Source organism: Streptomyces sp. NPDC053432 (assembly GCF_055585365.1).
On sequence record NZ_JBVJKF010000011.1, the window covers coordinates 1 to 57,671 of the forward strand.

Sequence of the window (57,671 nt, forward strand, 5' to 3'; positions counted from 1 at the left end):
CTCGTACTGGGCGTACTCGGGGCTTCGGCCGGTGCGGCGAGAGTGCGTGCCGGGCGCCGTGGGCGCCGTGCGGGACTTTCGCAACACCCCCTAGCTCCACGCTCGCGGCGTGAGTCCGAGCAGTTCACCGAACGTCTCCTCCCCCGCCTCCGTCACCAGCAGGCCCCGACCTCCTCCTTCCGGGCGCACCACCCACTCCTCCGCCAGGGCCCGGGCGCACAGGCGTGCCCCGACCAGGCCGCCCAGGTGGCGGCGGCGCTCGGTCCAGTCCAGGCAGGAGCTCGCCAGCGGCCTGCGGCCCGCGCCCGTCAGGTCGACGCCCGCGCGGCGGCACCACTCCCTGCCGGCGTCGGTCAGTTCGAACACGCCCTCCGTGCGCAGCAGGCCCCGACTTCCCATCGCGTCCGTCACCGCCATGCCGAGCCGCCCCGCGAAGTGGTCGTAGCAGGTGCGGGCCCGCGCCAGCGGGTCGGGCGCGGCCACCACCGGCACCGCGTGCGGCGCGTCCCGGCCCGGGACGGCGTAGGAGGCCAGTTCGTCGACCAGCCGGGCCGTGGCGGCATCGGCGATACGCACGAAGCTGTGCCGCCCCTGCCGCTCCGTCACGCAGATCCCCGCGTCCAGGAGCCTGGTCAGGTGCCCGCTCACAGTGGAGGGGGCGACACCGGTGGCCCGGGCCAGCTCGCCCGCGGTCCAGGCGCGCCCCTCCAGCAACGTCATGCAGATCGCGGCCCGGGTCTCGTCGGCCAGGGCAGCGGCCAGAGAGGCCAGCCGCGCGGCCGGGGCCTGGGAATCCGCCTGTCCGACACCAAGTACGTGGTCCATGGCTCCAGAATGCACCATCATTTCGGTGTGGGACGAATGATTGGACACGCCCCCCTCACCGGATCCAGCCGCACGGCCCGGGTGCCCCCGGATCACGGCCGGCGGACTGCAGGGCGCGCTCCGGAGGCGGCCGGCAACCTGCAGAGAGGCGGGGCACCGGTTTGCTCATGGCCCGGCCGGGACGGGGTACACGGACGTCACCGATCGAAAGGAGCCAGTCCATGCTGGGCATTGCCGCCGCAGTCATGTTCTTCATCGCGTTCCTCATCAACGCCGCCGGTATCGCCACCAACGAAATCCTGAGCTCGACCAACTTCATGCTGATCGGCCTCGCCGCCCTCGCACTGCACGTAGCGGGGATAGGGGGCACGCGACCTGCCCGTGGATGGGGCCGCAGACGCTGACGTCCGCGGGGTGACATCGCCCGCGGGTCGCGCGCCCGGGTGCGTCCCGCAGCCCTCGCTCTCGCCCGTCCAGCCGCAACATCAGCGTCGCCCGCCAAGTGGCGGGCGACGCTGCCGCGTGACGGCGCGTCACCCGGAGCCGCGTTCTCCGACCGCGTACCCTTCCACGCATGGTGACGTCGACGGTGACGGCCCCGTGCTCCCGCCGCACCACGCCGGGCGACATCCTTCCCCCGCAGCACCGGCCGCCCCTCCCGCCGGAACCGGCGTTCCCCGTCGCTCATGCCGCCGCACATACCGAGCTCCTGACCCTTTTAGGGCCTGCTCTGGCGTGCTCGAAGGGTTCGGCCCACGGAACCAGGGGCATGCGCGCAACTCATCCCTGCCTGCGAACAGGAGAAAGCAAGTGACCACCTACGTCATCACCGTGCCCGGCACGTTCCTGACGGACGTCGACGACGCGGCACGCTCCGAGCTGGCCACGCGGCTGGCTTCGCACCACACCGATCTGAGCGAGACCGAGGACGTGAAACTGCTTACGGTCCACGAGGGCGGCGCCTTCTCCGTCCGGCTCGAGGTCGAGGCCGCGGACCGGGCCACGGCTGAGGACGACGCCGTCCGCCTGCTGGCCGGGACCCTCGAAGAGCTGGGCCTGACGGAGAAGGACGTGCCCCTGGGGCCTCCGGCGGTCACCGGTGTCGACAGCGATTCCTGAGGCCTTCGGGGCTCGCGGCGCGCGGGCGCCGTGACGGCGTAGTGCGTGGTGGTCTCCGCTCTGGCGAGGCGGTTGAGCAGGGCCGGACCTTCTTCGGGGTGCCGTCCAGGGCGACGCGACCAGGGATTCGGTGGCGGTTAGGCGGGCGGACCTGTCCCAGGCATCGGGGTCCTCGGCGAACCTGACCGGGGCTCGGGCGCCCTCTCCGCGGTGCCGGGACAGCTGGAGCGAGGGCACGGACCGCCAGTACCGCACCGTGGATGTCGTCCTCGGGATCGTCGTACACGGCCATGGCCGACAGCGGTCCGGCCACGCGTTCGTCGTCGAGCCGGGCCAGGCCGAAGGCCGCCCTCGCGCGGCGGCGGACGCTCAGGCCGGCGTCCTTGGTCATGGTCAGGAGCTCGGCGCCGTGCTCGTCGCCCCAGTCGGCCAGGACCGTGGCCGGGGCCGCGGTTGAGGAGGGAGGTACGCCCCAGCCGGCCGGCCGCCCGCAAACGGTTCTCGAACGTCAGGGCGGTGTCGTCGACGAGCCCGGCGAGCAGCTCGGCGCCCTCGTCGCGGTGGCCGGCGAGCACGACCAGGTACCAGGCGGCCACGGGCCGCCGGCCGTCCAGTTTCTCGTTGCGTGCGAAAGCCGCGAAGTGACGGGCCGGCAGGTCGGTGGGGAGGCCGGTCCGCACCAGCATCTGGCCGGTCAGCAGCCGCACGGCTGCGACCGCGTTGCCCGACGCGAGCTCGTCCAGGGCTCGCACAGCTCGGTGCGGGCCTGGACGTCCCGCGGGGGATCTGGTGGCGGTCGGGTACGCGGCCACCCGGGCCACGGCACCTGGGCCGCCGGATGCGCGTTCACGCCCGGCTCGCCGCGTCCACCCGTCGCACCGCACTGGAACGGCCGCGGATGACAGCGCGCCGAGCTGCCCGAGGACAACGGGGCCCAGCTGCTGGACATCACCTTCACCGCCCGCGGACCGCTCGGCGTCGGCTACTGGTACGGCCTGTTGCTGCCGGTCCGGAACGGCTGCAAGGCCGGCTCGCGCAGCAGCCCCAAGGGCCGCGCGGACCGCACGCGAGCACCCGACGGCCGGCGCGGTGGGGAAGGCCCGCCCGTGGCCGCACGCGCCGCTGGGATGAACCCTGCGTGGCGCCCGGTCCGTTACCCCGGCAGACGTGCGGACGACCGAAGGACGCGCCGCGGCTGCGGTACCCGCGCGCCGATGAATACCGCTGTCGCAATTGAACGCGACGGGAACCGGAGGGAGCTCGGCCCAGGACTTTAATTCGTGCGACGAGGAGCATGACGCCGATGCGGATCGACCCGCGTCCGTGGTGAGTTCACCGCGCCAACATGCCGTCAGGATCGAAATCCAGCCCATCAGAATTACCGAATCGCAATTGCACGGAACCATTCCTTCCGCCCTACACTTCGAGAATGACCACCCTTCTTGATTTCCGGGACCCCAATGGGGAATTCACCTCGAATCCCTACCCGCACTACGCGAAATTGCGCGAGGCCGGACCCGTCCACCACATCGTCACCGGCGAGGGCGACGGGGCCTGGCTGGTCGTCGGCTACGAAGAGGCGCGCCAGGCCCTGGCCCATCCGGCGCTGTCGAAGAACGTGGCGGCTTCCGGGCTCTACGCCCACCTGGGCACCACCGACGCGAACGCCAACATGCTCGAGAGCGACCCTCCGCACCACACCCGGCTGCGCCGGCTCGTCTCGCGCGCCTTCACGGCCCGCCGCGTCGAATCCCTGCGCCCCCGCATCCAGCGCATCACCGACGACCTGCTCGACGCCATGGCCGCCCGCCCCGGGCGGACGGCCGACCTGATCGAGGACTTCGCGTTCCCGCTGCCCATGACGGTCATCTGCGAGCTGCTGGGCGTACCGCACATCGACCAGGAACGCTTCCGGACCCTCTCCAACACGATCGTGGCGCCCGCCGCGCTCGGCGACGAGACCCGCGCCCTGCAGGAACTCAGCGCCTACCTCGCCGAGTTGATCGCCGCGAAGGCCGAGGACCCCGGAGAGGACCTGCTCAGCGACCTCATCCGGACGCACGACGAGGACGGCGACCGGCTGTCCACCCACGAGCTGATCGGTATGGCCTTCCTGTTGTTGGTGGCCGGCCACGAGACCACCGTCCATCTGATCTCCAACGGCGTACGGGCCCTGCTCGCCCATCCCGACCAGCTCGCCGCACTGCGCGCCGACTTCGACGGCCTCCTCGACGACGCCGTCGAAGAGATGCTCCGCTATGAGGGCCCCCTGGAGAACGCCTCCTTCCGCTGGGCCCCCGACGGAGTGGAACTCGGCGGTGTCAGCATCCCGCCCGGTTCCGCGGTCCTTGTCTGCCTGGCCGGCGCGGACCGCGATCCGGTCCGCTTCCCCGAACCCGACACCTTCGACATCCGCCGCACCCCGCAAGGACACCTCGCCTTCGGGCACGGCATCCACTTCTGCCTGGGCGCACCGCTGGCCCGCCTGGAAGGCAGGATCGCGATCCGCGCTCTGCTGGAACGGTTCCCCGGCCTCGCCGAAGAGGAGGGCGGCGGCCCTCTGGGGTGGAAGCCCGGACCGCTGATCCGAGGCGTGTCCCGGCTCCCCGTGGGCTGGTAGGCGGCCGCACCGTTCCGGCACCGTCCCTTCGGCCCGACAGGCACACCTTTTCGGCACACCTCTTTCGGCACACCTTGCGGCGCCTGGAGGCCCCGAGTTGGCCGGTCGTTGGCGGATCGTTGGCGGAGCCGCACAGCATGGCATCCGTGACGAGGACAACGACCGCCAGGATCCGGACGGCGCTGCTCGCGGTAGCCGCCGTCGCGCGCCCGGCCGTGAAGACCGCCGCTCACGCCACTGCCCCACCACCGCAAGGAGAACCGTCGTGAAGTTCAAGAAGATCAAGAGCGTGCTGCTCACGGCTGCCGCCGTCGCGGGCCTGGCCGTGGCCGCCCCTCCGGCCCAGGCCGAGAGCAACTGCACCACGGGAGGCGGTGGTGTGTACATCTGCGAGTACGGGATCTCCACGCGGAACTTCCCCGACGGCACCAAGCAGGTGTTCGTCATCGGTACCGACCACAAGGTGTGGACGCGCTGGACCAACACCAGTGGATCGTGGAGCAAGTGGCTGTCCATGGGCGGCTGGGAGTGTGTGAGCAAGGTGTACATCGGTGAATTCGGCCGTGTCATCGACCAGAACGACAACGATCCCTGGACGTTCTCGATCGCCTATCACAACAGCGCCGGCGAGGTGAAGGTGAACGAACGCCTGCACGACGGCACTTGGACCGGCTGGTACGACTCGGGCATGTGACGTCCGTCCGGAACCGTGCCGCTCCGGCCGGTGATCACCCGCGTCTGCGGGCAGGTGCCGGCCGGGTCTGCCCGTGCGGGTGACGTTGCGCCTTCGCGCAGGCCCTCAGGTGTCGCCCGCGAACCCGGATCGCGGGCTCCCGCGTACAACTCTGCGAGACTCTGCCCGCATCGGGCCCGGGCAGTGGCCGAACACCGCATCACCGGTCCGCGTACGCACCAGCCAGGGAAGACGATGAACATGGACAGGACCAGACGATCCACCCTCCTCGCCGCTGTGGCACTGGCCGCCGCGGGACTGTTCTCCGTCCCGCCGTCGGCGGGCGCCGCAGACGGCGTGCCGATGCAGGAGGGCGTGTGCACGGACTCGACCTTCGGCGGCCAGTTCTACTGCGGCGGCGTCTACGGGACCGGAAAGACGTCGTACCGCTTCGCCGACAGCACCAGGGAAATCTTCGTCACCGGCACCGATCACAGCGTGTGGACCCGCTGGACCGACCGGGACGGCAGCCTGAGCTCCTGGACCAGCCTGGGCGGCCAGTCCACCCAGGCTCCGTGGCTCGTCGCCCGTCCCGGCGACACCTTCGCGGTCCGTGTCCGGGACAACTCGAAGGCGTCCGACGGCGCCGGCTACAACGACTGGGAGCGCATCCGCAGCACCAGCGGCAGCTGGGGCTCCTGGCACCGGATCTGACTCCGCGATTCGGCCGAGGCCTGTGGTGCGGCGGGTGTCCGCGCTCCGCCGCACCACGGGCTCGTGCGCGGTCGGCAGGCCGTCGGCCGGTCGTCGGCGCCGCCACACAGGGGCCGGGGCCCCGACATGACCGGCAGTCAACTGCCGGCGAGTGGAACCGGGCTGCTCTCGGCGGCGGGCCGGACCGTGGCCGTACGGGTCGCCGGGCGGGCCGTGTACGGATCCGCCGCCCGCCGGCCCCGCAGCCGGTACGGGCCCGGCGGGCAGGCCCTGCGAGAGGGCCCGGTGGATGGCGGCCGTGTGGCGGTACGCCCGCTGGGCTCCGCTGATGACGCGGGCCTGTGGGCCGGGTTCCGCGGTGATCCGGTTCAGCCGGTCGGTGAAGCGCGCCCAGCGGGCGCGGTCCCCGCTGCTGTAGTACGCAAGGCCGTCGCCGGTCCGCAGCCCGTGGGCCTCGGCCACGCAGCGGCGCAGGACCAGGCCTCCGAGGGTGGAGCCCTCCAGGACGTACAGGTGGCCGAGCAGGGCCTGGGGGTCCGCCGCGGCGGCGTGGCGGATCTCCCGTGCGAAGGCTTCCGCCTCCGCGCCCGCCAGGGGTGCCGGCACCCGGCCCGCTTCTGCGAAGTACGCCAGGTCGCGCTCGATGTGGGGAAGTTTGGCCAGGTCCGCCGTCCACACCGCGCCGACGTACGGGTCGGTGGCGCGGGACAGTTCGTCCTCGAGCGCTTCCAGTACCACGTGGAGGGCGCCGAGCTGTGCGGCGTACCGGTCGATCGGGAGGGTTCCGGTGGTCATCGCGGCAGCGAAACCGGTGGTCTCCAGGTCGTCGTGGCGGCCGCGGGTGCTCGACCGCAGGCGTTCCACCGTCGTGGCCGTCATGCGGCACGTCGCATGCGGATCGTCCGGTACAGGCGGTCGATGAGGTGCCCCTTGCGTTCGATCGTGACGTCGAAGTACGCGGCGCTGAGGTCGGAGCGGCACACGCTGTGCACGGCTTCCTTCGCCGCGCGTTTCAGTTCGACCGCCTCGGCCGCGAGACGCAGGAGGGTTTCCTCCAGTCCCGGGTGGCCCAGGACGAACGACTTCAGCCGCTCACCCGCCCGTGCGCCGGCCGGTTCTCCGGAGAGCGCATCCGCCCACGCGGCCGGTGCGGAGTCGAGCAGTTCGAGGAAGACGCGATTGCCCAGACCGTCGAAGTCCTCGTGGGTGTTGGCGCCGCCGAGCTCCGGCACGATGTCGGTGAGGTCGTTGAACAGCTGGCTGGCCAGTCCGAGTCCGCGCATGGCGCGGTCCAGGGTCCGCCGTTCGCCTTCGACGACGTCCAGCGCCGCCAGGGCCGCGTCGAGGGGCATCCGGAACAGTGTTCCGGTCTTGCGGGACGCCATCGATTCCCAGAACCGCACGCGGTCCGCGCGGGAGGCCGCCATGAGCTCGGCCCGGGTTCGCGCCGAGCGCGTGGACAGGTCCGCCGCCTGGCCGCTCAGGCCCAGTCCGACCGCCCGTACGAGGCTGTCCACGACGGCGGGATCGGCCGCGTGCCGCAGCGCGGCCGTGATCAGCCAGGTGCCGGTGTTGAGGGCGAGGGGCACGCCGTGGGTGACGTGGAGTGCGGCTTCCCCGTAGCGGATGCCGCTGTCGTCCTGGATGTCGTCGAGCGCGACGGCCGCCTTGAGCAGGACGCGTACCGCGACGGCGGCGCGGCGGACGGCCGGCAGGTCCTCCGGGGACGGCTCGCCGCCCGCCCGGTCGGGGAAGCCCCGGTAGTTGCGGAAGGCCCAGTAGACCATCGAGGGGCGCAGTGGGGCCGCTCCGCCTCCGCCGGGCGTCCCGGTGCCCGCGGGAGGCAGGGCTTCCTGCCCCACCCTGGATCCGACGGCGTCCCCGACGGGTGCGTACAGGGAGCGCCGCAACGCGGCCTCGAAGACGGACGCTCCCGGGCCCCGGGCCGGGTGTGCCCCGGTACCGGTCAACAGGGTGAGGAACTCGGCCAGATCGTCTTCCAGGAGCGCCGCGTCACTCCTCACCACGGCCTCCGCCGCTGTCACTGCGTCCGCGTCGGGCCCTGCCTCCGCGTCCGCCTCCGGCATGTCCAACGTCTTGGTCATTCTCTCTCCCGAACACCGTAGTAGCGGCGGGCGCAAGCGCCGGTTTCCGCAGGCCCGGCCCGCTGGTGCCGCTGCCTGTGCCAGAAGGAACGCGGCCGGGGCGGAGGCCGGTTCGGGCCGGTGGGTCTCAGCGGAGCGCGGCTCCCGGCGCCAGATGGAAACGGGCGGCGTTCGGCAGCGGGCGCCGGTCGGCGGGCGCGAGCATGTCCCGGCGCTCGAACCACCCGGCCAGGCGCGTCCGCGCCTGTTCGTCCCGAGGACGGTGCCCCGCCGACCGGGCCTCGGCGGGCGAGAGTTCGCGGAGCAGCACCCGGATCGGCCCCTCGTCGTCCGCGGGTGCCCGGAGCGCGAGGACCGAGAACGCGGTGCCCGGCGGGAAGACCACCTCGGGCTCGGCGTCGGAACCGGCGAAGACGGACATGCGGCGGCCGGCGGTGGACCAGATGCCGAACTCGACGGTGCCCTCCAGTTCGGCGTCGCACGCCGGCACAGCGGCCACCGGGCCCGGCTCGACGAGCAGGGAGCCGGGCATGTAGCGGTCCAGCGGCACCACTTCGGCCGGGGCGGCCAGCATGACGGCTCCGTAGTGCCCGGGCAGGCGGCGCAGGCCCGAGCCGAGGCAGCGGAGCAGCGGGGTGTACGGCCCCGGCCCGGCGGCCCGGGCGGCCCGAACCAGGTCGGCCCGGGAGGCCGGTTCGCAGACGTCGGCCTGGTAGAGCGAGATGGCGACCATGTCCGGCTTGAGATCGTCGTGCGGGGTGGAGCGCAGCGAGGGCAGCCGGGAGGTGAGCAGTTCGGTCCTGCTCGCCAGCACGTGGTAGCGATCGCCGAGCAGCTGCCGGAGAGCGGCGCGGTCCTCGGGCCGGCTGGGTCCTTGCGGCTCCGTGGCCGCCGGGGCGGAGGCGACCGGGCCGGAGGTGACCTGGCCGGCACCGGTCTGCGCGGACCCGGCGGGCGCGGGCGGGGCGGCCTGGGCCTGCGGGCCGGGGGCGGTACCGGATTCCTCGGGCAGGTCGCGCGCCGCCGGCCGCTCCGGTGTGGGACGGGCTGCCGGGCCGGGTTCCGGGCTGTTGGGCGTGCGGGGAGCCGCGGTGGCCGCGGCATCGTCGCGCGTGCCGGGGGCTGGAGGGGCGGACGCCGGGATGACCCGTCCCGGAAGGGCCGGCGCCGGTGCGGCCGGCTCCGGCCGGGGAGCGGGGAAGGCCGGTCCCAGCCAGTCCAGGCCGTACGCCGAGGCGAAGGCGCGGGCAGCCGCCTCGTCGGCCGGCTCCCCCCGGGCCAGCAGCCCGTACGGAGAGGCCGCGCCCACGTCGGGAAGGGCGGCCAGTACTCCGGGCAGTGCCTCCCACACCCGCCGGTCGATCTTCCGGTCCCGCTCCCCCACCGCGAGGACGGGCCGCGCCGGCTCCCGGCGCAGCATCCTCGGCCAGGGATGAGCCGGACGCCCCACCGGGCGCAGCCACAGGCCGGCCGGCACGGCCTCCAGCACCCAGTCCTCGATCCCGGCCTCGTGCACGGCAGGAGCGAGCGTCTGCAGTCCGGGCAGGCTCAGCCAGGCCGAGGGAACCACGCGGCGGTGGCCGGGCACGGCGGTGAGTTCGACGAGCAGGGGCCGCCACGTGGCCGCGCCCCGCTCGTCGAGGAAGGCGGTGGCACAGCCGTCGGGCGTGCGCACCGGCAGACCGTTGGCGGCGCGGACGTCCCGGTCGAGCCGGACGGCCAGCGCGACGGCCATGCCGATGAGTTCGTCCGGGTCGGCCCAAGGGGCCGTGAGCAGGAGATGGTTCCCCGCCGCGGCGGCCTCTCGCACGGGTTCCAGCCGTACGAGGTCCAGCAGTTCGGCGGTGGGGAGCCCCGGGCGTCGCGGTGAGCCCACACCGACGAGGAGCTCGTCGGACCTGCCGCCGATCAGCGCCTCGACTCCCGCCGGCACCTCCCCCCACCAGATCCCGCCGGGCACCCGCCGGTACGCCGGACCGGCGCCGCCCGCACCCCGGGACGGTGTACGCGGCGGCCGTCGGCTCTCCTTGCCCGACAACACGTCCGCGACCGAGACCGGGTCCGTGCCGATGCCCGTGCGGGGGCCGCTGTCGGGGGCGGGGGGCCGAGCCGATGCCTCAACCGGTGCCGGCCCCCCGGCCGGGCAGGCCTCCGGCGGCGCGGGTGGCCAGGCCGGTCCCAGCGGCCGGGCGGGTGCCCGGCCCGGTTCGGCCAGCCACCAGCCGCCCGGCGCGCCGACCCCTACGGAACCGTCCGGCTCGATGGTGACCACGCCGTCGGGGGCGATCACGGGGAAGCGGGCGGCCTCGGCGATCCCGTCGACCGGGCGCCGGCCGTCCGCACCGGCCGCGGCGAGGCCGGACGCGGCCACGATCAGCCGCGCCGCGCCGCGTTCGGCGGCGAGCACGACGAGGTCGGCCAGCTCACGGCGCAGCACCGGTGCCGCGTCGGGTGCGGCGGCCAGCACGAGCAGTGCGTCCGGGAGGCGGTCCAGCCGGCTCAGGGCGGCCGACAGCCTGGAGTCCGCCTCCTCGGGAGCGATGACCAGGTGCGGCCCCACGGACCACAGCGTCGATCCGGCGGCCCGGGCGGTCATCCGGCGGTTCCGTTCTGCGGGTGCGGGCCGTCGGGGCCGAGCAGGGGGGTCTGCAGCTGGACCGTACGGCGCCGCGTGATGTGCAGCGCCCGCCCGGCCGGCAGCACCTTCGGCTTCGTACCGCCGAAGAGATAGCCCTCCGTCGGCGGGCAGGACAGCAGCACGGCGGGGGTGTTGACGTCCTGGAGCTTGCGCAGGAGCGGGTCGGACAGTCCGCGCCCGGCTCCGTTCGCCGATCGGGCGACGATGACGTGCAGGCCGATCTCCGCGCCCTGGGCGAGGTGGTCGATGACCGCGGCGAACGGGTGTGCCGACATCGAGCTGCCGATCAGGTCGTAGTCGTCGACGATCAGGAACAGCTCGGGTCCGCTCCACCAGTCGCGCAGTCTGAGCCGGTCCGGAGTGATGTCGGCGGACGGCAGCCGGTTGGCCAGGGCGTTCGCCGCGCCCGTGATCATCTTCCGGGCCGGGTCGGCGGACACCGCGTAGCCGAGGCGGTATTCCTCGGGCACCGTCTCGTACATCTCGCGCCGGAAGTCCACCAGCATGAAGCGGGCCCGGTCGGGCGTGTAGGCGCGCATGATCTGCGCGGTCACGTGTCTGAGCAGGTTGGTCTTCCCGGATTCGCTGTCGCCGACGACGATGAGGTGCGGGTCCTGGGAGAAGTCGTGCCACAGCGGCTGGACGTCGTGTTCTTCCAGGCCGAGCGCGATCCGCAGGGAGCCGTGCGGTTCGGGCAGTTCGGCCGCGTCCAGCACCGAGGGCAGCATGCGGACCTCGGGGGCCCGCGGGCCCGTCCAGTGGTCGGCGACCGCGTCGACCAGGTCGGCTATGCCTTCGCCCAGGTCGTGCGCCGTGCCCATGCCGTCCATCCGGGGCAGTGCGCACAGGAAGTGCATCTCGTCCGCCGTCAGGCCCCGCCCCGGTGTCCTGGGCACCTTGGCCGCCGCGCGCATCTTGATGACGGAGTCGACCGGGTCGCCGAGGCGCAGCTCGAAGCGGGTCTGGAGCTGGTCGCGCAGTGCGCCGGTGATCTCGCCCCAGCGTGTGGTGCCGACGAGCAGGTGGACACCGTAGTTGAGGCCGCGCTGGGAGAGCAGAGTGAGCGGCTGGACGAGGTCCATGAACTCCTGGCGCAGGGTGTTCCAGCCGTCGATCACCAGGAACACGTCTCCGTACGGGTCCTCGGGCAGCTCGCCCGCCGCCTTCATGCGGCGGAACGCGGCGACCGAGTCGATGCCGCGGTCGGCGAAGTATTTCTCCCGGCGGGTGACGACCGAGTTGACCTCGGCGATGGTCCGGTTGACGCGGTCGGGGTCGTGCCGTCCGGTGATGCCGCCGACGTGCGGCAGGCCGCGCAGCCCGGAGAGCGTGCCGCCGCCGAAGTCCAGGCAGTAGAACTGCACTTCGGCCGGGGTGTGGGTGAGGGCGAGGGCCGTGATCAGGGTGCGGATCAGCGTGGACTTGCCCGACTGCGGGGCGCCGGCGATGCCGATGTGCCCGTCGGCGCCGCCCAGGTCCGCCACGAGCAGATCGCGTACCTGCTGGAAGGGGCGGTCCACGACGCCCACCGGGACCTTGAGGGATCCGCGGGCTTCGCCGTCGGCCGCGAAGCCGTGGTCGGGGTGGGGTGCGAGGGGCGGCAGCAGTTCGTCCAGCGTCGGCGGCACGTCCAGGGGCGGGAGCCACACCTGGTAGGCGGCCGGGCCGGCGTCCGTGAGGCGTTCGGCGGCGATGTTGAGGAGCGAACGGGTCTCCTCCGCCTCCGGTTCGCGTTCCTCCTCGGGGGACGGGCCGGCCGCGGCGGGCGGAAGCTGGGGCGGGGCCACGTACGCGGTGCCGAAGGCCGTGACCTGGCCGTCGATCACGGCGCGCTGGGCGGTGGGCCGCCGCTTCGGCCGGTAGGTTCCGGACACGTAGGCGGCCTTGAAGCGGGTGAGGGTGGAGATGTCGCTGCGCAGGTAGCCGTTTCCGGGCTGGGAGGGCAGCTGGTAGGCGTCGGGGACCCCGAGGACGCCGCGGGATTCCATCGCGGAGAAGGTGCGCAGGCCGATGCGGTAGGACAGGTGGGATTCGAGCTGGTGGACCCGTCCTTCGTCGAGGCGTTGGGAGGCGAGCAGGAGGTGGACTCCGAGCGAGCGGCCGAGGCGGCCGATCATGACGAAGAGGTCCATGAAGTCGCGGTGTGCGGCCAGCAGTTCGGAGAATTCGTCGACCACCACGAAGAGCGTGGGCAGCGGGTGGAGCGGAGCGCCGCCGGCGCGGGCGGTCTCGTACTCCAGGAGGGAGGCGTGGTTCCCCGCGGCGCGCAGCAGTTCCTGACGGCGGATCATCTCGCCGTGCAGAGCGTCGCGCATGCGTTCCACCAGGTCGGCCTCGTCGGCCAGGTTGGTGATGACGGCGGACGTGTGGGGCAGGCGGTCCAGGCCGAGGAAGGTGGCTCCGCCCTTGAAGTCGACGAGGACGAAGTTGAGGATCTCCGAGGAATGGGTGAGGGCGAGGGCGAGCACCAGGGTGCGCAGCAGCTCGGACTTGCCGGAGCCGGTGGCGCCGATGAGCATGCCGTGCGGGCCCATGCCGCCCTGGGCCGATTCCTTGATGTCGAGGTCGATGGGGGTGCCGTCGGGGCCGATGCCGAGCGGAACCCTCAGCTTGTTCGACTGGTGGCGCAGCTCCCACTGCTGTGTGACGTCGAAGCCGTAGAGGTCGTGGATGCCGAGCAGGGTCGTCAGGTCGAAGTCGCCGGACAGCGGTTCGCTCGCATCGACGCTGTCGCCGAGCCGGTAGGGGGCCATGAGGGCGGCGAGCCGGGTGGCCGCGGCGGCGGACAGGCCGTCGGGGACACCGAGGGCGGTGATCTCGTCCTTGCGGTTGCGGTCTGCGCCCACCATTTCGAGAGTGCTGCTGCCGTGGCCGTCCGGGGCACCGGTGATGCGCAGCCGCAGCGTGAGCCGGTTGTGCTTCCAGTCCAGGGCGGACGCGAGGTCGATCACGGTGGCGTTGCGGTAGCCGCCGAGGGCGGCCCGGTGCGGGGCGGCGAACGAGGCGCCGTCCAGCACGATGACGGTGTACGGCTCTTCGCGGCTCGGGACGGCGTCCGGTTCGTAGGGCGGCCGGGCACCGAACTCGTCTCCGAGCAGTTGTTCCAGCTCGCCGATGCTGCCGGCGACCAGGCGCAGGGGCCCGGCACCGTCGCTCTCGCTCGGGTGGAGGGCGTGTGGGAGCCACTTCGTCCACTCCCATTGAGGCCGGCGGTCGGGGGCGGCCACGACCGCGATGCGCAGTTCGTCGGGCGCGTGGAGGGTGGCGAGCTGGGCGAGGACGGCTCGGGCCAGTGCGCGGACCGTCTCGTCCGATTCGCCGACCGCCGCGTCCGGGGCGGTCCCCTGGATGGCCGAGGGGGCGGCCGAGGGGGCGGCCGGGGCCGTCGTGGCGGTGTGCGCGGTGACTGTACGCGCGGCACCCGCACGCGCGGTGGGCGTACCGTCACCGGCGGCCGGGGCACCGGCGCGGATCAGGACGTGGGCGAAGCCTCGCAGGTGGATGGCGACGGGCTGGTCGGCGACCTGAGCGTAGGCGTGGATGAAGCGCCGCAGGGCGTGCGCGCCGAGCGGTTCGAGGTCCTCCACCGGCTTGGTGGCGAGGGGGGCGAGGCGCACGGCCAGCCGCTGGGCCCCGGTCGCGATCCGGACGTCGCTGAAGTCGGGGTGGGAGGCGCGTCGCTCCCACAGGCGTGAGGTCCGCACCAGCGACACCAGCTCGTCCGGGTGCGGGTTGCGCCAGGCCAGGGCCTCCTGCTGGCTCCGGATGTCCTTGCGTACCTGGCGCCGCATCTGGCCGAGGTAGCGCAGGTAGTCGCGGCGCTCGGCGGTGAGCTCCTCCTTGCGGTCGGCGCTGCCCCGGATGATCTGGGTGACGACCATGCCGATCGCGGAGACCGCCATGGTCCCCATGGCGATGTAGGTCATGAGGCCGCCGTTGGGCCGCAGGAAGATGAACACCATCGACAGCGACGACAGCGCCATCGGGACCATCGTGATGATGCTTCCCAGGCCGGTCTGCTTCTCGGGCAGTACAGGCGGCTCCTGCAGCTGGATCTCGCCGTCGGGCATCTCCGGGCCCGGCCGCCGTGGTGGGCGGTTGACTTGCACCACGCTCAACGAAACTCCTCCACGCCGCGCCCGCCGAACCTGTGCGGCGGTCTCCCTGCCCAGGAGTGAACGCGGGCCTCGCGGGGACCGGTTCGGGCCCGGCCGGACGAACCCGCAGCCGGGCTCCGCGCGTTCCCATGGCCGCCGGGGGCGTTGCGGCCCGGGGACGAGCAGCGGGAAGGACACGCGGGCACATGAGCGGAAGCGCGGTCGCGGGACTGTGCCGATTGAGATTCCACGGGCCGGAGAGGGTGGTCGAGCTCTCCGTCCCGGACGACCTGCCCCTCGCGGACCTGTTGCCGACGGTCCTCGGCTACGCCGGGGACAACCTCGACGAAGAGGCCGTCGAGGCCGGCGGCTGGCTGCTCCAGCGCCTCGGTGAGGAGCCCCTGGACCCCGAGAAGTCGGCGGAGGCCCTCGGGCTGCGGGACGGTGAGCGGCTGTTCCTCCGGCTGCGCCGGGAAGCCTTCCCGCCGGTGCACTTCGACGACCTCGTCGACGGCATCGCGGTGGGCCTGGAGCAGCGCGGCGACTCCTGGCGCCCCGCGCTCACCCACCACGTGGCCCTGGGGCTGGCGATGGCGGCGCTCGCGGGCGGTCTCGCCCTGCTGGCCCTGTCCGGCGGCATCGGGCCGCTTCGGCCGGTCGCGGCGGCCGCGACCGGCGGACTGCTGCTGCTGGGGGCGGCCGCCGCCTCGCGGGCGGTGGGCGACGCCGGAGCCGGTACCGCGCTCGGGGCGGCGGCGGTGCCCTACCTGGCGCTGGCCGGGGCACTGCTGCCGACGGGCAGCGGCGACCCGACGGCCGCGCGGCTGCTCGCGGGGAGTTCGGCGGCGGCGGCCGGGGCGGTCATGGCGCTGGCCGCGGTGGCCTGCTCGGCGCCGCTCTTCCTCGGGCTGCTGATCACGGCGGTGGCGGGGGCGGTGTCCGGCGCCCTCACGCTGGCGGGTCTCACCGCGGCGCAGACGGCGGCGCTGGTCGCCGTGCTGGTGGTGGCCTTCGGGGCGTTCCTGCCCGGCTTCGCCTTCCGACTGTCCGGACTGAGGCTGCCCGCCCTGCCGCGTACCGCGGAGGAACTGCAGGACGACATCGAGCCGCTCCCCGCGCAGGAGGTGCTGGACCGCACCGTCGTGGCCGACGGATACCTGACCGCGTTCCACGTGGTGAGCGGCGCGCTGTGCGCCGGGTGCCTGACGCTGGTGGTCCGGGCACCGGGGTGGGCCGCGACGGCGACGATGGCCGTCCTGTCCCTGCTGCTCGTCCTGCACGCCCGTGAGGTGGGCTCCTTGTGGCAGCGGCTGGCCCTGATCCTGCCGGGCTTCTACGGCCTGGGCCTGCTCACCGCTCAGTGGGCCGCGGTGCTCGGCGGCCCCGGCCGGCTGGGGCTGCTGGCCGTTCTGTCGGCCACCGCCGCGGCCCTCGCGATCGCCTCGTGGACTCTCCCGGGCCGGCGGACGCTGCCGTACTGGGGGCGGGCCGGCGACCTGCTGCACAGCGCGCTGGCGCTGAGCCTGCTGCCTCTCGCGCTGACCGTGGCGGGGGTCTTCGGCTGGGTGCGCGGGCTCAGCGGCTGACCGGCCGCTGAAACCGTGGCGGCCGGTCCGCGGCCATGACAGGACCATTTCTCCGGAGGAGTTCCCATGCAGTCCAGGCGCGACCAGGTGCAGGCCCACCTGTTCGTCATGAGCAGACTCGGGGCCGGCATGCTGCGGGGCGAGCCCGACGCGCCGGACCTGCCGACGCGGCGTACCACCCGCGGCGTTCGCACCAGTGTGTTCATCACTCTGGCGATCGCCCTGGTGATCGGGCTCTACGGGGCGGTCAAGCCCGGCGGCTCGGCTGCCTGGGCCAAGCCCGGCACGCTGGTCGTGGTGAAGGAGAGCGGCGCCCGGTACCTGTTCATCGGCGGACAGCTGCGGCCCGTGCTCAACCAGGCCAGTGCCCGCCTGGTCGCCGGGGAGAAGATGACCGTGGCGCAGGTCGGCCTCGCCTCACTGGGCGCGGCGCCGCGCGGCGGCCCGGTCGGCATCGTGGGGGCGCCGGACGGGCTGCCGGCCAAGTCCGCACTGGACGGCGGGGCCTGGCTGGTCTGCGGACTGGTCAGCCGCGCGGCCGACGGCGGGGCGGTCCCGGCGCTCTCCGTGGCCGTCGGGTCCGGCACGGCGGGCCAGGCACTGTCTGCGGAGCAGGGCCTGCTGGTGACGACTCCCGACGGCGTCCAACACGTACTGTGGCAGGGGAAGCGGCTGCGGCTCGACACCGCCAACGGGGCCGGGACGGCGCTCGGTTACGCCTCCGTCACTCCCTACCCGGTCTCCTCGCCCTTCCTGAACTCCCTGCCCGAGGGCCCGGGTCTGTCGCCGCCGGAGGTTCCCGGGCGGGGCAGCGCCGGTCCCGCGCTGGGCGGGCGGCAGACCCGGGTCGGCCAGTTGTTCACCGGGCCCGCCGGGGAGTCGTACGTCCTGACCCAGCAGGGGTTCGCGCGGACCAGCCGGACCGTGTTCGAGTTGCTGCGCGGTGACCCCCGCACCCAGCGCGAGGCGTACTCCGGGGCGCCCGCCACCGCCGAGGCGGTGGGCGCGGCCGACCTGGCCGACCATCCCGCACCGGCCGGGACCCTGCGGGACGCAGGGCTGCCCGTGGCGCCGCCGCTTCTGGTGGCTCCGACAGCGGGCCAGGCGGCCTGCGCGGGGGTGGAGCCCGCTGCCGGCGGACCGCGCACCCTGGTCGCGCTGGCCGCCGCGGCGGTGGTGACGGGCCTGCCGCCCGCCCCCCAGCCGGGCGTGGTGGCCGGCTGCGGCACCGCCGACCGGGTGTCCGTACGGCCGGGCGCCGGGGCACTGGTACGCGGGCTGTCCGGGGCGGGCGCGCCCGGGACGACGTACCTGGTGTCCGACAACGGTGTGAAGTACCCCGTCCCCACCCCGGAGGCGGTGAAGGCCCTCGGATACGGCGGCGCCCCGGCGGCGGGGATGCCCTCGGCGCTGCTGTCGCTGCTGCCGACCGGGCCGAGTCTGGACCCGGCCGCGCTGGCCTCGGCGAGCCTGGTCGAACCGTCCGCGCCGCCCGCCGGACAGCCCTGTCGGACGGGTGGCGCGGGCGGCTGACCGCTCGGCCGTGCCGGGGGCGAACCGGCCCCGGAGCGGCGGCCGTTCCACGTGCGGGCCCCCCAAGCCCCACACCCCCGATCCCGTAACCCCGAACCGCACACGATCCGAACAAGGAGATCAGGTGAACGAGAACCTGAGGGTATCGTCCGAGGCGCTCACCAAGGTCCTCAACGAGCTCGAGACCCACCTCCAGACCATGGAGCGGTCCTACACCGAGTCCGAGGACATCGCCGGCCGGGTGTCCACGAGCATGGTCTCGAACGCCGGCCGGGCCTTCGTCGCCAAGATCGAGAACTGGCAGCGCGGCTACCGCTCGGTCATGGCCGAGTACAAGGACCTGGTCGCCTCCGTCGGCTACACCAGCAAGGTGATGGAGGACACCGCGGGCGAGGCCGAGGCCAACATGGACCTCTGGACCGGCGACGTCTACGACCTCCTCAGCAAGTAGGCCCGGCACCCCCACCCGCGCGCCCGGCACGCGCCTCCCTGCCCTCATCACGTAAGGATTCCCAGATCATGGAAATGGACATCAAGCACGCCGACCTCCAGGCCGCGAACGATCAAATGCGCGCCGTGGCGCAGAAGATGACCGACGCCCTCGATGCGATCGTCCAGCGGCTCGACTCCGTCAAGACCGAATTCACCGGTGAGGCCGCCAAGGAATTCGAGGAGTTCAAGCGTTCCGTCAACATGCTCGACCAGGGGCTGTCCGACCAGTTCCGGCAGGGAGCCGACCTGCTGGCCAACGCGCACGACGTCATCCGCAACGGCGACCGCAAGAGCGCCTACATGTTCCAGGCCCGCTGACCCCGGTCCCCGGACCCGGTCCACGGCGGTCACCCCGCGGGCCGGGTCCTCGCACATCCGGGCGAACCGCACCCGGCGCCGCCCGCGTTCCCTCTGCCGAATACCGAACGGCCCGTTCCAGGACAGGAGTTCCACCGTGCCGACCACGCCGCCCGAGGACAACCCGGACGACAAGCCCGGGGACGGCGATTCGTTCAAGATCACCGAACAGGTCCTGCTGGACTTCGCGACCAAGTTCGAGTCCCTGCTGAAGGACTTCCAGGAGGACCCGGCCCTGCTGTCCCTGACGCAGTGGTCGCAGGGGACCTCCTCCGGGGACGACGGTCTTCTGCTGCCCGGCAACACCAAGCAGCTGCCGAGCGCCGGCCAGGTGCAGGTCGCCTTCAAGGCGCTCTGCGCGCAGGTCGTCAGCGCCCTCGGTGTGTTCCGCGGCACGGCCGACAGCGGGTTCCTCACGCTCAAGAGCATCAAGGTGATCCTCGACGACGCCGACGACGAATCCATCAGCGTCAGTGAGATGTGGGAGATCATCAACTCGATCCAGCAGGGCTCCAAGTCCCAGGGTTCCGGGAACTCCGCTCCGCCCCCGCCTTCCAAGTAGCCGACGGCTTCCCGCGATCCCGACAGGAGTTCCGAGCACTGTGCCGGTGAACAAGAACTGGGAAGAATCCCTCAAGGTATTCCTCAATGACACGGGGTCGCTGACCGACCGGAGTGCGGTGGCCGGCCCCGGATCCGCACGGTGGATCGTCGAGAAGAGCTTCCGGGTCCAGGCCGCTCTGCCGAAGTACACGGACTGGAGCAAGACCTTCGACATCTACTGGACCGGCTACGTCACGTTGACGGACAGCAGCGGCGGCCCGGTCGCGGAACCGTCCTGGTACGTCGTGGGCTTCAACATCGACTGGGCGAACGTGTTCGACAACACGACGTCCAAATACAACCTCTGGTTCCGGGACACCGAACACAACCTGACCCCCCTGGTGGCCTCCCCCTACAAGAACGAGGTCACCAGCGCCTGGTCGTTCGACCACGCGGCGGACCAGATCACGGGAGTGATCCGCTGGTTCGACGAATGGCAGCCCGTCATCAACGGCTGGGCGGAGTCGGTCGGCTCCTCGTCGGACGACTGGAAGGGCAGCGCGGCCGGCGCGTTCAAGAAGTTCCTCAACGTCATCAACCTCGAGATGAGCAAGGTCAGGCTCGACCTGACGGCGCCCACCGACTACGCCGTGCTGATCAAGACGACCAAGGAACAGCTCCAGACCTCCACCATGGCCATGTACAAGGCCTTCAACACCTGGCGGACCGCACCGCACGCCAATGGGTTCCAGCAGTTGTACAACGTCTTCTCCGAGGTCATGGCCAAGGCCGAGATCCGGTCGAGCTGGTCCTACTACGCCCAGGGCGAATACGTCAGCGTCGCCGAGAACTTCGAGGGGGTCTTCGACTCGAGCGGCTCCAACGTCGGCAACGCGAACTGGATCAACGGGGTCGAAGAGGTCGCGAAGAAGCGCTGGATCGACGGACTGGCCGAACTCGACACGGCGGCGAGCACCACCATGCCACCGCTGGACACCGCCTACCTCAAGCTCGCGGCCGCCCTGAACGAGGGCGTGTACCAGCCGAACATCACGATGCCCGGGGGCGGTACCGGCGGCCCGAACACGGGACCGGGCTCCGGTAACACCAACAACCCCCTCAACGACCTGAAGAAGAACGGTTCGGGCGGCACCGGCGGCTCGAAGGGCATCCCCGACCTGAACAAGGGCGGCAAGAACGGTCCGAACGTCAAGCCGCCGGTCGACATCCCCGGCCGCGGCGGCCCGGGCACCACGTTCCCCGGGGGCGGCAGCGGCGGGATCGGAACGGGCCCGGGCGGCGGCGCGCCGCTCCTCGACAAGAACGGCAAGCCGGTCCTCGGCCCCGACGGAAAGCCGGTCATGCTGCCGCCGGGCTCCCGGATCGGCAAGGACGGCCGGGTCTACGACCCCAAGGGCAACCTGGTCCGCGGCTCGGACGGCAAGCCGGTCATCGCCCCGCCCGGAGGCACGGTGGGTCAGCCCCAGCGCGACCCGCTGCCCGGCAACGGCGGCATTCCCGGCGGATCCTACGACCAGATCAGGCTTCCCGAGGGAGCCAAGATCCTGGAGAACGGCACGGTGGTCGACGCCACCGGCAAGCCGCTGCTGGACTCCAACGGCAATCCCTACGCACTGCCCAAGGGAGCCACCGTCAAGGACGGCATCGTCGTCGATGCCGACGGAAAGCAGATCAGCCGCACGAACCAGCTGCTGACGAACGCCGAACACGCGATCAGCTCGCGCCCGGTCCCCAGGCTCAACACGCAGACCGGCGGCCTGTCCCTGTCCGGCCCGGGGACGGGCGGCGGCGCCGGCGGCATCCGGATCCCCGGCGCGGACGGTCTGCCCTCCGGCGGGGGCACCCCGCTGCAGGGCACCACCGAGACCCGTGGCGGCATGGCCCTGCTGGGCGAGCGCGCGACCGCGGCGGGGGCGAGCGTGGAGAACAGTCCCGCCGCGAAGGCGGCCAACGCCGCCGCCCTGGAACAGCGGGCCGCCATCGAAGGCCAGACGCCTGCGCAGTCCCCGATGATGCCGCCGATGAGCCCCGGCATGGGCGCGGGCGCCGGCGGTCCGGGCCAGAACAAGGACCGCCAGCGCACCACGTGGCTCACCGAGGACGAGGAGACGTGGGGCACCGGCGCCGGCTCGGTCAGCGGCGTCATCGGACGCTGAACCCGAAACCGCTCACCCCCCCGCCCCCCAGCCCGCCTTCAGAGAGGTGAACCGTGAACATCGACTTCGAGAGCCGGATCAAGGACGCGATGACGGCCCTGCACGAACAGCGCGAGAAGATGCTCGCCGCCAAACAGGAACTGGATGCGGCGACGGCCACCGTCACCTCCAAGGACCGCATGATCTCGGCCACCGTCGGCCCCCAGGGCCAGGTGGTCTCGATGACCTTCCACACCAAGGGCTACCTCGGGATGGCACCGGCCGAACTCGCCTCCGCCATCGTCACGGTGCTCAATGACGCGCGTGCCGAGATGGGTACGCAGGTCATCGATCGGATCAAGGGCTTCGACAACTTCGGCGACCATCTGCGCACGATCACCGGTATGGGCGGCATGCCCACCGACCTGGAGGAGCTGATGGAGCCGCTCCGCTCGATGGGCTCCTCCTACGGCCTGGAGCAGGCGCAGGAGGCACTGCGGGCCGCCAGGCAGGAGGAGTTCGCGGCCGAGGACGAGGCCACCGCCCGCAAGGACGCGGAACTCCCTGACAAGAAGCAGGAGGAGTTCGCCGCCGAGTCCCAGAGCCGCATCCCCACCGGAAAGCAGGAGGAATTCAATGGCTGACGACCTCCGGGTGCTGAGCGACCTCAAGAACAAGTTCGCCAACTACGAGGAGTACGAACGCTGCCTGGCCGACCTGGGCCGGTACATCGTGGAGATCAACCGGATCAACAAGGAGTCGGCCGGCCAGGACGAAATCGGCAAGGCCTATCACGGCCAGGTGGACACCCCCACCGAATCCCTCACCAAGGCCATCGCGTACGTGCGCAAACGGCTCGGTTCCGTGGTGGAGGCCGGAAACCAGACGGTGGAGAACATGAACAACGCCGATGACGAGGCCACCCAGACGGTGCGGTGATCCCGAACCGGGCCGACGGACGACTGCGTTCCCCGGTGTGTAGAGCCGTCCGCCCGACCAGAGGACCACCACGCCATGGCCATCAATCCGCCCGAGGGAATAGCCGACTTCCTCGGATTCGTGTCGGGCATGCCGTGGCCGGAGGCCGACGAGGATCTGATGCGGCGGGTGTCCGAGCACTACGCCTCCATCGCGAAGGACCTTTCGACCCTCTCCGGATACGTCCTCGAACTCATCCCGATCGTCAAGAACGACTTCGAGGGCGAGGCGGCCGACGCGTTCGTCGTCTCGATGAACGACCTGACCGGCCGGACGGCGGGTTCGAACCAGTTGGAGGAGACGGCGGAGCTCGCACTCCAGCTGTCCGAAGTGGCCCTGAAGGTCGCCAATCAGGTCGAGTACACGAAACTCATGGCGATCCTGCAGTTGGTGGAGCTGCTGGCGCAGATCTTCTTCGCCACCCTCTTCTCGCCGTTCACCTTCGGTGCGGTGTGGGGGCCGGTGTCACTGACGTTCGCCGCCACGCGCGAGGGGCTCAAGAACCTCTTCATGTGGCTGCTGACCACCATCCTGAGCCAGACCTTCGTCGGGCTCACCGGCGGCATCTTCCTCGACATGGCGATCCAGCTGTACCAGCTCGGCTCGGGCCACAGCAAGAAGTGGGACACCGAGGCAACGCTCGACTCGATCAAGCAGGGCGCGCTGACCGGACTGGTCGGCGGCCCCCTCGAACTCCTCTTCCACGCCGGTGGCAAGCTGCTAGGCCGGCTCCTGGGCGGCCGAACCCCGGAATCGATCCTCGGCAACAAGGTCAACGACCTTCTCAACAAGGACACCAGCAAGAAACTGGACGACCGCATCGAGGACGTCATCAACGACCCGGCCCCCGGCCCCAACGGGCCGGGGGCCCCCGACCGTACACCGGGCGCGTCCGGTCCGCACAAGAACGAGGGCACGCCGGACCTTCCCCCGGACCTCCCGAGCAACACCCCGGTCAACAAGCTGCCGGATTCCGGACCGGACGCCCCTGCCCCCGCACCCGCCCCCGTGCGTACCGAGTCCCCGCTCGACGTCCTCGCGCCCGCCGCCCCTCCGGTCGCCACCTCGCCGGGGCCCCTGCTGGCCGGCAAGCACGAGCGCCAGGAGTTCGCCAGGGACGTCGGCAGGCTCCTCGGCGGCGTCAGCCGTCAGCTGGAGACGGGCTTCCTGCGCTCCGGCGAAGGCTCCATCGCGGACGCGTTCTCGCGCAAGATGGGCGAGGTCTTCGAGAAACACCTCGCGCACGAGGGCGCGGAGGAAGCGGGCCGGCAGTTCGGCGAGATGCTCACCCAGAAGTGGGTGCGCCTCGGCGCCGACCACACCGGCCTCGTCGACTCCCTGACCAGGGCCCTGGGCCCCCTGGCGGACAACCAGCAGCTGAAGAACCTCGCGGCCGGGATGCCAGAGCTCTTCAACCGGTCCGAGCACGGCAATTTCCTGCGGCGCGTCTTCCTGCAGGAGAACCCGCTGCACGGCAACCGCCTCTACCAGCTGGGCGAGACCATCGGCTCCTGGCTGCACGAAGGCACCCACGAGATGCTCAGCGAGGGCTTCTACAACCTGGCGTTCGGAGACGGATTCTCGATCAGCGGCGGCCCGTTCGCCTCCGGCGTGGCCATGAGCCTCCTGTCCAGCGGCCTGCACAGGATGTTCGAACCGGTCATGATCAGGTACCAGAACTGGGTCCTGAGCCACCAGTACGCCGAGAACCCCGACGACAGCAAGTACTTCGGGCTGTTCCACCCGATCAACATCGCCTCGTTCGTGTCGAACATGACCGGCAATCCCGCGCCCTGGCCGGTGCCCCGCCCCACCTCGCAGTCTCCCGACCCCAGCATCAGCGGCGAGATCAAGTCGATGATCGAATGGGTGTTCTCCAATCCCTTCACGGGCAAGTCCTTCCTCTCCGACGCCGGTGTCCCCTCCGCGGATCAGCACGACAGCGCCCGGAACGTCCCCACCGAGAGCGACGGCGCCGGCACCTTCGAGCTGCCCGTCCTCACTCCCGACCGGCCCTTCTCGACGGAGTTTCTGGACGAGCCGCTGTTCCGGACCGAATCGGACACGGACGCCTTCACCGCCCGCACGGACTCCGTCACCCCCGCGCCCGACACCCCGAGCGACACGGCCACCGCCGGCGCGACCGCGGACCCGGTCGCCGCCGGCCACCAAGCCGCCTCTCCCCGGGCGACCGTCTCGGGCGGCACCGAATTCATCCCGGGCGCCGAAGGCCCGGCGTCCTCCTTCGCCGACGACGTCCTGTCCCACCCGGCCTTCCGCACGCCCGAGGACGCCGACGCCCCGTCCCCGGGCGGGGTCCCCCTCTCCGCGCCCGATCCCGGCCTCCGCCGCGAGGGCCCGGAGGAGACCCCCGACCTCGTCCACCAGACCGCCTCGCACGAGAGCCTCCCGGCCGAGTTCTTCACACAGGACGACACCGGACCGGACGGGTCCAGGCGAGACATGGTCCTGGTCGGCGAGCTCACCGCGGAGCAGACCCAGGCCCTGGCCGCCCTGCCGCCGCGCCCCGGCGTGTTCGTCGTCGGCATGCACACCGGCCCCAACGGAGCCCCCGACGCCGACACCACCCTCAAGGGCCTCACCAAGGCCCACGACGAGGGCAAGCTCGACGGCGTCACCCATCTCCAGTTCACCGCCTGCTCCCTGGCCACCATCAGCGAAGCCACCGTCAAGACGGTCATGACCGGCCTGTGGAAGCACCGCGCCACCACCCGCACCGGCACACCCGGTCCCGACCCCCTCAAGGCCCTCGCCGCCAACGCACCCGTCTGGTACGTCCCCACCGCGAGCACCGGCTCACCCGACACGCCCACCGGCCAACTCGTCACGGCCCTGCGCATCGGCATCACCGCCGACGGCGCACCCACCATCGTCTCCGGCGACACCTCCGCCTGGCACGAGTACACCGACACCGGAGCCCCCGAGCACACGCCCCACACCGCGACGCAGTCCCCCACCCTCCCCGACGGCTTCCTCCACTTCCTCGACGTCCCGGGCACAACCGGACACGGGCAGCACCCCGGCACCGTCGTATTCGGCGAGGGCGACTCCCCGGGCCTTCGCCTCGACCCGGAGTTCGACTGGGACGCGCTCAGCGACACCGACAGCGACGATACTGACGGAGCCGACCGGACACCGGCCGGCGTACGCGTGGATCCCGACTTCGACTGGGACGCGCTCAGCGACACCTCGGAAGAGGAACCGAGCGGCCCGCACACCGCTGCCGCCGCGCTCCCCGTCGACGAGTCCGTCATCGTCCCCCCGCCCATCTGGCGTGCGGACAGCGGCCCCCTGTACCGCGTGGACAGCCGCCGCCCCGAGGAGATCTTCACGAGCGGTTTCGTCCCGCGCGACGCCACCGCCCTCGACCTCTTCCAGTTCGTCAACCTGGGGGCTGACGAAAGCGCCTCATTCGGTTTCGTCAGCACGAGCGCGTCCCTCGACTGGACGATCGGCTGGCGTGCGAGCGGCTACGTCTACGAGATAGACGCCCCCTACGGCATCGACGTTGCCGAGACCTTCGCCAGGTACAGCACTCCGTACGAGTTCGCCGAACAGGAGGAGGTCGCGTTCCCCGGGGGCATCTCCTCCCATCACATCACCGGCGCGTGGCCAGTGATCGCAGCCTCGCGGCCGGGCGATCCCAACACCCTCGGCCAGTGGATTCCCCGTCCCGGCCATCAGGGCGCAGATCAGGCGGACCCTGCCGCCGGACGGCAGGACGGGCTCGGCCACGGGCAGCACATCGACACCGTCCCGTTCGGTACCGAGCCGAGCGAACACGCCGAACCGGAGGGCCCGGCGTCGTACCCACCGCTGCCCCCTACGTTCTCCGACTTCACCGACGAGCTCCAGGACCAGGGGCGCTGGCGGGTCCTCACCGATGCCGCGGGCGAGCGGTTCACCGCGCAGTTCCGGGACGGCAGCCTCCACGGCCGGTACAACGAGGAAGGGCCGTCGGCAGGCGATGTCACCGACTACCAGGGGAACCGGATCAGCGGCGGTGACGGTGCCCCGGGATGGGACTGGTTCGACAGCACGGGGCAGTTGATCGGCTCCTCCCTCGGCTCGTTCGACTCCCTCCCCGAGGCCGCGTCCGGCGCGGGATCCACCACGGCCCCCGCCCATTGGGCCTCGGTCGCGGAGCAGGCGGGACTCGACCTGTCGGCGATACAGCCCCGTCCGATCTGGACCGCCGGCTCCGAGACCCTGTGGCGCAACAGCGACGTGCCGCCGGAGCGGGTCTTCGCCGAGGGGTTCGGCGCCAAGGGCGAGCGCGTGGCCAACCTGCTCTCCTACGTGTCCGAGGATCCGGGCGACACCGTCTACATCAGCGCGACCCGGCTCCCCCACTACGTCGAGCTCACCGCGAATCGGGCCGGAATCCCGCCCGCCGCACTGAAGTACCGCTGGGCCTACGCCCTCGACGTCCCCCACGGCGGGATCGACATCAACGCCACGCTCGACATCGCCTCGCCCTACCCGGATCAGCGGGAGGTCGCCTTCCTCCAGCACGTGGACAGCCGCTTCATCCGGTACGCGCAGCGGATCGACCTCGAGACGGGGAGGCCGACCGGCGAACTCGTCCACAACCCGAACTTTGCCCCCGGGCACGGGGCTGCCCGCCTCGACGGCGCGACGCCGTTCGGCGCGGGCGACGACAACGCCACGTACCGGCCGACCCAGGCGGACCAGGACCACTCCGAGGTCGAGTCCGGCCAGAACGTGCCGGACGGGGGACCCGAAGCGCGGGTCGAGGCGATCGCCGACGCGATCGGCGAAGTCCGCCTGGACAACGGCGTCCGCCACCTCCTGGACCCGCTCATGCCGCCCGATGCCGCGGCCAAGTACCGGGACACCATCGGCCGGTTCCCCCGCGACGACCGCTTCTTCACCATCGCGAGCCACATCGCCGGCGCCGACCGGATGCCCACCTGGAACAACCGGCCCATCACCCCCGCCGATCTCGCCTCGGTTCTGGTCAGGCTGGCCGACAACGGTACGTGGAACACCGACAAGCCGCTCCAGTTCGCCGCCTGCGACCTCGCGCGCGGACTCGACCAGTCCTACGCCGCCGACACCCTGCGGGAACTGCGCAGGCTCCGGCCCGATCTGCCGCTGAACGCCTACGCGCCCCAGGGCACCCTGCTCTTCGTACCCCCCGTCACGGCGCTCTTCACCACCGATGCCGATCCCACCAGCACGGGAGACCTCCTCGCCGCGCACGACCTCACGTGGGCCCCGGACGGCACCCCCCGCTTCCGGCCGGGCAACTGGGTCCACCTCAGCCTTCCGGTGGGCGAGGACAGCGCCGTCACGGCCGACCTCCTCGACGTCCACCTCCCCCCGGACGGCTCGCTGCCCCCCACCGCGCTCCCCGCCCCCCAGTCCTACGAGGACCTCGGCCCCGCCCCGACCGGGCACACCGACGCTCCCGCCTTCGACGGCACCTTCGAACTCGGCGGAAAGGGCCCGCACCGCGCGCTGTACACAGCCCCCGTGTACCAGGACCACGCGCGACGCCTCGAAGACGGCATCGGCCGGCACTTCGAGGACTCCGAGACCGCGAAGGCGGCGGCCCGGTCGGCGCTGGCCAAGCTCGAAACCACGCTGGGCCGGGCATTCGGCGGCCAGGTCGAGCCCGACACCTACCTGCGGGTGTTCTTCCGGCACGGTCCCACCGCCCCCGGCCTGCTCGGCATGCCGAGGCCGGGCGGAGCGCAGGCCCGCCTCGAGACCCTCTTCATGGAGGGCGGTCTCAGCGAGTTGATGACCGCCTTCAACAACGCGGTCACCGCCCAGTCCCCCTGTTCCGTGTCCGCCCTCATCAACCAGACCCTCGCCAAGCCGGACTGGGAACGCGCGGCCCGCGAACTCGACCTGGACGTCGAGGCCCTGCGGACCCACCCCATGGCCGCCTCGTCGGATGAGCACAGGCAGCTCCAGAAGGTGCTGCGCTCGGCCGCGGGCGACTCCGCCAACGACACCGTGCAGGACATGCTCGACGGCCCCGGCATGATCAGGCTGCGCGAGGACTGGCCGGCCCACGTCGGCGAGTACGTCAGCTCGATCCGGGCCGTCCAGGAGCACCCGTCGGGGACGAACGACCCGTCGAACCGGCCCGTACTCGACCCCGATTCTCCATGGGTGCGGGAGATGAAGGACCGCGGCCTCCCCGTCACCGCGGGTGTCTCCGGCACCGCCGCCAAGGCCATGAACGCCTACCGGATCATCGGCGGCACCGACGCCGAAGGCTTCGTGCAGGGTCTGTACGGCTGGCTCCTGCCCACCCGGGAGCACTCCCTCTACGAGATCGTGGCCGGTGTACGCCTGTCGGGCGCCCTCGGCGACAAACCCCTGCACCACTACGCCGGCGGGTCCGAGTTGTACCGGAACATTCCAGCGTTCTCGCTGAACGAGCTCCGCCGCAGCGGACTGGAGCTCCCCCACGAACTGGTGTACTCCGACCACTCCGCTTCGGGGCGGCTGGCCGAGTCCTCCGCCCACCAGATCAACAAGGCCAAGGAACGTTTCGCAGCCTTCGAATCGGCTCGGCTGGAAGACGGCGACGAAGACGTCCGGGCCTGGCTCACCGAGCACGGCATCTCCGCCGATGAAGTTCTGGACAGGCTCTCCCCCGCGCACTTCCTGGCGCTGTCCATCTACACGGGGCCGGGGTACGAACTCCTGAACCCCGTGCTCAAGTACAGCGGGCCCGCCTTGGACATCGCCATGAGGAATCAGATCGGCAGCCTGCTCGAACGGTACTTCGAGGCCCCTTACACCGCACCCAGCCTGTCGCAGACGGTCGTCACCTTCCCCGGCCTGGCCGAAGCGGCGAAAGACCCCGGGAGCAAGACCTCGGCGCTCGTCCCCAAGTTCCGCGACAAGATCCTGAAGGAGCTCCCCCGGATCAAGGACGAGATGGCGCTGCACGCGCACATGCTCGCGGACGCGCTCCGGCAGCTGCCTCCGGCGCTCGGCACTTCCTACCGGGGCCAGCGGTCACTGGGCGCCAACCCCACCGGCATGCTCAGCGGCCTGTCCGAACACGGCCGCGACCACACGACCTTCGATCACTTCGCCAGCTTCTCCAGGGACAAGGACACAGCCATCGGGTTCGCGGAGGGCGGCTCGGCCAACCCGCTCGCGCACCGCATCCTGTGGGAGCTCCAGGCGACCGGGAACAGCGGCGTGGACATCAGCCCGTTCTCGTCCGTCGCCGGAGCGGGTGAGGCCGAGGTCCTCTTCATGCCGGGCACCCGGCTGAAGATCATCTGGCGCGGAATCGATACGAAGTCCGGTCTGCCGCTGCTCCGCGCGGTCGAGGAGAGCCCCGGGCTGCCCTACCTGGGCGAGGACGACGACATCAAGCGCGGCCTGCACACCGGGACGGTCAAGGCCCTGCAGCGGCTGACCGGTTCCCCCGTACGCGTCCCGCGCGACCTCCGCGGCCTGGCGCGGCAGATCGGCCTGCCGACGGACACCTCGACCGGCACCAGGTTCTCCGACTGGCTCAATCCCGGGCCGGGCTCCGATCCCTCCGGTACGCGCCTGTGGCACCTCGCCCACCTCACGGGGGTCGTCTTCGGGAACGGCGAGTCCATCACGATCGACAACCTCAGGGCCGTCCGCGCCCTCGCGGACCTCGTCCGGGTTCAACTGCGCCTGCACCGGACGGAGGAAGTCACCCGGACGCACGTCGAGGAGTTCGTCCGCACCGCGCTGGGCCCCGAGGCCGCCCCCGCCGACCTGCTTCCGCTCGTACGCAGGATCGTCACGTCCACCAAGTGGCTGCACGACAGCGGCGGGGAGCTGAACCAGGCGTGGTTCCGGTCCTTCATGAAGCTGGAGGGTCCGGCCTCCGACACGTCGGGGTCCGCCCCCGAGGGCGTCCAGCAGTTCGGCGGGGCCCAGTCCTCCACCGCGCAGGTGTACACCGACCCCGTCTACCTGTCCGCCTCCGAGGCCTTCGAGGCCCGGTTGGGGGGCTACACCCACAACCTGGGCAGCGCCCGCACCGCCGCACGCCAGACCGTCGCCCGCCTGTACGAGGCCCTGTCGCGGGCCCATCCCGACAGCACCCCCGACGACATCGCCCTGGTCTTCCTGAGGGACGACCCGGCCTCGTCGGGCCAGATCGGCATCGGCCCGGAGGAGCCGTCGCTCCGGTTCTGCGACCTGCTGGAGCACGGCAGCGTCCGGGAGTTGATGAGCGCGTTCTTCGACGCGGCGTACTACAACGACTCCCCGCTGAGCCTGAAGTCGGCGCTCAACGGCATCGTGGAGCGCCGGGACTGGGCCCTGGCCGAGAAGATGGGCCTCGACGTCGACGCGCTGAAGGCGCAGGCCGAGTTCCTCAACAGCCGTACACGTGACCGCCTCCACCGACTGCTTTCGAAGCTGCTGCCGGGCCGGGCCATGTTCGACAAGGACGTGTTCTCCACCGGGAACATCCTGGCCCAGTCGAAGAACCGGTTCGGCCAGGGGCGCGAGTTCACCGCCAGCATCGCCACCCGCACGTGGCGTACGGAGCAGGAGCTGCTCGACGGGGCGGGCCTGAAGACCCCCAGGGAGTACCGCCTGCTCGGAGCCGGACTCAGCTCCCGCGAGCTGGACTTCCTCATGGAGCACCCGGTGGCCCTGGAAGTCCTCGGCCTGGAGAGCAGGGAGATACCCCTCGACCAGGTGCCCCGCGACGGGCAGGGCGAGTTCGACCTCGCGGCGCTGCGCGAGCGGGAGGGCGCCGTCGCGGCGTACGCGGAGCGGAGCGCCGCGCAGGACGGCGGCGGCGAAGGCGGCGAAGGCGGTGACAGCGCCCCGGTCACCGCGGTGCACGTGCTGCTGCAGGGCCCGCAGGTCATCGACCACCCGCGCCTCGCCGACCTCCCGTCCGGTACGGCGGGCCCCGAACTGCCGCTCAGCTGGCAGACCGGGCAGTCGTTGATCACGCTCACGAAGGACAGCAAGTGGTACAAGGACGTCCACGACACCCGCGGTATGCCGGTCATCGCGGGGGTCTCCGCCACGGCCGCCCGGCTGCTCAACGCCTTCGGCCTGCTCAAGGTGACCGGCAGCACCGGCGTCGACATGCTCCACGCCCTGATGGGCTGGATGCTCGTCCCCGGCGACCACTCGGTGTACGAGATCCTCAAGGGCGCCGAAATGGCCGGCGCGCTCCCGCCGCTGCCCGCCGACGCCTTCAGCAGCGCCGACAAGATGTACGCCAACCTGCCGGGCATCGACCTCGCCGAACTCCGCACCCACCTCACCCGGCCCGAGGCCGTCGGCTTCGGAGACGCTGACGGTGACGGTCACGAGGCGGACCGCGCGGAGCCCCTTCAGGTCGGGCCGGTGGAGCGGCCCGTCGCCGCCGAGAGCTGGTCCGGGTGGAAGTGGGCTCCGGGCCGCCAGGACGTGCCGCCGCCCGCGCGGGTGCGTATCGAGCGCTTCGACCCGGCCGCCGATCCGGACCGCGCGGGCCGCTCCGCCGGCACCGCGGACCGCCGCGGCGGTGGCCTCCTCGACGGGCGGGCCACCCTGGTCAGCGCCGATGTGCAGCGTTTCAACGTGCCCGCGCAGGACGGGCGTCCGGGCGGTGCGGTCCGGCTGGTCCAGCTCGACCTGCCGGTGGCCGTCGACGGCTCGTACTCCGCGGACCAGGTGGCGCAGCTGCGCGAGCGGATGCAGGGTCTCCTCGACGCGCACGTGAACCTGGGCTTCCAACTGCCCCGGACCGGGGACCAACTGCACCTGGAGGTCCGGCTCGTCCCGATGCCCGTGCCCCCGGGCGGCGTCAAGGAGCCCGGCTGGATCACCGTCAGCCGGGAGGCCCGGCCCGGCGACCGGTCCGACCAGCTCCACTTCCGCCTGCACGGCGAGGACTCCGACGCGGCCACGTCTGCCCGCGACGACGCCATGCTGCTGCACGAGATGCTGCACTACGCGGGCCTGCCCGGCCGCTACCACGGTGCCGGGTCGCTGTTCCGGCACGGCTCCGACCAGGGGGATGCCTCGGGCGTCGCGGCCCGGCCGGTGCTGCCCGAGGGCGCCTTCCCCCGGGACTACCTCGAAGCCGTCGAGAACGTCATCGAATCCGGCTCGGTGCTCTACGACAACAACGGGCCCGGCACCTGGCACAGGCCGCCGCGCCCGCCCGCCGGGACCGTCCCGGACGGAGACACCGCCGACGGCACCGCCGGCGGCCCGGCCCTGGAGCCCCTGGCGGGCGCCACGCAGTTCGGCGAGGGCCCGACCACGGCGGCGGTGACGGTGACCGCGCCCCACGACGGCCCGGTGGACGTGGTCACCGAGATGACCGAGGCCGTCACCCGCTCCCTCCAGGACAACGGAACCCGCTCCTTCCTCGACCCCGACACCGCCCCCGACCACGCGGCCCGGCTCCGGGACGCCATCGGCCGGTTCCCCCGGGACGACCGGTTCTTCACCCTCGCCGGACACATCGCGGGCACCGACGGGGCCCCCGTGTGGCGCGGCCGGAGGGTCACGTCCGCCGAGCTCGGCCAGGTCCTGGCCAACCTCGCCGGGAACGGGGTCTGGGACACCTCCAAGCCGCTCCAGTTCGCCGCGTGCGGTCTCGGCCGCGGCCTGGACCAGTCCTATGCGGCCGACACGCTCCGCGAACTGCGCGTTCTGCTCCCGGACCTGCCCCTGACCGCCTACGCGCCGCAGTCCACCCTGTGGTTCGTGCCGACGGTCACCGGCTCCTTCACCACCGACCCCACGGGCCCGGGGCACACCGTCGTCGCCCACAAGGTCGGCTGGGACGCCAGCGGCAAGCCGCGGCTGGAGCCCGACCACTGGGTGCGGCTGACCCTGGCCACCGGACCGGACGCCGTCGTGCAGCACACGGTCCTGGGGGGCCACATCCTCCCGGACGGCCCCCTGCCGCCCGCGACCGACCAGGCCCCGCAGGGCTACGCCGTCGCCGGCCCGGCCACCCCGTCGGCCGGAGCCGACCCGCTGGACCCGCTCACCGCGACCGGCGCCATCGACCTCGGCGCACCCGACTCCCTCCGCAGCCTCTTCGAGCACCCCGGCTACCGGGCCCACGCCGAGGCCTTCGAGGAGCGGATCGGAATCATCCTGGCCCAGGACGAGAACGCCCGGGTGACGGCCCGCACGTCCCTGCTGAAGCTCGAGGACGTCCTGCGGAAGGCCTACGCCACCCCGGAGCAGCCCGACGCCCACCTGCTGGAGTTCTTCAGCGACGACGTCGCCGCCGGCCAGATCGGCGTGCCGGAGGTGGGCGAGGCCCTGGAGCGGTTCCGGGAGCTCATCCGAAGCGGCAACCTCCGCGAGCTGATGGCCGCCTTCCACAACGCGGCCACCTCGCAGTCCCTGCATTCCTTCGGGGCTCTCACCCACGACATCGCCACCCGTGGGGACGTGAACCGGGCCGAGGAGCTGGGTCTGGACGCAGAGGTGCTCACCGCCCACCCGGAGGCCACCAAGGAGAGGTTCGAGGAACTCCGTACGGCGCTGCGCACGGCCACGAACCAGCGCCTCGCCGCCGACACCATCGAGAAGGACATGACCAAGGGCGTGGGCATGTTCATGCAGACGGATGAGTGGCAGGCGCACACCGGCGAGTACGTCAGCTCCGTCATGGCCCGCATGCACCGGCCGGAGGGCTCCGCGCACCCGTCCCCCGGGCCGCGGACCCCCCGGGAGTTCATCGAGAAGGGCATCCATCTCAGCGCTCGCGAACTGGCTCGGATCCACTCGACGGGCACGGCCGAGGGCGACGACGTCCCCACCCCCTGGAAGGCCGTCTCCGACCGGTTCGTCCTCTCCCCCGACTCCGCCTGGGTCAAGCAGATGAACTCCAGGGGCATCCCGGTGTCCACGGGCATCTCCGGGGCCGCCGCCAAGTCCATGGCCGCCCATCTGCTCCTCGGCGGCAGCACGCCGGCGTCCTTCGCCCAGTGCCTGTACGGCTGGCTGCTGCCCACGAAGGAGCACACCCTCTACGAGGTCGCGGCCGGCATCCGCCTCGCCGGCGGGCTCGGCGACAAGCGGCAGGCCGCGTACCCCGACGCGGCCGCCTTCTACCGGGACATTCCCGGCGTTCCCTTCAGTGAGCTGCGCCGGATCGAGCTGGCCCTGCCGCACGAGACGGTGTACTCCGAGCTCCTCCGTCAGGGCGCGCTCAAGGAGGCCAACCCGGACATGTGCCAAGCGGCCCAGACGAACATGGACAACTTCGGTGTCGCCGGCGCCGGCCCCGGCCGCGCCCCCGTCCAGGACAAGTGGCTGCGGGACCACGGGTGGCACGCCGAAACCGTACTGGCCGTGCTGTCGCCGGCCCACTTCCACGCACTGGCCATCTACACCGGTCCGGCGTACATGCTGATCAACCCTCTGCTGCGGTTCAGCGGCATGGTCCTGGACACCACCTTGCAGCACATGGTGCGCAAGATGATCGACAACTACATCGTCCAAGCGGTCAAGCACGCGAAGGGCGACGCCGAGCTCCCGGACGAGATGCCGGCCATCCTGACCAGTATTCCCGACATCATGGACCTGGACCTGATGCGCACCGAGAGGACCGCCACCCTCCAGGCGAGGTTCCGCGCCGAGGCCGCCAAGCTCCTTCCGCAGATCAAGACGGAGATGGCGCAGCACGCCCACCTGGTGGCGGACGCCCTGCGGATGATGCCGCCGGCCCTCGGCACGCTGTACCGCGGCGGCCGGTCGCTCGGTGCCGACCCCACCGGCATGCTGAGCTTCCTGTCCGAGATCAACGCGGACGACATGGTCTCCGACAAGTTCAGCAGTTTCAGCACCTCCCTCGCCACGGCCGTCTCGTTCGCCAACCGCACCCAGGCCAACGCCCTGTCCCACCGGGTCCTGTGGGTGCTCGAGGCGACGGGCCACAAGGGCGTCGACATCAGCGCGTTCTCCTGCCAGGAGCACGAGGCGGAGGTGCTGTTCCCGCCCGGCACCCGCATGCGCATCACCAAGCGCACGGACGTGAGCACTGAGGGCGCCGCCTATGGTGACCTGGCCCCCGGTTCCAAGATCCTCATCGCCCAGGAGCAGCCGCCCGGGCTGACCTACCTCGACGAAGGCGACCCGGTCCGGCGCCGCTACACGCACACCCGGGTCACCCAGGCCCTGGAGCAGCTGACGGGCACCCAGGTCCGCACCCCGCGCGACCTGCGCCGCCTCGCCCAGGAGACCGGCCTGCCCGCGGACAACTCGATGACGGCCCGGGTCACCGACTGGCTCTCCCCCGGCCTGGGCACCGACAGCTCGGGCACCCGGCTCTGGCACCTCGCCCACCTCACCTACCAAGCCCACGGCGACAACCCGGCGCACATCACACGCGAGAACCTCATGGCCGTCCGCGGTGTGGCCGACGCCCTGCGCGGACACCTGCGGCTCGGCCTTCACGAGGAGGTGAGCCTCACGCACCTGGAGGACTTCGTCCGCGCCGAGAACGGCATGGACGACGGGTCCCCCGTACGGCTGGACCAGCTCCAGGAGGTGATCCAGGCAGCTCGGCTGCTGCAGGACAACGGCGACGAGGTGAACCTCGCGTCACTGCGCCGGGCGCTGGCGCCGCAGGACGCGGACCGCGGCCCCGCGAGCCTCCCGGAGATCGTCTCCTCCGTCACCAACCAGCCCTGGACCAACCAGTACCTCACCCCGCTGCCGCTCACCCCGCTGCCCCTGTCCGCGCAGGCGACGACCCCGCACACACCGTCCACGGGGACGCCGGACTCGACCGGGGCCGGGACCGGGGCCAGCTACTTCTCGGCCGTGCCCGGCCACACGTCCTGGGCCGGCCAGTCCTCGACGCTCAGCGGCTTCCTCCAGGACGAGGCCAACCCCTGGGCCGACATCGACCTCACCGACGACACCTCCTTCCACCAGCTGGGTGGCAACCAGTCGTCCCTCCGAAGCACCGTGTACTCCCACCCCAAGTACCAGTCCGCCGCCGAGACGTTCGAGACCAGGCTCGGTGCCTACGCCCACAACCTGTCCGGCGCCCGGGACACCGCACGGCAGACGGTGGCGCGGATGTTCGACGCGCTGATCGAGGCCCACCCGGACGCGAGCGACGCCGATATCGCGCGGGTGTTCCTGCGCGACGACCCCGTCTCGGCGGGACAGATCGGCGTCAGCCGGGACCCACTCGAGCAGTTCAGCACCCTGCTGGCGGACGGCAACACCCGGGAGCTGATGACCGCCTTCTTCAACGCGGCCTACTTCAACGACTCCCCGCTGGGCCTCAAGTCGGCGCTCAACGACATCGTGGAGCGCCGGGACTGGGCCCTCGCCGAGAAGATGCGCCTGAATGTCGACGCGCTGAAGCGGCAGGCGGAGTTCCTCAACGGGCAGACGCGCGCGAACCTCCACGGAACCTTCGCGAAGCTCCTTCCCGGCCGGGCCATGTTCGACAAGGACGTGTTCGCCACCGGCGGTATCCTGGCCCAGTCCGGCAACTGGCTGTCCCGGGGAGTTGAGTTCACCTCCAGTATCGCCTCCCGCAAGGCCCGTCCCGACAGCGAACGGGACGCGTACACGGCCGCGCAGACGTCCAAGGAGTACCGCGAGCTCGGGGCCGGTCTCAGCACGCGCGAGCTGGAGTACCTCCAGCAGCACCCGCTGGCCCTGTCGATGCTCGGAATGCGTACGAAGGAGGTTCCGCTCGCGGAGGTGCCCCGTGACAGACAGGGCGCCGTCGACCTCGCGGCACTGCGCGCCCGCGACGGCGTCATCGACGCGTACACCGAGGAGGTGCCCGAGTCGGACGCTCCCGGAAGCGGCACGGTCACCAGGGTGAGCGTCCTCGTCGAGGGACCGGGGACGATCGAGAACCCCCGGCTGTCCGACCTCCCCGCGGGCGCCGAGGGGCCGGAGCTGCCGCTGAGCTGGCAGTCCGGGCGGTCCCTGAACAAGCTGAAGCAGGACAGCGGCTGGTACAAGGACATCCACACCAACCGCGGCATGCCCGTCATCGCCGGTGTCTCCGCCACGGCGGCGCGCATGTTCAACGCGTTCAACCTGCTCGCCGTCCCGGAGACGGACAACACCGGGATGCTGCACGCGCTGATGGGCTGGATGCTCATCCCGGGCGACCACTCGGTGTACGAGATCCTCAAGGGCGCCGAGATGGCGGGGGCCCTGCCGCCGATGCCGCCCGGCGCCTTCGACGACGCCGGCACGATGTACGCCAATCTGCCGGGCATCAGCATGACCGAGCTCCGTGCCTACGCCACCCCCGACGGCCTGCTGCCGCACGAGCAGGCGGCGCTCGGCTTCCCCCAGCAGGCCGCGGCGGCCGAACGGCGCCACCGCCGGCTCGCGGACGCGCTGCGCACCGTCCTCGGTCTGGCGGACGGGGAAACCCCGGAGCTGGCGCATCTCGACGCGGCCGTCCTCAAGGTCTCCGGGCGGCCGGAGGGAACGCAGGTCAGGGGCTTCGAGCGGATCCGCTTCATCAGCCTGGTCGACGGGATGGGCGAAGCCGGCCTGGAGGTCGGCACCGAGTCCCTGAGCGCTTCCTGGCTCAGCCCCGCAGCCGCCCCTCCGGGCGCGTCCGGCGGCAGCGTCCGCCCCCTCGCCGAAGCGGCGCCGTTCGGGCCGCACCTCGACGGCGCGGTGCCCTTCGGCGCCGCGACCCAGCCCGGTCCCACCGGGTCCGCGTCCGAGCCCGAGCCCGGCGGGTCCTCCTCCGCACCGGCCCAGGCCGGCCCCTCGGGCGCGGCGCCGCGGCCCGTCGCCGACCCCACACCGAAGGTGCCCCGGCACGTCGCGGACGGGGCGCTCGGTGACGGGTACGTGGCCTCCGTACGGGACTGGGCGGACGCCGACAGCCGGCAGCGGCTGGCCTCCACCACGGCGGAGGTCAAGGCCGACGGCGGCCTGATCGGCGTGATGCACGACTCGAACGCGACCGCGCCGAAGGAGAAGCACCCCCGCCTGTCCGACCCGGAGGGTCCGGGTGACGCCACGGGGCAGGGAGCCCCTCTCGCGCTGCCGGTCATCGACTGGACGGCGTGAGAACCGTTCCCGGCGGTCCGCGCGTTCACCTGGGCGGGCGGACCGCCGGCCCGTCCGCACGCACCGCTGCACCCCGCCCCGCCGACCCGCCCCGCCTCGATGACAGGAATTGCCCATGGCCGACTCCGAGTTCCGGCTCGCCGCCGTGTTCGACCACGTCCATCCGCAGAGCGGGCCGGGCTTCGACCCCGACCATGCGACGGTGGAGGACCCGGAGCTGCTCGGCCGGCTGGTCGAGCGCCTGAACGCGGGCACGCCCGTCCTGATGACCCCGATGCTGATGGACGACGTACTGGACCCCGACCGGCGTTCGGAGGTCCCGATGAACTTCCGGACGGACGGCAGCTGGGTGTGGACGGACACCGTCACCTACTACCTGGAGCAGTACGGGCTCGCCCCGGAGCCCGGCCTGCTCGCGCACCTGAACCGCCCGCGGTACGAGAACCCCGCGCCGCTCGACCGGGCGGCCGTCGAGCGGGCCGTCGCCTTCGTGCTCACCCCGGTGCCGGAGGACGAGCCGGTCCATTACCTCGCCTGACCCGGCCCGGCGAACCTCCAACGGACGGCGGTGCGTTCACGGTGTGTGTCGCGACGACCGAGGGGAACCACAGTGGACGACAACGAAGAGCGGCGACGGGCCGCCGGGCAGGCCGAGCAGAGATCGATAAGCCTCCCGGCAGTCGCATGGCAGGCCGCCGACGACGGCCCGGAGCCGGGCCCTGCCGGCCCGGACCTGCCTGCGGGCCCGATGGCCGCCTCGGTCGTACCGGTCCGAGGTGCCGTCCCGGCGGTCCCCGGCGCCCCGGAAGCCGGCACCGACACCGACACCGACACCGGCATCAGCCCTGACTCCGGCGCCGACCCGGAATCCGGCACCGAGTCCGGTGACGGGAACGGCACCGAGGCGGCCGCCGAGGGGGAAAGCCGCCCCGAGGCCGCCCCCGTCGCCGCCCGGGCCGCGCGCCGGGGCCCGAGCCGGGGCGGCCGGATACCGAAGCCGGTGGTCGCGGCGGCGGCCACCTCGGGCGTCGTACTCATGGGGCTGCCGCTGCTGCTCTCCCAGCTGGGTGGCGGCTCCGACCCCGGTCCCGCACCGAACCGCCCCCCGGGCTACAACCAGCCGGACGGCGGCCCCGAGGGCTTCGTCCCGGGCGCCGACTCCCCCGACCGGAGGTCCCTGCCGCCCGGCAGCACCGTTCCGGGGGCCGCGGCGGTCCTGGGCGGCGGCGACGGCAGCAGCGCGGTCGGCGTGTCCGACAGCCGGGCGAACGGCGAGGGCAGGGCCGAGGGCGCCGGCACGGACCCGGCGACGGGCTCCGGTCCCCAGCCCGCCGGCGGCGCCGGGGCGGCGGTGAGCTCGCCCGGCACACCCGGCGTCAGCCCCGAACAGCCCCCGGCCACACCACCCCAGCAGCCGAAGCCGTCGCCGCCCGGCGCGAAGGAGTACTCCGCGATCGCCGGCCCCGGCTGCGCCGGCAGTGGCGCCGCCTTCGACTGGATCCCGGCGCCCAAGGACGGCTGGAAGGGCTACGACGTCGGCGGATACGGCAGCGGCGGCTGCAACGGGGACTTCTACGCGATGCCGATGTCCGGGAGCACCAGCCAGGACGCCGGCAACAAGGTGCTGTGGACCTTCCGTACCGGCACCGTCACCACCGGCACCTGCCAGGTGTACGTCCACATCCCCAACAACGGGGACCTCAGGGCCGTGGGCGGCAGGGCGTCGTACTACAGCGTGCACGCCGGCTCCACGGGCGGCGATCCCTTCCTTGGCTCGTTCACGGTCAACCAGCCCACCCAGTTGGGCCGCTGGGTCAGCGGCGGCAGCTTCCGTATCACCGGCGGCCGGCTCGCCGTGAAGCTCCACGACCGCGGCACCGGCGCGTCGGGCGCCCGGCACGCGGCCGAGGCCCTCCGCGTGCAGTGCACCGGCTCCTGAACGCCGGGCAGCGGGGTTCCGTCCCCGCTCCCGGATCCCCGGATCGAAAGGAACCATCAGCCATGTCGCGCCAGGTGCTGACCGTGTGCGCCCAAGCACAGCACGGCGGCGGGTCCAGGCGACTGTTCCGCACCATCGGCGAGGCGCTGGAGGCCGCGCCGGACAGCGGCGCGGTGATCTCGGTCCGCCCGGGCCGGTACGAGGAGAACCTCGTCATCGGCAAGATGGTGACGATCAGCGCCGAGGACGGCCAGGGAACCGTACGGGTCTCCCCCCGGCGGGGGACGGTGGTCCAGGTGGTCGCGGAAGCCGTACAGCTGACGGGCCTGGTGCTGGTGGGTCAGGACGACGAACTGCCCGCGGTGGACGTTCCGCGCGGTCAGGCGGCCTTCCAGGACTGCGAGGTGGTGGGCAACGCCTGGACGGCCGTGCTCACGCGCGGGCAGGGTGAGCTGGCGATGCGCGGCTGCCGGGTGACCAATCCCGGCGGCGCCGGGATCGTGGAGACCTCCTCCGGCACCAGCGTGATCGAGGGCTGTGTCGTGGAGCACCTGGGTACGTCCGCGGTGGTCATCGGCGAGCGGGCCGATCCCACCATCCGCAACTGCGTGCTGCGCGACGCACGCGGCAACGGCGTCGTCGCCAACGGCGAGGGCCGCGGGGTGGTGGAGGACTGCGAGATCTCGGCCACCGACAAACCCGCCATCGCGCTGGAGCAGAACTGCGTCACCCGCGTCGTGCGCACGTCGGTACGCGACTGTCTGCTGGGCATCTACATCAGTTCGGCGGACCGGGTGGTGGTGGAGGACTGTGCGGTGACCGGCACCAGGGTCCACGGCATCGCGCTGGCCGCGGGCACCGATCCGGTGCTGCGCCGCTGTCGTACCTCGCGTACCAGGGGCAACGGCATCCACGTGACGGGCCGGTCCCGGGGCAGTTTCGAGGCGTGCGAGGTCGGCGCGGCCGAGGGCAGCGGCATCTGGGTGGAGGAGTCCTCGGGGCCGTCGTTCAGCCGGTGCTCGGTCCGGGACGCCAAGGAGGCCGGGGTCCAACTGACCGGGGACAGCGCGCCGGACTTCGACCGGCTGGAGGTGCGCGACAGCGCCGGCGCCGGGGTGCGCGTGCTGGAGGGCGCCAACCCGATGCTCCGGCGCGTGACCGTGTCGGACGTTCGCGGGCCGGGTGTGGAGGTGACGCGCGGCGGGCGGGGCCGGCTGGAGGCTTCGGAGATCTCCAGGACCGGACAGGCCGGCCTGCGGATCTCCGACGGCGGCAACGCGTACGCCGGCAACACGACGGTGCGGGACTCCGGTTCGGCGGCGATCTCGGTCGGCGGCGGCGGAGTGGCCGTACTGCGCGACTGTGACGCGACCGCGTCACCCGCCGAGGGCGTGCTCGTCGAAAACGGCGGCGAGCTGACCGCCACGCGGACCCGGGCCCGGGGGTCCCGGCGGCACGGCATCAGGATCGCGGCCGGTGCCCGGGCCACCCTCACCCGGTGCGAGGCCGTGGACAACTCGGCCGACGGCATCCGGATCGACTCCGTTGAGGCGGTGCGGGTGTTCGACTGCACGGTCTCCGGCAACCGCGGCTCGGGCCTGCGACAGCTGGAACACTCGGACCGGGTGGCCGTGGAGAACCTGACGAGTTTCGCCAACGAGCTGCCGGACGCGCACGGCGGAGCGGGGGCCGCGCCCCTCGGCGGTTCCGTCCGCCCGGGCGACCGGGGCCTCGCCGGGACGGCCGGGGCGGACGGGACGCCCGGCTCCGGCGGGGAGTCCGGCGCGGATGCGCCGACGGGGTCCCCGGCCGGGCCGCCGGAGCGGCGGGGGCCGCTGGAGGCCCTGAAGGCCCTGGTCGGCCTGGACGGGGTGAAGGAGCAGGTCGCCACCCTGGTGAACCTCAACAGCCTGGCGCGGCGGCGGGAGCTGGCGGGGATGCCGGCCCTGCCGATGAGCCGCCATCTGATCTTCGCGGGCCCTCCCGGTACGGGTAAGACCACGGTGGCCCGGCTGTACGGCTCGATCCTCGCCGAGCTGGACGTCCTGCCGTCGGGCCACCTGGTCGAAGTGGCGCGCGCGGACCTGGTGGCGTCGGTCATCGGCGGTACGGCGATCAAGACTACCGAGGTCTTCAACAAGGCGCTCGGCGGGGTGCTGTTCGTCGACGAGGCCTACACCCTCTCGCAGGGCGGCGGAGGCAGCGGCCCGGACTTCGGGCGGGAGGCCATCGACACCCTCGTCAAGCTGATGGAGGACCACCGCGACGAGGTCGTGGTCATCGTGGCCGGCTACTCGGGGGAGATGCGGGGCTTCCTCGACTCCAACCCCGGCCTCGCGTCCCGGTTCAGCCGGACGGTGGAGTTCGAGAACTACACGGACGACGAGCTGACGACGATCGTGGCGATGGCGGCGGCCTCGCACGGCTACGAACTGGCCGACGGCACCCGTGAGGCGCTCGGGGCCCACTTCGCGAAGGTGGCCAAGGGCGCCGACTTCGGCAACGGCCGTGCGGCGCGGAAGGTGTTCGAGGAAATGGTGGACCGGCAGGCGTCCCGGCTGGCCGGACTCCCCGAGATCGCGCACGCGGACCTGGCGCTGCTGCGCCCGCAGGACGTCGGGGGTGCCGCGGCGGTCGTGGCGGCCGGCGGCGGCGCGCCGCCGGAGCGGAAGACGGAACTCCTGGACGAGCTGCGCGGGATGATCGGCCTGCCGGCGGCGAAGGAGCAGGTCGAGGACCTCGTCAACCTGATCAGGCACGTGAACCGGCGGAAGGAGGCGGGGCTGCCGACCGCCACGATCAGCCACCACCTGGTGTTCTCGGGGCCGCCCGGTACCGGGAAGACGACGGTGGCCCGGCTCTACGGGCAGTTGCTCTCGGAGCTGGGCGTACTGCCCGGGGGTCAGCTGGTCGAGACCGCCCGGGCCGACCTGGTGGGCCGGTTCGTCGGCCACACCGCTCAGCTGACGAAGGAGGCTTTCGACAGGGCGCGCGGCGGTGTGCTGTTCATCGACGAGGCGTACACGCTGACTCCGCGCGGCGGCAGCGGCAACGACTTCGGCCAGGAGGCCGTGGACACGCTGATGAAGCTGATGGAGGACCACCGGGACGAGGTGGTGGTCATCGTCGCGGGGTACGCGGAGGAGATGCGGGGTTTCCTGGACTCCAATCCGGGCCTGGCCTCCCGGTTCTCACGTTCGGTCGCCTTCGACCACTACACGGATGCCGAACTCGTGCAGATCGTACGGACACAGGCGGAGAAGACCGGATACGAGTGCCCGCCGGAAACGCTGGCGGCGCTCGGCGGGCTGTTCGCCTCGGTGCCGCGCGACCGGAACTTCGGCAACGGCCGCTTCGCGCGCCGGACGCTGGAGACGATGATCACCCGGCAGGCCGGCCGGCTCAGCAGGCTCGACCTGGACGTCGACGACGTGGCCCGGCTCAGCCTGCTGCTGCCCGAGGACGTTCCCCCGGACGCGGCGTCGGGGGGCACAGCATGACCCCGGCCGGCCGGGGGCGCGTCGGGCGGACGGCTGCCCTGGCGTGCGGGGTGCTCGTGCTGGCCGCGCCGTCCGCCACGGCCGCTGCTCCGGGGCCCGGCGCCCCGGGGCCCGGGACGGCCGCGCCCGCGGCCACGGGTTCGCCCGCAGCGGGGACGGAACCGGCCTCCCTGCCCACCGTCTCCCAGCGGCTGTCCACCGACGAGTGCCGCACGCCGTCGGACCGCGTCAGCTCGCGGGTGCCCTGGCCGCAGACGTATCTACGGCCGGAGACGGTCTGGCCGCTGACCGAGGGTGAGGGGGTCACCGTCGCGGTGGTCGGCTCGGGCGTGGACGACGCCGCGGGCCTGCTGGACGGCCGCCTCGGCCGGGCGCCTCGCCGGACCGACGGCGGCCCGGCCCTGGACTGCACGGGGCACGGCACCTTCACCGCAGGACTGATCGCCGGGGCGCGCAGTCCGGGAACGGGTTTCGCGGGTGTGGCCCCGCGGGCCCGGATCCTGGACGTCCCGGTCACCGACCGGCGCGGGAACGCCGGCCCCGACCAACTGGGTTGGGGAATCCGGGTGGCGGCGGACGGCGGCGCCCGGGTGATCGCCGTGATGGCGGTCGCGGACACGGACAGCCCGGCGCTCGCGGACTCCGTCCGGTACGCCGTCTCCAGGGGCGCCGTCGTGATCGCTCCGGCGGCTCCGGACGGGGACGGCGGGGGCGCCGCCTTCCCGGCGGCCCATCCCCAGGTGCTGTCGGTGGCCGCGACCGGCCCGAGCGGGGACCCGGTCGGGCAGCGGGTCGTCGGGCGTACGGACCTGACGGCACCGGGTGAGGCGATGATGGGCCCCGGGCCCGGGGGGAAGGGACATTTCACGGCGTCCGGGCCGAGTTACGCCGCCGCGCTGGTCGCCGGCACCGCGGCGCTCGTGCTCGGACACCGGCCGGAACTCAGCGGTGAGGCGCTCGCCCACCGGCTGCGGGCCACCGCGTCCTGGTCCGGCGGACGCCCGCAGGGCTCATCCCGGGGATACGGGCCCGTGGACCTGGTGGCGTCCGTCACCGCGGCGCTCCCCGAGGAGTCCCGGGACGGGGCGGCGGGCACGTCCGGCGGCGTCCGGGCTCCGGCCTCCGGCGTGGCGATGCCGCCGGACCCCGGGCCTTCGGCTGCGGGGCCGGCCTGGCTGGTTTCCGCTGTCGCCTTCGCCATGGTGGCGGGCGTGGCCGCGGTCGGCGCGGTGCTTTCGGGGGGCCGGCGGAGGAAGTGGCGCCCCGGCTCCTACGAGCCCCCCGCGCAGGACACGGGCCGTCGTTCCGCCCTGCTCTGATCCGCCGGATTCTCCGCGGGCCCGCGGGGCCGCCCCGCACGCACCGGCAGGAAAAGGATCCGGCCACCGAGCGGCATTCCGAGGGAACCCGTATCCGCCGCCGGCGCCTTGCCAGAAAGGACTTCACCTCTGCCGGGCACCCGCGAACGGAAGCGAAACGCCCCGCCCGGCACCGACCTTTTTTCGCCGAGTTCACCCCCAGGAATGCGGCGCGCCGCACAGCGTTCCGGTCGAAGTCGTATACGGCCGCTGAAGTCTGAACCGCCGTGTGCACCGGTACGTGTGACCGGAATGAGCCGGGCGTGAGCCGGCCCGTGGAGATTTTGTGCGGAATCAGCGATTTCTGCTCCTGGCTCGGTTTTCTCAGGGGCTGATACGGTGGCCCATCCAGTCGCAGTCGCCGGCACCGCGCCGATGCGCCCGCACCACTGCGGCGGGTTTCGGGGTGGTGGTCCCACGCGCTTCGCGAGGCGGCTGGTGAAGGTGGGGAACATGAGATTGCTGCTCCTTGGGCCATCGGAATTGCGCCGCGACAACGGCGAATCCGTGGCCCTCGGTGGTGCCAGACGCAGGGCGGTGCTGGCCTCGCTCGCGCTGAACCTCAACCGGGTCGTTCCGGTGGAGCGGTTGCTGGACCTGGTGTGGGACGAGGCGCCGCCGCCGAGCGCCAGAGCGGCGCTCCAAGGACATGTCGCCAGTCTGCGCGGCCGTCTCGACGGCGACACCATCAGGCTGGTGACCCGGGCTCCCGGGTACGCGCTGATGGCGGAGCGCAGCCGGGTGGACGTGCACCACATGCAGGACCTCGTGGCGGCGTCGCGGGACGCGTCGGACGACGAGGGCATCCGGCTGCTGGGCTCGGCGCTCGACCTGTGGCGTGGCCCGGCACTGGAGGACTGCGAGTCGGAATCGCTGCGCGGGGGTGCGGGGGCGCGACTGGAGCAGGCACGGCTGCGCGCCCTGGAACTGCTGGGCGAGCGGCTGCTGCGGGCCGGACAGGGGGCGGCGGCCGTGCCCCGGCTGGCCGAGGCCGTCGAGGAGAACCCGCTGCGGGAATCCCTGGTGCGACTGCTGATGCTCTGCCACCAGCAGGAGGGCCGGCAGGCGGAGGCGCTGGCCCTCTACGACGTGACCCGCAGGAGGCTGAAGGCGGACCTCGGCGTCTCGCCGGGGGACCGGCTCCAGGCGGTGTTCACGGGCCTGCTCGGCTCCGTGCCCTCCGGTCCCGCCGTGCCCGCCGGGCGGTCGGTGGCGGACCCCGCGGCGCGGGACGTGAAGGCCGCCGGCTCGGTACGGTCCCGGTCCGGGCCCGCGCGCGATGCGGCGCCCTCCGGCCCGGCCGGGCAGGCCCCGGCCTCCGCCCCGGTGGCCCGGGTCCGCCCGGCCCAGCTCCCGCGCACCCCGGCCGGCTTCGTCGGTCGGACGGGCGAGTTCCGTTCCGTGGAGCGGGCGCTGGCCCCGGGTGCCCAGGGGCTCGCCCTGGTCGTCGGTCAGGCCGGGGTCGGCAAGACCTCCCTCGCCCTGAGCTGGGCCCACGCACGTGTCGGCGACTACCCCGACGGGCAGCTGTTCGCCGATCTCCACGGCTTCGACGGTTCGGCCCCGGTGGATCCGTCCGTGGTGGTCAACGGGTTCCTGCTGGCCCTGGGCGTACCGCAGCACTCCATTCCGGACGACCCGACCGCCGCGCAGGCCCTGTACCGGTCGATGGTGGCGAGGCGCCGGCTGCTGATCCTGCTGGACGACGCGCGGGAGTCCGCGCAGGTGCGCCCGCTGCTGTCGGCCGGCAACGGGTCGGCGGTCATCGTGACCAGCCGGCTCCGGCTGGACGGCCTGCTCGCCCTGGACGGGGCGGCCCTGGTCCCGGTCGGCCTGCTGGACGAGGACGAGGGACTGGATCTTCTCCGGGCCGCGCTCGGCGACGACCGGATCGGGCAGGAGCCCGGCGCCGCCCTGGAACTGGTCCGGCTGTGCAGCGGGCTCCCGCTGGCGCTGCGGATCACTGCCGCCCGGCTGGCCGGACACCCCCACTGGTCCCTGCGGTCGGTCGCCGACGAACTCGGGGACGAACAGCAGCGGCTCGCGGCCCTCTCCATCGAGGACGCCGACATCACCGCGGCCCTTACGCTGAGCGTCCGGGCGCTCGACGGCGAGGCGCAGGCGGTGTTCTCGGCGCTCAGCGTGGTGCCCGGGGGCGATTTCACCGCCCTGTCCGTCGCGGCCGCGTGCCGGATGCCGCTCGCCGCGGCCCGCCGGGCGCTGGGCGTCCTGGCGGGCGCGCATCTGGTGGAGGAGCGTTCGGCCGGCCGCTACTCCTGCCACGATCTCGTCCAGCTGTTCTCGCGGGAGTACGGGGCCGAAGGACGGGAGGACCGGCTGCGCGGTCTGCTCGACTTCTACCTGCACGCGGCGTACGCGGCCTCCCGGACGTACGACCCGGCCGGCCGGCCCTGCTGCGACCTGCCGGACTGGTGCGAGGGTCCGCGGGCCCTGCCCGCGCTCGACGACCGGCGTACGGTGCTGGACTGGTACGCGGCCGAATCGGCCATGCTCTGCGCGGCGATCGAGGCCGGCACCCGTGCCGGGGAGGGTGGCCGGGCGTGGCGTCTGACCGTGCTGGTGTGGCCGCTGCTGACATGGCAGAGCCACCGCGACTGGATTCCGGTGGTGAGCCACGGCCTGCGCGCCGCTCGTGCGACGGGTGATCCGAGGGCGGAGACCCGGGTGGCGAACCTGCTGGGCTGGGCCACCGTCGAGGCGGGCCGGGCCGAGGAGGCGGTCCCGCTTCTGGAACGATCGCGTGAGCTGGCCCTGCGGACGGGCGACGACTGCGATCTGGCGCAGGCGCTGATCAACCTGGGGCTGGCCCAGGCCGCGCGCGGGAGGCACGAGGAGGCGGTGGCGGCGTACAACGAGGCCGCCCAGGTCTCCGAACGCATCCTCGACTACGGCACGGCCGCGCTCGCCCTCCACCACATGGCGCGGCTCTGCCTGGACCAGGGGGCCCCCGGGCAGGCACTGGTCCACGCGGAGCGGGCCCGGTCGCTGCCCGGCCCGCGCGGTCTGACGGGGGTGCTGCTGTGCGACGTACAGGGAGTGGCGCTGTGCCGGACCGGTGATCTGCGGGCGGCGCTGCGCCTGCTGGAGGAGGGGCTCGCCATGGCCCGCGCGGAGAAGTTCATCGCCGGGGAGATGGCCGTGCTCGAACATCTGGCGGAGGTGACGGAGAAGCTCGGGCTGGCTGCCGAGGCCGAGGAGAACCGGCGTGCGGCGGGGCTGCTGCGCGGCCGGCTGGAGCCGGCCACGCGGGAACCGCTCCACGTGTGAGCTGTCGGCTGCGGCCCGGCGGCACGGGCCGCCGGGCCGCCGGGCCGCACCCCCCTTGCGGCTACCGGGCCTTGGCGATGTCGGTGTCGATCTGCTCCGCGGTCCTGCGCAGACCGGCCTGGAGGTCGGGCACGTCGCCCTTCTCGTGCGCGTAGCCGAAGTCCTGCAAGGTGAGCTGGTACTGGCCGCCGTCGGGCTGTGTGGCGACCGTGCTGGACTTGGGGTGCCGGGCGATGTCCAGGAAGGTGCGGAACGCCGGGTCGGGGTCCAGGGCGGGCGAGTTCTGCGCCTCGAAGGTCGAGGGGACGTTGTGGATGGCGTTGGCGAAGGACACCACGGCCTCGGTGTCCGTGGCCAGGTACCGCAGCAGTTCCCATGCCGCCTGCTGCTGTGTGCTGCGGGCCGACAGGCCGATGATGGTGCCGCTCACGTAGCCCTTGCCGTAGTCGGCGCTCTGGGCGTCGGGGACCGGCATCGGTGCGGTGCCGATCTCGAACGCCGTGCCCGCTTCCCTGGCCATGGCCAGCCGCCACTCGCCGTCCAGCTGCATGGCCACCTGCCCCTTGTGGAAGGGGTGCTCGGCTCCCCATTCGTCACCGAACGAGGACCGGTACTTCTCCAGGCGCTGGTAGCCGCCGAGGCGGTCGACGAGCTGCTTCTGGAAGGTGTACATCTGCGCGAACGCCGGGTCCCGGGCGATCGTGGACTTCCCCGAGCCGTCGAAGTAGGCCACCGGCCCCCACTGGGCGACGTACTGCATCGGGGTCGTCTCGTAACCGTGGAAGGTGGGCATGAAGCCCAGCTGCTCGTAGCCGTCGTCCTTCACCTTGGTCAGCTTCTCCGCGACCTGGGCGAACTCGGTCCAGGTCCTGGGCGGTTCGCTGATGCCGGCGGCCCTGAAGGCGTCCTTGTTGTAGTAGAGGCCGTACGCGTCGCCCAGCAGCGGCAGCGTGCACTGGTTGCCCTGGTATTGGGTGTAGCGCAGCAGGTTGGGCGGGATTATCTTCTCTTTCTCCATGCCCGCCTTCTCGAAGAAGGGGCCGAGGTCGGCGAGAATTCCGGAGGAGCAGAACTTCCCCACGATGTTGGTGGCGAAGGACGACACCACGTCCGGTGCCTTGTCGCCGCCGGCCCGCAATGCCTGGTTCAGCTTGTCGTCGGAGATGTTGCCCGTGACCCGGACCTTGATGCCGGGGTGGGACTTCTCGAAGCGGGCGATATTGTCCTCGACCGCTTTCACCTCGTGCGGGGCGCTCCAGCCGTGCCAGAAATCGATGGTCGTGGGCCCGCCGCGGGATTCCTGGACGGGGGCGCCGGCCTGACCGGTACAGGCGCTGGTGAACGCCAGCGCCGCGGCGACCGCCATTCCGACGGACATCTGGATGAATGAGCGCTTTTCATGCATGGAAGTGTCTTTCTGCCGCTCGTGGGGACGGGTCGATCCCGAGGGTGGGGCAGCACCCTATGCGCGGAACCCGAAAAGCATCAGACCCTTTCCGTGAGCTCCGGTGAACGGAAGGACGGCGGTTCCCGGTAGGCGCCGGGGCCACGGGACTCTCCGGCCGAACCCGGCAGGGGGCCCGGGCCGTGACCCAGGGCGAAGAGGCCTGCGCGCCCCACCACGGCCCGAGGGCCGCCCGGAACGGTCCGCGACCCACGGCCAGGGCCGGCACTCGCCCCGTCGAGTGCACAGTTGGGAGGCAGTGTCATGGGAGCGCCCCCGCACAGGGCTCTTCACGTGGTCGCGGACACCGACGCTTCCCGCGGCGGTGCCGCGCCCGGCGCCGAGCAGGGGCCCGGGGTGCCGCACGCCGACGCGCGCACGGTGGTGGAGGCCGCCCAGCGGCTCGTTCTGCGGCTGCGGCCGGGCCTTCGGATCCCGGCGTCGGCGGACCGGCTGCCCGCCCGCGTCCGCGAGGAGGTCGGGGAGGAGCGTTTCGCACAGGCATGCCGTATCGCGTCGGCCTTCTTCATCGACGAACACCCCTCCGCGCCCGGCTGGACCGCCGAAGAACGCTCGACGGCCGCGGACTGGGTCGCCCTGCTGATCGAGCGCCAGGGGGACGAGGGCCTGACGGCACTCGAAGGCATGCTGCGACGCCTCGCCTGACAACCCCAACCCTCCTATGGCACACCGGAGATGAAGCCGTTGGGGAGACGTTGGCGGGCCGTTGGCCGCGCACCTCACTCTCGGGTCAGCGAAGTCGACGGCTTCGAGGACCGACGGGAGACCGGGAACATGCCGCACGCCGCAGACGACATCATCAGCGAGCTCTACCGCCTGCACGGCGGATACCTGATGCGGTCCCTGATGAAGATCACAAGCGGGGACCGGGGGCTGGCCGAGGACATACTCCAGGAAGCGATGACCCGCGCCTGGCAGCACCCCGAAAGCCTCGCGTCCCCCGACAGGCTGCAGGAATGCCGCCCCTGGCTCGCCACCGTGGCCCGGCGCATCGCCATCGACAAGCACCGCCGGGTCGTCACCCGGCCGCGCGAGGTGTGGAACGAGCCTCCCCAGGAGCCGGTCGCTCCCGGAGACGCCTACGAGGAAGTGCTCAGCTTCCTCGACGTCGAGCAGTTGCTCCACCGGCTCCCCGCACACCACCGTGACGTGCTGGTGGAGCTCTATCTGAAGGGCCGTTCCATGGCGCAGGCGTCGCAGGTACTGGGCATCCCCGTGGGAACCGTCAAGTCCCGCAACTTCGTGGCGGTCCGGGCGCTGCGCCCGATGCTGGAAGCAGCGGGCGTGCGGACCGCCGCCTGAGCACGGCCGGTCGGAGCGGACGGAACCCACCAGGCGTCGCGGACGGGCCGGAGGAGGAGCGCAGTGCTGCTGGCTGTGGATGCCGGGAACAGCAAGACCGAGGTGTCTTTGATCGATACGTCGGGCCGCCTGCTGGCCACGAGCCGGGGCGGCGGATTCAACGCGCACGCGACGGGTGTCCCGGCGGCGCTGGACGCCCTGGCCGGGCTGGTGCTGGACGTGACGCGCCGGGGCGGCGGCGAGCCCCCGCTGCCGGTGGGGCACGTGTCGGCCTGCCTGTCCAACGTCGACCTGCCGCGACAGGAGCTGGAGCTCACGCTGGCGCTGCGGGAGCGCGGCTGGGGAGCGACCGCGAGGGTCTACAACGACACGTTCGCGGTGCTGCGGGCCGGCTTGCCGGACACCGGCGGCGCCGGTCTCGCCGTGGTGTGCGGCGCCGGCATCAACTGCGTCGGGCTCGCCGGTGACGGCCGTACCGTCTGGTTCCCCGCGGTCGGCACGTACTCCGGGGACTGGGGCGGAGGCGGGCAACTGGCCGAGGAGGCGCTGTGGCACGCGGCACGCGCCGAGGACGGCCGGGGCGAGGCCACGGTCCTGGCACGTGAACTGCCCGGGCACTTCGGTCTGCCGAGCATGATGGCGCTGATCTCCGCACTGCACCTGCGCAGGATTCCGGACACCCGCCGGTACGAGATGGTGCCGGTGCTGTTCCGGGCCGCGGAGGCGGGCGATGCGATCGCCCGTTCCCTCGTCCTGCGCCAGGCCGAGGAGATCGTGCTGCTGGCGACGGCCACGCTCAGGAGGCTCGGGCCGCAGCAGTCACCACTGCCGCTGTTCCTGGGGGGCGGGATCCTCGCGGCCCGGCACCCCCTGCTGAACGACCGGATCCGGGAGCTGCTCTCCGCCCAGGCTCCTGGCCTCCGGCCGTCCGTGATCACGGCGCCGCCCGTAATGGGAGCGGCCCTGCTCGGACTCGACGCACTCGGAGCGCCGGCGCAGACGTACGGCATGCTGCGGACCCAATTCGCGGTGCCGGGGCGGACACCGGTCTGAGCACGTCGCCTCCGGCATCGGATGAACCCGGGTGGCCCGCTGATCCGTTCAGCTGGTCGAGGGCCTCGGCCGCCGTTCGGACACGGCTGGACCACCGGCGCCCTCGCCCGCCCGGCGGCGAGGGCAAACCCCTCCGCTCCCCGCCGCCGGACCGCCGCCGCCGGATGCTCCCCCGTCTCCGGCGGCGGCACGCCCCGGCCGCCTCACCAGGCAGGTGGCGACGCCGGCCGCGAGCGTCTCCCCGAGAGCACCCCGACGGCCGACCGGTGAACCCGCGGGATCCCGGAGCGCGTTGACACGGATGCCGGGATGCGCGGGCGGGCGCCGGACGCGCGCCCTGACGAAGGAGGACGGCCATGACGGTCGTGGTGGGCAGGATGAACGACCCGGAGGGGCGGTGGAGTTGGGAGCAGGCTCCCGACTACGGCCCGCCGGCCGAGGTGGAAGCCCCGGCAACGGCGCCGACCGGGGCGGCGCACACCCTTCTGGCCGGACCGCCGCCGCCCGACGCCCCTCACTCATCGGCACCGGCGCCCGGAGCGGCGTCCCTGTCGGCTCCCTCGCCCGAAGTCCCGGCCCGACCGGCGCCCGCGCCCGAAGTCCCGCCCCCGTCGGTGCCCGCAGCCCCGCCCGACCGGGAGCCCGCGTCCACCGCACCGGTGATCGAACTGGGCCGGGCCGCCGACCTCGAACTCTCCTCGGAGCGTCTCCTGCGCCGCCCGCGCGGCCCGCGCTGGACCTTGGACGGGCTGGGCGCACGGCGAGGTGGCGGCCGCTCGGACCAGGCGCGGCTGGAGGCGATCCGCACCCCCCTGAACCGCTGCCACCGGATCGCGGTGATCAGCTTGAAGGGCGGTGTCAGCAAGACGACGACCACGACGGTGCTCGGTTCCATCCTGGCGGCGGAGCGTTCGGACCGGGTGCTCGCCCTCGACGCCAACCCCGACTCGGGGACGCTGGGCCGGCGGGTGCCGCGCCAGACGCGGGCCACGATCCGCACCTTCGTGACGGCGCTGCCCGAGATCCGTACGTACATGGACATACGCCGGTTCACCTCGCAGGGCAAGAGCGGGCTGGAGGTCCTGGCGAACGACTCCGACCCGGCGGTGTCCCGGACCTTCGGCGACGAGGACTACCGGCGGGTGATGGACGTGCTCAGCGGCCAGTTCCCCATCGTCCTCACCGACTCGGGCACCGGGCTGCTGTACAGCGCGATGCGCGGTGTGCTCGAACTGGCGGACCAGCTCGTGATCGTGGCCACGGCGAGCGTGGACGGCGCCACGAGCGCGAGCATGACGATGGACTGGCTGGAGGCGCACGGTCTGCGCGGGCTGGTGGAGAGGTCCGTGACGGTGATCTCACGCGTCCGGGACTCCGGGCGGCTGGTGCGCGAGGAGGACGTGATCGCCCACTTCGCCTCGCGGTGCCGGGGCGTCGTGGCGATTCCGTTCGACGCCCATCTGGCCCAGGGAGCCGAAGTGGAACTCGGACGGCTGCGCAAGCAGACCCGCGCCGCCTACTACGAGCTGGCGGCGCTCGTGGGGCTCGGGTTCGCGGAGCCCGCGGCCAGGTGACCGGCCGGTGATCCGCACCCCGCTCGCGGCGGCCCGGAGGAGTGGTGCACCGCCCCACCCTGTCCGAGCCGAACCCGGGGCGCGTCCCCGGCCGTTCCACCAAGGGCGAGGGCCGTCGCACCGGGGGCCTCGGACACGAGGAGGACTGACCATGGCCTGGTTCGAGGGCCCCTGCCGGATCACCGTGACCGGGGTGGACGCCGACTGCCCGCAGCGGGCCGTGGTAACCCTGCGCCGGGGCAGCGGGCGACGGATCGAGATCCCGGGCACCGTGGGCTCGGAGCAGCTGGTCGAAGCGCCGAGCTTCGATCTGGAGCTGGAGCACCTGCACGAGGGGGCCTGGAGCCGCAACGTCCGTGCCGTGCGCGGCAAGTGGGAGCGCACGGGTCCCGTCGAGTCCCAGGTCGTGCGCAGCCAGAACCAGGACCGGCCCGGCGACCGGCATGGCCGCAACCTCGTACTGCGCATCGAGCGCACCGTCCCGGGCGCCGAACGCCCGGCCGCGCGGACGGCCGGGCTGACGGGGGACGCCCCCGCGGCCCGGCACCCGACCGAGACCTCGTACACAGGCCGTGCGGGGACCGGGTCCACCGCACCGGCCGTACGGACCGGCTCCGCCGGCCTGCCCCTCGCCGCCCCCGGCACGGCCCCCCGTCCGTCCTCCTCGTACAGGCCCGACGTGAGCAGTTCGGGCGGCGCCTTCTGAGGCCCTCGGCGCACACGGCGGACGCCCGGCGCGGGATCTCCCCCGGCCGGGCGTCCCCCGTACGGCCGCCCCCAGCGGCAGCCGACGGGAACAGGGGCCGTGTGCCGCCTACGTCGCAGCCCCGCGGTCACTCGGCGCCGGGTTCCCGGTACAGCCGGTCCACATCGGTCACCAGCGCGGGCACCGACACGCACTGGCCTCCGAAGCCCTCACACCGGGCGATGACGGCGTCATGCATGAGTGCGCAGCTGTCCAGGGGCTCGGGGTGCATCCGGTTCACGGGCCAGGGCAGCCCCTGCGCCTGCGATGCCTGCGGCAGGTTGCGGCGCGCCTGCGGACGGGCCGCCGCGAGGCGTGCCACCAGCGGGTGGCTCGCGACCCGCTCGACCTCGGCCCATCCCGTCGCCTCGTCGAAAACGGCGATCACCGGGGTGGGGTGAGTGTCGTCGAGGGTGCGGGTGAACGCGGCGACGTCCCCGGCGGTGCGGATACCGGGCAGCACCAGGCCCCCGACCAGGCCGGCCAGCTCGTCCAGGCAGCCGTCCGGAAGCCCGGCAGCCGGCGGCAGCCGCACCCAGAGCGGACGTCCGGGGTCCGAACGGCTCGCCCCGAGCAGGGCGAGCGTCGCACTTACCGCGGCGGTCGTACCGTCCCGCTCCGCGCAGGTGCCGGTGTCTATGACCACGACATCGGCCCGCGAGCACAGGCCCGGGAGGCCGGGTGGGCGCGCGGGGTCGACGAGGAGGTAGGAGCGGGCCGGGGCGAGCGCGCCCGTCGGCCTCGCCGCGACGCGGTCGGGGGTTCGGTGCTGGACGAGCATCGGGCTCTCCTGTCAGACGGTGTGCGTCGGGTGGTGCTGCCGGATGGTGTGTCAGCACCACCCTTTGGGGTAGTGCCGCTCCATCAGGGCGAGCAGCGCCCCGGCCCGGGCGGCCAGCCCGCGCGCCTCCTGGACCTGGCCAGGTGTCAACTGCAAAGCCTCCAGCACCTGTTCGACGTCCCAGCCCATCCGCAGCAGACCGTGGACCACACCGGGTCGCTCGGTCGGGGAAACCTGAGGGTTCTCACCGCATACGACGGACCGGGCAAGCTCCGCACCGCACTGCATGCGCGCCAGCAGCGACCTCATACGGCGCCGCTCCACCGGAGTGGTTCCGCCCCAGATGCCGTCGCTCTCGTCGGAACGGACGGCCATCGCCAGGCACTCCTCACGGACCGGGCAACGCGCGCACAGTTCCTTCGCCGCCGTGATCTGGGAATCCCGCAACCGCGTGCCGTACGCGGGGAAGAACAGAGCCGGATCGGCGTTCCGGCACGCCGGGTCGGACATCCCCGGATCGACCGCTCCCGTACGTGACCCGACACCGCTCCGACCATGCTGGACAACCGGCCCCACCACACGGATCCCCTCTCGGCTCGGCTCGCGCCGGGAAAACTCCCTCACAAGGACAACGTTCTTCGTCCGCTGCCGGTTCAGATGACGGGCCACGCACCGTCCGCACGGACGACCATGGCCCCGGACGGCGGTTTCCGGCGGCATCGGGAGGCGGGGGGCCGGGCCGAAGGTCCTCGGCAGCTGTCACCGGGCCCGTATGCGGGTCAGCAGCCAGGTGACGAGGAGGTCGAACGGGTCCTCGTACGGCGGTGTGGCGGCTGCGTATGCCGTCGCACGGGGACGCACGGCGGGTCGTGGAGACTCGCATGCCCCAGCGCACGCCGCGGTCCTCACTCGTACGGGGATCCGTACCGCGTGGCCGCCGGGCCGCTTCCGATCGCGTTCGGCGTCGTAGTCGGATCGGCGCAGCGGATCGTGCAGGGTCCGGTACGCCTCGATGACTTCGGCGAGTTCCGCGGCGGCCTGCGGACCGCTCGGGCGGGCGTCGGGGTGCAGGGTACGGATCAGCGCGCGGTAGGCGCTGGTGATCTGCTCCGGCGACGCCTCGTCCCGCAGTCCGAGGACGGTGTAGTGGTCGCGCGTCGGCCGCGAACCGCCCATTTCCCTCACCTCCGAAACAACCGGAGCCGAGCCATTCCTCTTCCACCCGTCTTAGAACCACGAAGGGAACGGTGTCAAGGTGATCCGGCCTGGTCGGGTGGTTCGCTCACCGTGACCTGCGCCGGGCGCAGGAGGTGGCGTCCGACGCGGTAGCCGGGCCGGTGCACGGCGGTGCAGGTCGGCCGGTCGACCTCGTCGGACCGCTGGGAGGAGACCGCTTCGTGGCACGTGGGGTCGAAGGGTTCTCCCGCGCTCCCGACTTCCTGAAGGCCCAGCGTGGCGAGCTGCGTCTCCAGTACATCGGCGACCGCCAGCAGACCGGGGTCGGGGTCGCCGTGCTCGCGGGCCTGGTCGATGGCGTCCAGGACGGGCAGCAGCCCTCCCAGGACGTTGGCGACGGCTATCTCCCGTACCGCGAGACGGTCACGCTGCACCCGCTTGCGGTAGTTGTCGTACTCAGCCTTGAGGCGCTGCAGATCGGCGGTACGTTCGGCGAGCTCGCCGCGCACGTCGGCGGTCCCGGCGGGAGGGGCGGCGCCGCCGCGCGGTGCGCGCGTACCGTTCCCGCCCTCGGTGTGCTGGGGAGGCCGGTCGCCTGTCCTGAGCTCGAGGGTGACGGGGTCGATGCGTCGTCTGTCCCTGATCACGATGGGGGGCGGCTGCTTTCGCGGTCCGTTGCCTGCCGTCGGTGGGCTCATCGGGCGTCTCCCTTCGGGCTCTCGTCGTCGACGATCTCCGCGTCGACGACTTCCTCGTCCGTGCCGGACGACCCTGTGCCGGACGACCCCGCGCCGGAAGGCGATCCGCCAGAGCCCGCTGCGGCGTTCTGGGTGTCGTAGAGGGCGGTACCGATCTTCTGCGCGACATTGGCGGCGCGCTCCGTCGCCGTGCGGATGGCTGCGGTGTCCTGGCCCTTGAGCTGCTCCTTGAGGTCGGCGAGGGCGGATTCGGTCTCCGTCCTGACGTCGGCCGGGATCTTGGCCTCGTTCTCGCGGAGC

The 57,671-nt window shown here is 72.5% G+C and carries 34 protein-coding genes and 1 pseudogene (1 of these 35 running past the window's edge); 24 read left to right on the forward strand and 11 right to left on the reverse strand.

Annotated elements, in window-relative coordinates:
* Window positions 1-90: 90 nt before the first annotated feature.
* Window positions 91-825 carry an ArsR/SmtB family transcription factor gene (locus tag ACZ6Y1_RS19320; protein WP_469630723.1) on the reverse strand — a complete coding sequence of 245 codons (735 nt, stop codon included), beginning with the start codon at window positions 823-825 and terminating at the stop codon, window positions 91-93.
* A 221-nt stretch (window positions 826-1,046) separates the two neighbouring features.
* On the opposite strand from ACZ6Y1_RS19320, the gene ACZ6Y1_RS19325 reads away from it, so the two are divergent.
* The 5 genes from ACZ6Y1_RS19325 (at window position 1,047) to ACZ6Y1_RS19345 (ending at window position 5,951) form a co-directional block, all read left to right on the forward strand.
* Window positions 1,047-1,229 (forward strand): hypothetical protein, encoded by a 183-nt coding sequence (locus tag ACZ6Y1_RS19325; protein WP_469630726.1) that lies wholly within the window; start codon window positions 1,047-1,049, stop codon window positions 1,227-1,229.
* A gap of 406 nt (window positions 1,230-1,635) precedes the next feature.
* Window positions 1,636-1,944 (forward strand): hypothetical protein, encoded by a 309-nt coding sequence (locus ACZ6Y1_RS19330; protein ID WP_469630730.1) that lies wholly within the window; start codon window positions 1,636-1,638, stop codon window positions 1,942-1,944.
* A gap of 1,429 nt (window positions 1,945-3,373) precedes the next feature.
* Window positions 3,374-4,564 carry a cytochrome P450 family protein gene (locus tag ACZ6Y1_RS19335; protein ID WP_469630733.1) on the forward strand — a complete coding sequence of 397 codons (1,191 nt, stop codon included), beginning with the start codon at window positions 3,374-3,376 and terminating at the stop codon, window positions 4,562-4,564.
* Between the two features lie 265 nt (window positions 4,565-4,829).
* Complete coding sequence (locus ACZ6Y1_RS19340; protein ID WP_469630737.1) at window positions 4,830-5,258, forward strand: hypothetical protein; 429 nt, start codon at window positions 4,830-4,832, stop codon at window positions 5,256-5,258.
* A 240-nt stretch (window positions 5,259-5,498) separates the two neighbouring features.
* Window positions 5,499-5,951, forward strand: coding sequence for a DUF8189 domain-containing protein (locus tag ACZ6Y1_RS19345; protein WP_469630742.1), 453 nt, complete (start codon window positions 5,499-5,501; stop codon window positions 5,949-5,951).
* Between the two features lie 312 nt (window positions 5,952-6,263).
* Here the strand turns inward: ACZ6Y1_RS19345 and ACZ6Y1_RS19350 are convergent.
* From ACZ6Y1_RS19350 to eccCa, 4 genes and pseudogenes are all read right to left on the reverse strand, one after another.
* Window positions 6,264-6,830: pseudogene (locus ACZ6Y1_RS19350) on the reverse strand (biliverdin-producing heme oxygenase); the annotation flags it as partial.
* A complete protein-coding gene (locus ACZ6Y1_RS19355; RefSeq protein ID WP_469630745.1) occupies window positions 6,827-8,056 on the reverse strand; it encodes a polyprenyl synthetase family protein in 1,230 nt (409 codons plus the stop codon). The pseudogene ACZ6Y1_RS19350 and the gene ACZ6Y1_RS19355, both read right to left, overlap by 4 nt.
* A 127-nt stretch (window positions 8,057-8,183) precedes the next feature.
* Window positions 8,184-10,652 carry a hypothetical protein gene (locus tag ACZ6Y1_RS19360; RefSeq protein ID WP_469630748.1) on the reverse strand — a complete coding sequence of 823 codons (2,469 nt, stop codon included), beginning with the start codon at window positions 10,650-10,652 and terminating at the stop codon, window positions 8,184-8,186.
* Window positions 10,649-14,764, reverse strand: coding sequence for a type VII secretion protein EccCa (gene eccCa, locus ACZ6Y1_RS19365; RefSeq protein WP_469631439.1), 4,116 nt, complete (start codon window positions 14,762-14,764; stop codon window positions 10,649-10,651). Before eccCa ends, ACZ6Y1_RS19360 begins: the two co-directional genes overlap by 4 nt.
* 233 nt (window positions 14,765-14,997) lie before the next feature.
* Between eccCa and eccD the strand changes: the two genes are divergently transcribed.
* The 14 genes from eccD to ACZ6Y1_RS19435 all read left to right on the forward strand — a co-directional run bounded on the left by eccD (window position 14,998) and on the right by ACZ6Y1_RS19435 (window position 48,577).
* Window positions 14,998-16,377: a type VII secretion integral membrane protein EccD gene (gene eccD / locus ACZ6Y1_RS19370; RefSeq protein ID WP_469630752.1), complete on the forward strand. Its 1,380-nt coding sequence runs from the start codon at window positions 14,998-15,000 to the stop codon at window positions 16,375-16,377.
* A 66-nt stretch (window positions 16,378-16,443) separates the two neighbouring features.
* A complete protein-coding gene (gene eccB, locus ACZ6Y1_RS19375; protein ID WP_469630756.1) occupies window positions 16,444-17,910 on the forward strand; it encodes a type VII secretion protein EccB in 1,467 nt (488 codons plus the stop codon).
* A 124-nt stretch (window positions 17,911-18,034) separates the two neighbouring features.
* Entirely contained in the window at window positions 18,035-18,361 is a 327-nt protein-coding gene (locus tag ACZ6Y1_RS19380; protein ID WP_469630759.1) for a hypothetical protein, read from the forward strand.
* Between the two features lie 68 nt (window positions 18,362-18,429).
* Window positions 18,430-18,720: a WXG100 family type VII secretion target gene (locus tag ACZ6Y1_RS19385; RefSeq protein ID WP_469630763.1), complete on the forward strand. Its 291-nt coding sequence runs from the start codon at window positions 18,430-18,432 to the stop codon at window positions 18,718-18,720.
* 136 nt (window positions 18,721-18,856) lie between these two features.
* Window positions 18,857-19,321: a hypothetical protein gene (locus tag ACZ6Y1_RS19390; protein WP_469630766.1), complete on the forward strand. Its 465-nt coding sequence runs from the start codon at window positions 18,857-18,859 to the stop codon at window positions 19,319-19,321.
* Window positions 19,322-19,361: 40 nt separating this feature from the next.
* Window positions 19,362-21,479 carry a hypothetical protein gene (locus ACZ6Y1_RS19395; RefSeq protein WP_469630769.1) on the forward strand — a complete coding sequence of 706 codons (2,118 nt, stop codon included), beginning with the start codon at window positions 19,362-19,364 and terminating at the stop codon, window positions 21,477-21,479.
* A gap of 53 nt (window positions 21,480-21,532) precedes the next feature.
* The gene (locus ACZ6Y1_RS19400) at window positions 21,533-22,102 is read left to right on the forward strand and encodes a YbaB/EbfC family nucleoid-associated protein (RefSeq protein ID WP_469630772.1); all 570 of its coding nucleotides are present in this window, start codon (window positions 21,533-21,535) and stop codon (window positions 22,100-22,102) included.
* Window positions 22,095-22,397 (forward strand): hypothetical protein, encoded by a 303-nt coding sequence (locus tag ACZ6Y1_RS19405; protein ID WP_469630775.1) that lies wholly within the window; start codon window positions 22,095-22,097, stop codon window positions 22,395-22,397. Before ACZ6Y1_RS19400 ends, ACZ6Y1_RS19405 begins: the two co-directional genes overlap by 8 nt.
* Before the next feature lie 75 nt (window positions 22,398-22,472).
* Window positions 22,473-38,492 carry a scabin-related ADP-ribosyltransferase gene (locus tag ACZ6Y1_RS19410; RefSeq protein WP_469630778.1) on the forward strand — a complete coding sequence of 5,340 codons (16,020 nt, stop codon included), beginning with the start codon at window positions 22,473-22,475 and terminating at the stop codon, window positions 38,490-38,492.
* A 115-nt stretch (window positions 38,493-38,607) separates the two neighbouring features.
* The gene (locus ACZ6Y1_RS19415; protein ID WP_469630781.1) at window positions 38,608-39,030 is read left to right on the forward strand and encodes a hypothetical protein; all 423 of its coding nucleotides are present in this window, start codon (window positions 38,608-38,610) and stop codon (window positions 39,028-39,030) included.
* A gap of 72 nt (window positions 39,031-39,102) precedes the next feature.
* On the forward strand, window positions 39,103-40,431 hold the full coding sequence (locus tag ACZ6Y1_RS19420; protein WP_469630786.1) for a hypothetical protein: 1,329 nt from the start codon (window positions 39,103-39,105) through the stop codon (window positions 40,429-40,431).
* 62 nt (window positions 40,432-40,493) lie between these two features.
* Window positions 40,494-43,931, forward strand: a complete 3,438-nt coding sequence (locus tag ACZ6Y1_RS19425; protein WP_469630789.1) for a right-handed parallel beta-helix repeat-containing protein — start codon at window positions 40,494-40,496, stop codon at window positions 43,929-43,931.
* Window positions 43,928-45,250 carry a S8 family serine peptidase gene (locus ACZ6Y1_RS19430; RefSeq protein WP_469630792.1) on the forward strand — a complete coding sequence of 441 codons (1,323 nt, stop codon included), beginning with the start codon at window positions 43,928-43,930 and terminating at the stop codon, window positions 45,248-45,250. The genes ACZ6Y1_RS19425 and ACZ6Y1_RS19430 overlap by 4 nt, the downstream gene beginning before the upstream one ends.
* 492 nt (window positions 45,251-45,742) lie before the next feature.
* Window positions 45,743-48,577 carry an AfsR/SARP family transcriptional regulator gene (locus ACZ6Y1_RS19435; RefSeq protein ID WP_469630796.1) on the forward strand — a complete coding sequence of 945 codons (2,835 nt, stop codon included), beginning with the start codon at window positions 45,743-45,745 and terminating at the stop codon, window positions 48,575-48,577.
* A gap of 61 nt (window positions 48,578-48,638) precedes the next feature.
* Here ACZ6Y1_RS19435 and ACZ6Y1_RS19440 read toward each other — a convergent pair whose 3' ends face one another.
* The gene (locus ACZ6Y1_RS19440; RefSeq protein WP_469630799.1) at window positions 48,639-49,982 is read right to left on the reverse strand and encodes an ABC transporter substrate-binding protein; all 1,344 of its coding nucleotides are present in this window, start codon (window positions 49,980-49,982) and stop codon (window positions 48,639-48,641) included.
* Between the two features lie 303 nt (window positions 49,983-50,285).
* Between ACZ6Y1_RS19440 and ACZ6Y1_RS19445 the strand changes: the two genes are divergently transcribed.
* The 5 genes from ACZ6Y1_RS19445 to ACZ6Y1_RS19465 all read left to right on the forward strand — a co-directional run bounded on the left by ACZ6Y1_RS19445 (window position 50,286) and on the right by ACZ6Y1_RS19465 (window position 54,677).
* Window positions 50,286-50,687: a hypothetical protein gene (locus ACZ6Y1_RS19445; RefSeq protein WP_469630802.1), complete on the forward strand. Its 402-nt coding sequence runs from the start codon at window positions 50,286-50,288 to the stop codon at window positions 50,685-50,687.
* Window positions 50,688-50,816: 129 nt separating this feature from the next.
* Window positions 50,817-51,344, forward strand: coding sequence for a sigma-70 family RNA polymerase sigma factor (locus tag ACZ6Y1_RS19450; RefSeq protein WP_469630804.1), 528 nt, complete (start codon window positions 50,817-50,819; stop codon window positions 51,342-51,344).
* A 63-nt stretch (window positions 51,345-51,407) separates the two neighbouring features.
* Complete coding sequence (locus ACZ6Y1_RS19455) at window positions 51,408-52,397, forward strand: N-acetylglucosamine kinase (protein ID WP_469630807.1); 990 nt, start codon at window positions 51,408-51,410, stop codon at window positions 52,395-52,397.
* 356 nt (window positions 52,398-52,753) lie between these two features.
* Window positions 52,754-53,971, forward strand: a complete 1,218-nt coding sequence (locus ACZ6Y1_RS19460; protein WP_469630810.1) for a MinD/ParA family ATP-binding protein — start codon at window positions 52,754-52,756, stop codon at window positions 53,969-53,971.
* Window positions 53,972-54,122: 151 nt separating this feature from the next.
* Window positions 54,123-54,677, forward strand: coding sequence for a hypothetical protein (locus tag ACZ6Y1_RS19465; protein WP_469630813.1), 555 nt, complete (start codon window positions 54,123-54,125; stop codon window positions 54,675-54,677).
* A 127-nt stretch (window positions 54,678-54,804) separates the two neighbouring features.
* On the opposite strand, the gene ACZ6Y1_RS19470 is transcribed toward ACZ6Y1_RS19465, so the two are convergent.
* From ACZ6Y1_RS19470 to dnaK, 5 genes are all read right to left on the reverse strand, one after another.
* Window positions 54,805-55,497: a hypothetical protein gene (locus tag ACZ6Y1_RS19470; RefSeq protein WP_469630815.1), complete on the reverse strand. Its 693-nt coding sequence runs from the start codon at window positions 55,495-55,497 to the stop codon at window positions 54,805-54,807.
* A 51-nt stretch (window positions 55,498-55,548) separates the two neighbouring features.
* Entirely contained in the window at window positions 55,549-56,007 is a 459-nt protein-coding gene (locus tag ACZ6Y1_RS19475) for a WhiB family transcriptional regulator (RefSeq protein ID WP_469630819.1), read from the reverse strand.
* 249 nt (window positions 56,008-56,256) lie between these two features.
* Window positions 56,257-56,673, reverse strand: coding sequence for a J domain-containing protein (locus tag ACZ6Y1_RS19480; protein WP_469630822.1), 417 nt, complete (start codon window positions 56,671-56,673; stop codon window positions 56,257-56,259).
* Window positions 56,674-56,747: 74 nt separating this feature from the next.
* Window positions 56,748-57,320 (reverse strand): nucleotide exchange factor GrpE, encoded by a 573-nt coding sequence (grpE, locus tag ACZ6Y1_RS19485; protein WP_469630825.1) that lies wholly within the window; start codon window positions 57,318-57,320, stop codon window positions 56,748-56,750.
* 47 nt (window positions 57,321-57,367) lie between these two features.
* Window positions 57,368-57,671: the final stretch of a molecular chaperone DnaK gene (dnaK, locus tag ACZ6Y1_RS19490; RefSeq protein WP_469630828.1), read on the reverse strand. The gene runs 1,574 nt beyond the window's last position; only the last 304 of its 1,878 coding nucleotides appear in the window; the start codon falls outside the window, past its right edge; it ends in the stop codon at window positions 57,368-57,370.

Excerpts from the sequence above, each read along its gene's own strand:
- ACZ6Y1_RS19355 (WP_469630745.1), bottom strand. The coding sequence starts at position 8,056 with ATGACCAAGACGTTGGACATGCCGGAGGCGGACGCGGAGGCAGGGCCC.
- ACZ6Y1_RS19470 (WP_469630815.1), bottom strand. The coding sequence starts at position 55,497 with ATGCTCGTCCAGCACCGAACCCCCGACCGCGTCGCGGCGAGGCCGACG.
- ACZ6Y1_RS19440 (WP_469630799.1), bottom strand. The coding sequence starts at position 49,982 with ATGCATGAAAAGCGCTCATTCATCCAGATGTCCGTCGGAATGGCGGTC.
- ACZ6Y1_RS19325 (WP_469630726.1), top strand. The coding sequence starts at position 1,047 with ATGCTGGGCATTGCCGCCGCAGTCATGTTCTTCATCGCGTTCCTCATC.
- ACZ6Y1_RS19320 (WP_469630723.1), bottom strand. The coding sequence starts at position 825 with ATGGACCACGTACTTGGTGTCGGACAGGCGGATTCCCAGGCCCCGGCC.
- ACZ6Y1_RS19345 (WP_469630742.1), top strand. The coding sequence starts at position 5,499 with ATGGACAGGACCAGACGATCCACCCTCCTCGCCGCTGTGGCACTGGCC.
- ACZ6Y1_RS19415 (WP_469630781.1), top strand. The coding sequence starts at position 38,608 with ATGGCCGACTCCGAGTTCCGGCTCGCCGCCGTGTTCGACCACGTCCAT.
- ACZ6Y1_RS19385 (WP_469630763.1), top strand. The coding sequence starts at position 18,430 with ATGGAAATGGACATCAAGCACGCCGACCTCCAGGCCGCGAACGATCAA.
- ACZ6Y1_RS19460 (WP_469630810.1), top strand. The coding sequence starts at position 52,754 with ATGACGGTCGTGGTGGGCAGGATGAACGACCCGGAGGGGCGGTGGAGT.
- ACZ6Y1_RS19335 (WP_469630733.1), top strand. The coding sequence starts at position 3,374 with ATGACCACCCTTCTTGATTTCCGGGACCCCAATGGGGAATTCACCTCG.
- ACZ6Y1_RS19405 (WP_469630775.1), top strand. The coding sequence starts at position 22,095 with ATGGCTGACGACCTCCGGGTGCTGAGCGACCTCAAGAACAAGTTCGCC.
- ACZ6Y1_RS19445 (WP_469630802.1), top strand. The coding sequence starts at position 50,286 with ATGGGAGCGCCCCCGCACAGGGCTCTTCACGTGGTCGCGGACACCGAC.
- ACZ6Y1_RS19410 (WP_469630778.1), top strand. The coding sequence starts at position 22,473 with ATGGCCATCAATCCGCCCGAGGGAATAGCCGACTTCCTCGGATTCGTG.
- eccD (WP_469630752.1), top strand. The coding sequence starts at position 14,998 with ATGAGCGGAAGCGCGGTCGCGGGACTGTGCCGATTGAGATTCCACGGG.
- ACZ6Y1_RS19465 (WP_469630813.1), top strand. The coding sequence starts at position 54,123 with ATGGCCTGGTTCGAGGGCCCCTGCCGGATCACCGTGACCGGGGTGGAC.
- ACZ6Y1_RS19475 (WP_469630819.1), bottom strand. The coding sequence starts at position 56,007 with ATGTCCGACCCGGCGTGCCGGAACGCCGATCCGGCTCTGTTCTTCCCC.
- ACZ6Y1_RS19430 (WP_469630792.1), top strand. The coding sequence starts at position 43,928 with ATGACCCCGGCCGGCCGGGGGCGCGTCGGGCGGACGGCTGCCCTGGCG.
- ACZ6Y1_RS19480 (WP_469630822.1), bottom strand. The coding sequence starts at position 56,673 with ATGGGCGGTTCGCGGCCGACGCGCGACCACTACACCGTCCTCGGACTG.
- ACZ6Y1_RS19425 (WP_469630789.1), top strand. The coding sequence starts at position 40,494 with ATGTCGCGCCAGGTGCTGACCGTGTGCGCCCAAGCACAGCACGGCGGC.
- eccB (WP_469630756.1), top strand. The coding sequence starts at position 16,444 with ATGCAGTCCAGGCGCGACCAGGTGCAGGCCCACCTGTTCGTCATGAGC.
- eccCa (WP_469631439.1), bottom strand. The coding sequence starts at position 14,764 with ATGCCCGACGGCGAGATCCAGCTGCAGGAGCCGCCTGTACTGCCCGAG.
- ACZ6Y1_RS19450 (WP_469630804.1), top strand. The coding sequence starts at position 50,817 with ATGCCGCACGCCGCAGACGACATCATCAGCGAGCTCTACCGCCTGCAC.
- ACZ6Y1_RS19435 (WP_469630796.1), top strand. The coding sequence starts at position 45,743 with ATGAGATTGCTGCTCCTTGGGCCATCGGAATTGCGCCGCGACAACGGC.
- ACZ6Y1_RS19360 (WP_469630748.1), bottom strand. The coding sequence starts at position 10,652 with ATGACCGCCCGGGCCGCCGGATCGACGCTGTGGTCCGTGGGGCCGCAC.